Here is a 40,460-nt window from a genome sequence, read left to right on the forward strand (position 1 = left end):
GAGAGGACAGATAGGGAACTAATCCCTATCTTCCTACTCGATTAAATAGGTATTATGTTTTCGGTTTAAATACGTATTTTTAACACGTAACCTATTAAACCCATTATCATGACCTACTACACATCCTTAATAAAGGTCTCGGTTTGCGCTGTGGCTTTGTTTGTTTTTTCTGTCGGCGCACTGCATGCGCAAGACGGCACCATTTATCCACTTGATAATCCGGAGGAACCTAACGCCATTCCGTTGGGTACAGGCGGGGTAGAAAACCAACCCGCTCAGGAAACCTGGTTTCGCCAATGGGGAGATCCCATGGCGCGCAATATCACCCAGGCTACCCTGACGCCCTTTTTGCCTGACCCAGAAAAGGCCAATGGAGCTGCTGTCATTGTAGCGCCTGGAGGTGGTTACCGATGGTTGTCCATGGGCAACGAAGGTTGGGAAGTAGCGGAGGCACTAAGAGAGCAGGGGATTGCGGCTTTTGTGCTGAAATACCGCTTGTTTCCTACTCCGGAATCATTGGATGAGTTCTCGGACTGGATGAACAGGCCGCGCACTCCGGCCTCTCCGCCCAGTGGATCCGGAACCTCGGCTGCTACTCCACCTCCTGCCCCTCAGATTGATCTTTCCAATCAGCTTGCAGATGCTGAAGCTGCCTATAAAATGATCATTGACCGTGCAGAAGAATGGGGTGTGGATACTGATCGTATTGGAATGATCGGATTCTCTGCCGGTGCGGGCTTGACCATGCACGCTACCTTGCACTCCAAAACCATGAAGCTGGCCTTTATAGGCCCCATATATGGCGGCATGGGGCCGGTGGAAGTGCCCGAAAATGCACCTCCCATGTTCAACGTGATAGCCACGGATGATTTTCTTTTTAGGGGGCAGTTTGGTATCATCGACTCTTGGTATAAAGCTGGTATTCCGGTGGAATTCCACCTCTATCAGAATGGAGGCCATGGATTTGGCTTAGGTAATCCCGGACGCACCAGCAACCGATGGTTTGATGCCTTCATGCATTGGGTCGATGTAAATGGGTTCCTTTCTCCCAAGAACTAACCTAACCAATATATTCGGGAGAAAACAGGGCTTCGGCCCTTTTTTTTGCCTTTGAACGGAAGGTTTTATGGTTGGAGGATTGGGACTTTGGTGTATCCGGGCCTTTCAGTCCAAATTTGCTAGGGCGAAGGAAATGTGAAAAAGAGGTAATCCCAGGTGCCCGGCATTTGCCACGGAGCCGTTTGTTGGTACAATTCAAGAAGCAAGTGTCTTGCAGAGCAGATCGCGAAATGAGGGGTAAAAAATCTGGTGTTTTTAAGTGCTGTTTTTTTTTGTTGATGGTGGGTTTTCGAAGGCAAAGAGGATCCACGTCTTTCTGGAATGTAGTCTTATTGTTAATTTTTTTGGTATTATTTCAATTAAACGCATAAAATCGATAGCTTTCATGCCAAAAGAGAAATGGGACGTTAAATAAAGCATGAAAAAGGGAGAATTGGTTGCCTTCAACGGCCCAGGTCAAAAACTGGAGCTTCGTCACGAATCAGTTAGAGACCTTAAGCCGTCCGAAATATTGGTTAAGAACGAGTATACAACCATCTGCGGGAGTGACTTGCATACGTACACGGGTGCGAGAAGAGAGCCCTGCCCCGCGGTGTTGGGACATGAGATCGTTGGTACTGTTGTCGAAATAGAGAAGCATCATCCAGGGAGAGATTATATTGGCCAAAAAATTGGGCCGGGAGATGTTGTTACCTGGACCATATTTTCGAGTGATTTGGACTCCCCGATGGCCGCAAGAGGGATACCGCAAAAAGGAGAGAATTTATTCAAATACGGACATGCCCAGATCACTTCTTCCGAGAAGTTTCATGGGGGACTTGCAGAATACTGCATCCTTCGGCCGGGAACCGGTATATTAAAGTTGCCATCTGATCTCCCTGTTCCGGTTGCGGCGACCCTGAACTGTTCGATTGCCACAGCTGCCGGGGCACTTCGGCTTGCTGGTACGGTTAGGGGAAAGCGGGTAATGATTTTTGGAGCCGGGATGCTTGGGATTACTTGTGCAGCTATGTGCAGGGATGGAAATGCAGCTTGGGTGGGAATTGCTGACTACGCTGAACAACGATTGGAAAAGGCGGTGGCATTTGGTGCGGATCATGTGGTGAATTTAAATGTGGATCGGATTGTAGACACAGTCAGGGATAGGTTTGGCAGCAGCGGAGTGGACGTCGTGATCGACATGAGTGGGGCACCGGACGCTATGGAGGCGGGCATGGAAATTTTGGGAATTGGGGGAGTATCGGTGTGGGTAGGAGCTGTTTTTAAAACCCGAAAAGTTCAGATCGATCCAGAAAATTTGATCCGGAAACTTATTACAATCAAGGGGTTGCATAATTATAACTTCGAAGATTTCGTAGATGGGTATAAGTTCATTACCCGTAATTGGCCCATTTTCCCTTTCAATTCAATCGTTGAGAAAGAGTTTGATCTTGTTCACGCTGAGGATGCATTCGAATATGCCCTTCGCGAAAAGCCATTAAGGGTAGGTATTCGGATAAATTAATTTAAATCAAATTGCAAGAAGCAGGAATTTTCAGAAGGGCGCAATGGCGAATGCTGTTGATTACGATGTTCTGCTATCTGTTTTTTTATACTGGAAGGCATAATTTTGGATGGGCATCCAAGGATCTGGCGGGCGATTTGGGAATATCCTACGCATTGATTGGCTGGATCAGCGCGGGGATGTTATTTGGGTATGCCTTCGGACAACTTGTCAATGGAAATTTAGCAGATAGATTCAGTCCCAGAGCGATGATTCTTTTGGGAGGGGTTCTTTCCGTGATGGCAAACGTTGCCATAAGTTTCAGTAGCGACTACCTTGCGATTTTGGTTTTGTGGACGCTCAACGGGTATTTCCAGTCCCTGGCTTGGGCTCCGGGAAGTAGATTGATATCCAATTGGTGGAGGCCTGAGGAGCGGGGCAAGGCATTTGGATTGTACACAATGGCTGCCGGCAGCTCCTCTGTGGTCACATTTTTAGTTTCTATCGTCATACTGAATAATGGGGTAGAATGGCCGTACCTGTTCCGTCTACCGGTGCTTTTCCTGTTATTTGCGGTACTTCTATTTTACCTGGTGGCTCGGGATAAGCCCTCTGAATTGGGGTTTTCCGATTTGTATCGTACAAAGCAGCCAAATGGAATAGATTCATGGACGACGCGTTATAGTGCCGTTTTCCAAAACAAAAAATTTATGATCGCATCCGTGTCCCTTGGCTTTGAAAGTATGGCAAGGTATGGACTGATAGTTTGGGTACCGCTGTATTTTTTGGGCAGCTCCGATGGGAAGTTTGAAAACCTGTGGGGAAGTTTGTTTTTGCCCATTGGCATGGCGGTTGGAGCGCTATCTTTCGGGTTTATTTCGGATTCTCTCTTTAAAGGGAATCGACACCGGTCCATTTTTTTGGGCATGGCCGTTGCCGCTCTCGTTTTGGTAGGGATTTACGTTGCTCCGGCGGATAATTGGCCATTAGGTGCGCTGCTGATGTTTTTGGCCGGATTTTTTGTATACGGGCCACAGGCCAATTTTTGGCCTCTAAGCCCTGACATGCTGGGTGATAGATTGGTAGGTACAGGGGTAGGGGTAATGAATACATTTGCGTATCTTTTTGCAGCCTTGGGAGAACCTCTACTGGGAAAAGTCATTGACTTGACGGACAGTGCTTCTGTTTTTGTTGCACTTGCCTGTATCTGCACGCTATCGGCTGCAACAATTCTGGTAAGTGAGAGGTGGCCTAGCATTACGGGAAAGTCTGAATAGTCGGTATGAGGGGTGAAAACCGAATCGCCTAGGCTCTTTTTTGGTGTTTTTTCCTGATTCGAAACAGGTTTTAGTATTGGCAGGGTTAGCCGATTTCAGCAGCCATCGATTTTTTCTGAAAAAAATTTCCGGGTAAGTTTTAAAACATATTTGCAACAATGATGCAAAAGTAATAATATTGCAAAAAGTTTTTGAACAACCTACTAATAGTTGACCTATGAGAATTATTAATCTGTTTTTTGTTTTTGGACTGGTACTCCTAGTCATGTCTTGCCAGGATACGGTAGATCCAATCTATGAAGAGGAAGAATCGTATGCAGACCTCGAAAGTGAGTGGATTCGTATCACCGCCTGGGACGAGAATGGCAAAATCCTACTAATCGACCCGGTAAAAAATAGTGTCTCGAGTCCTTCAGTTTCACCGTTTGTGCAAGGTGCAGCCAATTATCTGTCGACTTCAGGTAGATACGTGGTGTCTGTAGAAAGGCAGCAAGGAAGTGTCCGTTTTTTTGATACCGGCGTGGAGAACCACGGAGACCATGGTCACCTCCATACGCCCAGGTGGCTTTCCGCAATCGCACAGGTTCCGCTTCCAACCCACTTCTCCGCTACCCACGGACGAATTGTAATTTTCAATGATGGGGATGGCAGTGTTCTTTTCGCAAGGGAAGCAACTATGGAGACTCCTACCTTTCAGCCTGGGCTGCTTTCGGATCTAGGCAATGGTGTTCACCACGGTGCAGCTACCTGGGTATTAGGCGATAAATATGCGGTGACGTACAAGGACGAGTCCGTACCGGGCGCGCTGCCACAATACGTCAAACTCGTCAATGCACAGGGTCAAATAGTAGCCGAAAACCCAAATGCACGTGTGACAGGCATCCATGGCGATGCTTCGAATGGGAGGCATGCCGTATTTGGAGCTACTGAAGGGGCTTTGGTGGTGAGCCAATCCAATGAGATCAAATTGATCCCTAACCCATCGACTCTTGCCCCTACATCCGGAAACTGGATGGGGACAATAAAGACCCATGATGCACTGGATGTTTTTTATGGCTATGCCAGAAACCACGGTATTTTTGAAATCAATCCATCTACAAACACCATTCGCCAGTTGGTGAATGCCCCCAACCTAAAGAGTTATTTCCTAAGTGCTGAAGGAGGGTACCTGGTCGTTCAAACTGCGGATGACCATGTAAAGGTTTTCGATACGACGACAGGATCCGAAATAAAAGGGAAAAGTATAAGCAGTGCCGATGATCCAAATGGTGCCGTACTTCGTAAGGAAAGGACAGCGCTGGAAACCTACCGGGTGCTTGCTGAACCCAGTCCGGTGTTGGCTGCTTCGGAAAAGTACCTATATGTATTGAAGCCAAACAGGATCACCATACAGGTATTGGATATAAAGACGTTGGAAGAGGTTTCCAACATCCAGCTTGAGGCCACTGTCCACAATATGATGCGTGTAGGATTTTAGGTGTTTTCAATTTTTTCTTTCCAACTTACTGCGGGGGCTGGGCTTGCCCCGCTTCCCCGCAGGTTTTTTGACGCAGAGGGAAAGGCGGCTTGCAGAAAGCTGTTTATGTCGATTATCGTCTGGTACTTAAAAAGCCAGAACCTTTTCTGGAGATTTATCCATACCTTTGTTCCTTCGAGTTCTTTATTTGTTTCTCAATCAACCGAGACTGGTTGTACCTAGCGGTACATTAAAAGGGAATCGTGTGTAAATCACGAACTGTCGCGCAACTGTAAGTAACATCCAAAGGCTATTGCCCTTGTGTTCCACTGTCCTGATCGAAATCAGGATGGGAAGGACGGCAAAAGCTGTTACAAGTCAGGAGACCTGCCTTTCTCGAATTGACGGTGCTTTCGCGGTTTGAAGTGGTCGTCAGGTATGATTTTTCGGGTATTTCCGCTTTGCGGCGGGGATTCCTGCATTTGAAAATTAGGGAAAAGTATGCTTTTTGCCATTGGACAGGTCTGTCCTCTGCGTACTTTTACCACTACCTGCATGCCTACTTTATTCCATCCTAGCCCAAGGGAGCAGTAGGAGCTTTTAACAGATTACTTTCAACTAAACCGTTAAAGCAACATGCAAACGCACAACCTCGGCTATCCGCGTATTGGTAGCCGGCGCGAATTGAAAAAGGCCTGCGAAAAATACTGGTCAGGCCAGATTTCCCGGCAGGAGCTCTTTAATCAAGGGTACGCTATTAAGGCCGACAATTGGCGCCTCCAGCAGCGTGCTGGGATCGACTGGGTGCCATCCAATGACTTTTCTTACTATGACCAGGTGCTAGACCATTGTCTCATGGTTGGAGCTATCCCTGATCGGTATCATGCTATTTTGGTGGAGAAGAAAAAGCACGAATTAGACCTTTATTTTGCCATGGCGAGAGGGTATCAGCGCGACGGTTTGGATGTCAAGGCGATGGAAATGACCAAGTGGTTTGATACCAACTATCACTACATCGTTCCGGAGTTCCATAAAAACCAACAGTTCGAGCTTTTTTCCGAAAAAGTAATACATGAGTTTGAGGAGGCGAAAGTGCAGGGTATCCTCACAAAGCCGGTACTTTTGGCCCCGGTGTCTTTTCTTCTACTCGGGAAAGAAAAAGTTGCAGGCTTCGATCGCATTGATCTGCTGGATAACCTATTGCCCGTATACCTTAAAGTTCTCGAAAAGCTGGTAGGTTACGGAGCCGAATGGGTTCAGTTTGACGAGCCTTTTCTGGCACTAAGCCTTAGTGATAAGGAACAGACCGCCATGAGAAGAACCTATTCCGTCATTAAAAAGGCTTTCCCGCACCTGAAGACAATGGTTGCCACCTATTTTGGTGGGTTGGATGCGCATCTTGGTTTGGCTGCGGAGTTACCGGTATGTGCACTGCATTTGGATCTAGTTCGGGCGCCTCATCAGCTAGGCTCGTTGCTGGAATTGGTACGTCCAAAGATGAGCTTATCGTTAGGGTTGGTAGATGGTAGAAATGTATGGAGGAATGATCTTCAGGCATCGTTGGATTTGATTCGTCTCGCTGTCAATAAACTTGGTTCCGATCGGGTGTGGGTCGCTCCTTCCTGTTCACTGCTGCATGTTCCCTGTGATCTGGAGCTGGAGAGCGGGCTTGACGCCGAAATTAAGGGGTGGTTGGCCTTTGCAAAGCAAAAGATCGAAGAGGTTGTGTTGCTTCAGCGAATTGGGAACCACACTCGCCAAGACCGGGTTGACCTGAAGGATACCCCATGGCTTGGACAAACCCTCGAACAGAACCGACAATACCTAACAAGTCGAAATACTTCGACCCGTATCCATAACGAAGCGGTGAAGACGGCCTTGGCCTCGGTACTGCCGAGTCACTCACAGCGGAGCAGTCCGTACGCTGAGCGGCACAAGCTGCAGACTGAAGCTCTTGCGTTGCCACTTTTTCCCACCACCACGATTGGATCCTTTCCGCAGACAAAGGAAGTGCGGCAGTGGAGGGCAAGGTATAAGAAAGGCGAGCTAAGCCTTGCTGCCTATGAGAACCTTCTTAAAGCGGAAACCGAGCGTTGCGTACGTTGGCAAGATGATTTGGGTTTGGATGTACTGGTGCATGGGGAGTTTGAGCGTAATGATATGGTGGAGTATTTTGGCGAACAGCTGGAAGGTTTTGCATTTACGACCAATGGTTGGGTGCAGAGTTATGGTAGCCGGTGCGTCAAGCCACCGATTATCTATGGGGACGTGAGCCGAAAGCATCCCATGACAGTAGATTGGACGGTGTTTGCACAGTCGCTAACCCGACGACCAATGAAGGGTATGCTGACTGGGCCAATTACCATACTTCAATGGTCCTTTGTACGAAATGATCAGCCAAGGAAGGATACCTGTTTTCAGATTGCCTTAGCCATTCGGGAAGAGGTAAGGGATCTGGAGCAAGCTGGAATTCGGGTCATACAAATAGATGAGCCCGCCTTACGGGAAGGTCTCCCGCTCAAAACCTCCGAATGGCCGGACTATTTGGATTGGGCGGTGACAGCTTTTAGGTTGTCGGCTTCTGTTGTCGGAGACCATACCCAAATTCACACACACATGTGCTATTCGGAATTTAACGACATCATATCCCATATTGCGGCGATGGACGCAGATGTGATTACCATTGAATGTTCCCGATCGCAGATGGAGCTGTTGGATGCCTTTGCTGCCTTCGAGTACCCCAATGAGATTGGCCCGGGGGTATACGATATCCATGCTCCTCGGATCCCGTCTTCTGAGGAAATGATCGAGCTGATGGAGAAAGCGATACGTGTCGTCCCAAAAGAGCGCCTTTGGGTTAACCCAGACTGTGGTCTTAAAACCCGCGGATGGGAGGAAACCCAACGAGCATTGGAGGAGATGGTGAAAGCCGCCGATGGACTCAGGGCCAAATTTGCACGTAAGGCAGACATGTAAAAAAAGCGCTAAAAGAAACCGGTGGAATTCTAAACAAAATTTGCCGGGATAAGTTACCAAACAAGATTGGGGTAGCTCGGAAGGGCTACTCCAATCTATCCCCTTCGTGAAGTATGCGAAGATACAAGGAATTTACACACATGATCATAAAGAAGAAAATCGAATACGGAACGTCTCCGCTGTTTTGTTGGGACGTGTTTGCTTGTGATACCCTCGAGTTACGCACTACACTCAAAAAGTCGCAAGATGTACAGGAACTGAAATTTTTGGCCGAGAAAAAAGGCTGGGAATTTGACTGGGAGCGTCTTTTCGATTACAGCTATCAGACCATTGTTTTGACGGGAGTTGATAATCGTATCCTGTGGGTAGGGGATGGTTTTCACGAAATGACCGGATACCCCAAAGTATACGCTTTGGGCAAAAGTCCGCAATTTCTGCAAGGGCCTGGGACAAGAGAGGAGGATAAGGAATCCTTTAAAGAGAAGTTACTTGGGGGAGGGGAGTTTACGCAGCGTATCCTAAACTACCGAAAGGATCGGTCTGAGTATATTTGCGAAGTGACGGTACTTCCCATAATGGGAGTTGACCAATCGACCGCCGCCTTTTTGGCGTTGGAGTCGGAGGTTTTTTAAGGAGGTTTAATCTACGAAAGCAGCAAAGCACATCCCGGCATCCGGTAGTTAAGAGATTGCCATGGCCCTATCCGAGGGGACTTCAACAGACATCAAATGGGGACGCCGGCCCGGCTCGGGAGGAGAAGGAAAAGGTAGTGTGCCACTGAATGTATAATCTGCTTGTAATCAACAAACCAATTTACTAAAAAACCAAGATGGCAAGATTGGTTAACTATTTTTAAGATCGGTTAACTATTCTTAAATAGTACCGACGAGCTTTTTGACCTAATTTTATAGCATGAAGTTCATGGTGTTAAGATGCATTTGGGTGGTGGCATTTGCTGCATGTTCACGGTCAAATAATAACCCAAGTGGTTTTGAAAATCCCTCGATTTCCATTGTAGACTCCATTCGAGTGGACTACCTGGGAAACCTTTATGTAATGGACTATGATCCGTCCTCCCAGCTGTACCTTAGTAGAAACAACGGCACCGATGAAATCGTCCTGTTCGACGATTCCGGAACAATAAAGGAGCGGTTTGCCTTTCAGCAAGACGGCCCGCATGCGGTAACCTCTGCAAATGGTTTTCGCTTAGCGCTCATAGAGGGAAAAGTCGTTGCCATGGACCATCAAAGGGGCATCCTGTTTTTCAACCAGCATGGAGCGATTCAAAAACGGATTGCGTTGCCAGGGGAACATTTTTTTTCTGGCCGGGACGAGTTTACCCTTTCATCCGTTAGGTGATAAACTGGCTTATGCACGGCCAGAACGTGGTGGAATCGATTGGGAAAATCCAGCCAGTATTTTTAAGGGAATATATTCAAGCCCTCTATTGGAAGTGTTGGATACGCTGTCCGGAACTGTTAGGCGAACCATGGCATTTCCTCCCAATACCGTTTACGAAGATGGGAATTATTATCACCTGACATTTCCGATAATCGTGAAAAATGGAAAGGAATGGATCCTGTCCTTGATGGCTGAAAGAAAATACCATGTCTATCTCGAAAATGGCAACGAACTGGAATACAACAGAACCGTGGATTTGGATTTAGCCGATGCTGTTGACATAAGAGGGGCACCCAACTTTGACCAAATGTATGAGGCAAACCAATTCAATATATTTGGTCGGTTCCATGAAATGTATGCATATAACGGGATGATCTTCGTAGTGTATTCGAAAGGTGTCAAGGAAGAAGTGGCTAGGCAGTATAGCCCTGGCAACATGGAGGAATGGGGTACGTTTATTCATGGAATACCCCGATTCCTAGCAGTTTTTGACCAAGCACACCAGCTGCTCTTCAAGGATATTCCCATGCCTGCCGGTATACATTTAACACCAGTTATCAATAGTAATGGTGAAATTATGGCCATCAAAAACCAAGAACATCGGGGTGTGGAGGAAGACATTGTTACGGTATACAAACTGAAATTGGCAACTAGGTAGAGCACGCGGGCAGTACAATGTTCCTGCTATGCCTATCTTCCTTTACTCCCAGTATCCAAAATACCGTCCCATCCAGTACGCTACCAGAAAATACGTTCCACTGTCTTCGGTAAGCCCACCGTCGCCGCTATCCATAAGTTTAGGGTTGGTATTCCACCTGGAGATATTCCCTTCTTGGCTAGGAATAGCTCGGTCTGCCTGGTCCCGAGGTGTTCGATGTGCCAGATAGTCCTTCCGGAGGTCCCACCGGTGGCTGTTCTCCATGCGCCAGCTGATTAGGTCGATCGGAAATGCATGGATTTCCTCCAAGGCAGTTTGTATATCGGCATCCATCCTTAGCAATGCACTCGCAAACACATTCCAAACCGGCATCCGGTCAGAACGTACGGCTTGCCAAGTCCTTGCCAAACTGGCTTTGTAAACCGGGTAGTCGGGGTGGTCTTCCGGCAGGTACCTAAGCAGGTTGTAATAAGGAAAGAAGTTGAGGATATCGTCCGAATGACTGATGTCAAAGGGGGCCGTAACCTTTGCAAACCGCGCATTTTCCAGGTAGCCATGGGTGTCTACCAAGGTTTGGTAGACCTGTTCATACCGGGGGTTTTGGGTAAACCGATGTGCCGTTTTCAAGAAGGAAAGGATTTGCAGGGAGTTCAGCCCCCGCTCAAACATCCAGTTGGGCGAATGGTTTAGTGAATCTGGATGCCAAATGCCCCAACGGGTGGGCAGGCCGTCGAAATCAATGAGGTGGTAATCATTGTCCAAAATGTGGGTGACGATGCGGTCTATCAGGTTGGCCGCACGATCTTTTCCGGGGTCATCTGCTACCAGATCATGGTATAAGGACACTGAATAGACATGTCCGGTAATTTCATCGCTGCTGGTATCGTCCAGCCACTGCCATTTTCCGTCCGGTGAAGGGTGCCAGACTTTTGGATGAGGCGATCGGGACGGGGTGACGGTATCTTCCGCACGGGCGTAGGATCTGGCGGGATATCCGGAAATACCGCTCACCGTTTCCAGTCTTTCCAATGCCTCGAAGGTTCGGGATGCTTTTTCCTTGGCATCTGGGCTTTTGGTCACAGCGTACCGGTAGCATTGCGCTATCAGGTAGCAGGCGGTCCAAAGCCCGTCGTTGTCCTCATTGTCCATGTAGCTGGTGGAGAGGTCTCCGGGCGTTCGTAGCTTGGATCGGTTGACCAGCCCCAGTCGGTTATGGCGTGCATCGATGATTTTTTCGATAGAGTCGGCCTTGGTCTGTAGCGTCATAGGCTGCCGGCTGATTTCCGAGATGCCGTCGTTCGTGCCAATCCATGTCTTGCCGTTTTCAAGTGATAAAACAGCGGTTACCTCATCACTTGGCAGCCATCGTTTTCCTGCGTAGTAGCGCCAGGTTTCGGTATGGTGAATGGCTCCCTGTTGGGTGCCTAGCCACAGTCCATCTGCTCCTTGGTGGATAAAGGTGGCAGGGCCAAAGGGAAGCCCGTCATTTCCCCTTGCTGCCCAATGGTTTCCATCTTCGGATATTCGACCGATGGCCCATGCGGAGCTGAAATAAATATCTTTGCCATCGTTTTCCGACACCAGGGAATAGTATTTTCTTTCGTGTCCTACCGCCATCATATGCTCATCCATGTCAGTCCACTTGCCTCTTTCTTTCAGCCACAGCCCGTCAAGAGAGGCTACCCAAAGACGTTGACGACTATCCTCGACGATCGAGGTTACGGGGATTTTACGTGACAGCTCTTCCTGTATCCACGTTCCGTCCCAAACATAGACTCCTTGGTTAGTGCCAAGGTAGATCCGGTTGCCTGATGCAGGTTCCAAGCACTGGATTTTCTCTCCGTTCGAAAGGACCGGCAGGATTATCTCTTCTCCGTTAAGTGCGATGAGCTTCTCGGGTGTAGCAATCCAGACCAATCCAGACTCCTTTATCTGCCTACTATGTAGGATGTTGGGAGCTATAAGTAAATGTTGCCATTTCCCCCCTTCCCACGCAAATACACCCTGGCTGGTAACTACCGTTGGTTGATCTTTCACGTGATACAGCCCAATCACTTGCCTGCCCGCTGCATCAGGCAAGGGGATTTCCTTTTTTATGTCTTGCAAGTACTCGCCAGCTGAAAGGCGTTGGGCAACCATGGGATTACCTATTAGCAGAAGGTACACGAAAAGCCAGGTGGCAAAGAGAGAGGGAAGATATGACATGGTACTTGGATTGATTTATCATAGTACCGAGGATTGCTCGGTTGAGGCCACGATTTGTGGAAAAAAGAAGCGCCGATTCCCATCGGCGCCGATTGAAAAGTTTGTTGCAAGGAATTAAAAAATGGTTGCTGTATTAATGACTCAAAAGTAGGGCAATTTTGCGAGGCATTGTTTATCCGTTCGGTTAAGCTTGTTTTATCAATTACACTAGATATTTCAAGGGGATTTAATACAGAAGTAACACAACCATCCTTTCGAAGGGCGGCCACTGACTTCGTTTTTTTTCGTACCTTTGTGGCAAATTCAAAACCATTGAAAGCTAGAACCTTAAAAAAAGATAAAGTCAATATAATCACCATGGGCTGTTCGAAGAACCTGGTTGACTCAGAGGTGCTGTTAAGTCAGCTTCGAGGTAACGGGATAGACGCCCATCATGAGTCCGCCGAACGGGACAATAACATTGTAATTATCAATACCTGCGGTTTTATTGACAACGCCAAGCAAGAGTCTATCAATACGATTCTTGAATATGCCGAAGCCAAGGAGAAAGGACTGATCGATAAAGTATATGTGACTGGCTGCCTTTCGCAGCGCTACAAAGACGATCTGGAAGCGGAAATTCCCCAAGTGGATGCTTTCTTCGGTACCAGGGATCTTCCTGCCATCCTGAAGCGGTTCAAAGCAGATTATAAGCATGAATTGGTTGGTGAGCGGCTGTTAAGCCACTCGGCTCATTACGCCTATATGAAAATATCGGAGGGCTGTGATAGGCCCTGTTCTTTTTGTGCAATTCCTCTCATGCGGGGCGGGCATATCAGCCGCCCGATAGAGGAACTGGTAAAGGAAGCCCGGCACAAGGCCGCCCAAGGAACTAAGGAGTTGTTGTTGATTGCCCAAGACTCTACCTACTATGGATTAGACCTGTACAAGCAACGCCGACTGCCCGATCTGCTAAGATCGCTTTCAGATGTGGAGGGGATTGATTGGATTCGTTTGCATTATGCCTATCCCACAGGCTTCCCGATGGAAATCATGGATGTGATGGCCGAGCGGCCTAATATATGTAAGTACCTCGACATTCCTTTGCAACATGGATCCTCGGAGGTGCTCAAAATCATGCGGAGGGGAACCACTCGTGAAAAGCAGGAAGAGCTGATCCAACGAATTCGGGATAAGGTGCCGGATATAGCCATTCGGACTACACTCATCGCCGGACATCCTGGGGAGTACGAACGGGAGTTTGAGGAAATGGTGGATTTTGTGCAGCGAATGCGGTTCGAAAGATTGGGGGTTTTCACCTATTCACATGAAGAGGACACCCACGCTTATGGAATGGAGGACCATGTTCCGGCTGAGGAGAAACAAGCCCGTGCCAATCATATTATGGATATCCAAGAGCAGATATCCTTTGAGCTTAATCAGGAGAAGGTGGGTAAGACCTACAAGGTGCTCATCGACAAAAAGGAAGGAGGGCATTTTGTGGGGCGAACAGAGTTCGATTCAGTGGATGTTGACAACGAAGTGCTAATCGACGCGGAAAAATACTATTGCCGAGTTGGAGACTTTGTGTCCGCCAAAATTACGGATGCAACTGAGTTTGATCTTTTTGGAGACGTGGTCACCCCCTAAGCAGCTACTGGTTGAACAAATTGGGTCTAGGCGATTTTTGCCTAGACTTTTCTTTTTGTTACCGTTAGGTATAAATTTATGTGTTTAACAACCAAAGCAATCAATGCAGTTAGTAGAAGTCACCACACCGTCCCAGCAAAAGGAGTTTTTACAAATGGCCGTTAGGCTATATAGAAACGAACCCAATTGGATCAGACCCCTCGATAAGGATATTGAAGGTATTTTTGATCCTAACATAAATAAGCTGTACAAATCAGGGGGGAAGGCGGTTCGGTGGCTGCTTTTGGATGATAGGGGAAACACGATCGGGAGAAATGCAGCCTTCGTGAACCCCAAATGGAAGGAAAAGCAACCGACAGGGGGGATGGGTTTTTTTGAGTGCATAGATGATAAGAAGGCCGCTTTTACCCTAATGGATGCCGCAAGAGATTGGTTGAAGGCGCAGGGAATGGAGGCCATGGATGGTCCGGTAAACTTTGGTGAGCGGGATAAATGGTGGGGCTTGCTGGTCGATGGATTTAGTCCTCCAAACTACAATATGCCGTGGAATTTCCCCTATTACCAAGCTTTCTTTGAAGAATATGGATTTCAGATTTACTTTAAACAATACACCTATATGCGATCGGTTCGCGGAGCGGGTTTTGATCCAAAGATGATTGAGCGTTCGAAGGTGATTCTGGCCAACCCTGATTATGAGTTTCGGTACCTAAAAGGAAAGGAGCTTTGGGAGAAGTTTCCCGAATACTTCATGGCCGTCTACAATAAGGCATGGGCAAGGCATATGGGCAAAAGTATCACCGAGCGAGAGGCAAAGCTGATGTTGGCGAAAATGAAGCCAATCATTGACCCCTACCTCATTTATTTCGGCTTTTTTAAAGGTGAGCCTATTTCGTTTTTTATCAATATTCCAGAGATTAATCAGCTTTTCAAACATGTTGACGGCGAATTGAACCTGCTTGGTAAACTCAAGTTTCTGTGGCACAAAACCTTTAACCCTCCCAATAAAATGTTGGGCTTGGTCTTTGGGGTGATCCCGGATTTTCAAGGAAAGGGGGTGGAAAGTGCCATGATCCTTTCTTACAGAGAGTTTCTGGACATAAAAAAGCTGAAGTATGAAACCATCGAAATGAATTGGATAGGGGATTTCAACCCGAAAATGATGCGAGTATGCGAACAGCTACTCGCTGAGATATACAAAACCCATCATACCTATAGGTTCTTATTTGACCGGGAGAAGCCCTTTGAGCGGCACCCTATTTTCACCTAGACGCCGGCATCGATCCCATGGTCAGTGTAAGCGTACCGCCTTGGGTTATTTCACTATGCTTTATACCAAAGCCCCCGACGGTCTTGCCGTTCAGTGTTTTTCGCTGAATATAGTAATGATCGGGTTTGTTGTTTTCCGCAGCGATGGTAAACGTCGCTCCGGGGTAGTAGGCCGGGTTGAGGTGGATGACTGCCTTTTTAAAAAGAGGGCTTCCCAATTCGTACATAGGGTTCTCCTCAGTTCCTCCGTTCATCTGGAAAAGGCCCAGTTTCATCAGAACGGCAAGGGAACCCATCAGCCCCTGGTCTTCATCTCCGTTGTATCCAAGCTCCGGGCTCAACGCACTGAAGGCCTTGTCTACCACCTTTCTGGACCATTTCTGGGTAAGGTCTGGCCTGCCAAGATGGTTAAATATGAAAGCGGTTTGCATGGAAGGCTGGTTACCATAGTTGATTGGAATCCGGCGGTATTCGGGATGGGTCTCTACTGCGTGGGAGGTGCCCGAGGTAAATCCCAATTCCTCTGCCTGTTCAAATTGTTGGTTTAGCTTTTCTGCCGCCTTTATGTTCCCTCCCATCAATTCAGCCAGGCCTTCGAGGTCGTGGGGGACAAACCAAGTGAACTGCGCGGCATTCGATTCCACGTATCCGTTTCCATAATCATACGGGTCGAACGGACTCATCCATTGGCCGTCCTGATCCATTGGCCGTATCCAACCTGATTCCTGGTCATATAGATGCCGATAATTTTTGGATCGCTGTGTAAAGTACGCGGCATCTTCGTTTTTCCCTAAAGCTTTGGCGAGTTGGGCCAGTGTCCAATCTTGATAGCTATACTCCAATGTGAGCCCGGCACCTTGTTGATGAAAGCCGAAATTACCTCTGGGGTTTGGATGGGGCACAAATCCCTTTTCCATGTAATCCTCCACATTACCTCCTTGCATGGAACGGTGTTCATAGCCAGTTCTGCTCATCATACCTCCCGGCAGGTGGTTTTTTTTCAATCCTTCGTAGGCCAGGGCTACATCGAAACCCCGTATGCCTTTTTGGTAGGCTGACACAAAAAACGGTGTTGAAGTGGCCCCTGTCATCACATAGGTGTAATTGCCTCCGGATGGGCCGCGTGGGATCAATCCACCATCTTGAAAGTATTGTAGGAAGCTACTGACGAATTCCTCCATGATCTCCGGGTATACCAAGCTCCACAGTACAGATATAGTCCATTGGGCACCCCAAAAGGAGTCGGAATTGAAATGCCTGAACTTGGGACTGCCCGTCTCATCCAACGGGATCTGACCGACACGAAAACTGTCGCCCGTATTGTCTGGATAGGCACCGTTGGCATCTGATATGGTTCTTCGGCCTTGGAGCGCTTTCCATAGGTCGGTATAGAACCGACGTCGCTGCGTATCGCTTCCTCCGCGAATCTCTATCCGGCTCAGCATGTCATTCCATACAGTTTGGGTTTCCCGGACCACACGGTCGAAATTCCAGTGCGGTAATTCTGTTTCCATGTTGAGCGCGGCGTTTTCACTGCTTGTATAGGAAATGCCCACCTTCATGATTACCGGTTCGTCGCCCCCGTCTTTTAGTTCGACAATTCGGTTAATCGCATTGTCAATCGGCAGGATCTCTTTTATCTCCCTATCAAATTCAACATGGAAAAAAACCTGTATGGGTTTTGGCCTTCGGATAGTAGGAAGATTGGTTACTCTTCCCTTTAGCCGGCGCGGGCCGGTCTGCTCTAGGTGGCCCCCGGCGATTTCACTGGGCCCCAGCATGCCGCCTAGATGAAACAAGATCCCGGCTTTTTTGCCGGTAGGGAAGGTGTACCTGTGGATGCCAACCCGGTGGGTGGCACTTAATTCCGCCCGAATGCCGAATCGGTCCAAAAATAACGAATGATACCCCGGTTCAACGACTTCTTGGTCGTGACTAAATTTCGAGAAGTAATCGTTGACCAATACCTTTTCGTTACCTTCTATGGTGACTGGCATGACAGAAACGCCCGACATCTGCCAAGCATGGATATGGCTGAACCCTTTCACCGTGTCGGTTTCGTACCGATATCCGGTGCCCCAGGCGCCTTCAATTTGGGTGTCTGGACTGAGGTTTACCATGCCAAAAGGTCGGGTAGCCGAACTGAAGAAAAACCAACGTGAATTGGCAGCATCGAGGAGGGGGTACACCAGGTTCACAGGTTCTTCCCCGGTCTCGAGGTCCTCTATCCCTTTCCCGCGTTCACAAGCAACTAGCAAGCTAAATACGGCTACGATGGTGAGTAGGGGTTGCTTCATTACGCCAAAGTTTTTTTCGAAGATCACTTATTCCGAATCTAAAGAGGTGGCCTAGCTGGACGGTCGGCAGAATGGCTTTCACAAGCGCCGTCCGGCAGCGGTTCAATAATTTTAGGTAGACCTCTGTGCATGCCATAGATACTTTTGGCCGAGGCGATCGTCATTGGCCTGAATGCCCTTCTAATAAACGCTCCCTCAGTTTGCCAAGAATCCTGCCTACGTTATTTTTTGGCCAGTGCCAATTGCCAGTTCCAGCTATCTCGAAGGGCATCTTCAAGGCTATGCTTGGGCGTCCAGCCAAGTTTTTCCGAAATTTTGGAAGTATCCGCCCATACTTTTTCCACGTCACCAGGCCTTCTAGGGCCAATCTGGTAATTTAGGGCTTTTCCGCTTACCTTTTCGAATGCTTGAATCACTTCGAGTACCGTATTGCCGTTTCCGGTTCCAACGTTGAACAAGTCATAGAAGCTACCCGGTTTATCAGTCAGGTATTCAAGGGCTTTAAGATGGGCATCGGCCAGATCAAGTACGTGGATATAGTCCCTCACGCAAGTCCCGTCCGGGGTATCGTAATCATTGCCGAAAACGGTCAATTTTTCACGTATCCCCACACCGGTTTGGGTGACAAAGGGAATGAGGTTAGCAGGTACGCCCAGCGGAAGTTCTCCGATCAGTGCTGAAGGATGGGCTCCAATGGGGTTAAAATAGCGGAGAGAAATAATACGTGTTCCCGCTGCGCTTTTGGTAACATCCACAAGGATATCTTCACAAATTTTCTTTGTATTGCCATAGGGGCTTTCCGCGTCTTTTCGGGGGGTGGTTTCCTTTACGGGGAGCTCGTCCGGCTGACCATATACCGTGCAAGAGGAAGAAAAAACAAGGTCTGTGACGCCAAATTCCGCCATGGTCTCCAATAACACAACCAATGACCCGACGTTATTTCGGTAATACTTCAGTGGTACGGCGGTACTTTCTCCCACCGCTTTGTTGGCGGCAAAATGGATGACGCCTTTCAAGGAATGTTCGGTGAAAAGGCGTTTCATCAATGCACGGTCGTTGCAATCCCCTTCATAATAGGGTACCTCTTGGTTGAGAATGGTCTTCAGCCCATTTAAAACCGACTTGTCAGAATTCGAAAAATCATCAACGATGATGGGAAGGTACCCCGCCTCTACCAGGGTAACCGCGGTGTGCGAGCCAATGTAGCCTGCTCCACCTGTGATCAAAATTTTTTCCATTTTCAAATATAAGCTATTCGACGATGTATGGGTATCAGTTTGTGATAAAAGTAGCGAAGATGGAGGGGTAAGTTTTTCTTTTTCAAAAGAATCTCTATCTTTGCCCCTCGAAAGGGGGTGTACCATATGATAGTTGTAAACGTAAAAGAGAACGAATCAATCGAGAAAGCGCTGAAGCGTTTCAAAAAGAAGTTTGACAAAACGGGAGTTATCCGTGAGCTGCGAAGCCGTCAGCATTTTGAAAAACCATCCGTAACCCGTCGCAACGAGGTTATCAAGGCGTCTTACATACAAAGACTGCGGGACGAGGAAGGTAAATAATCCGGAAACTTCGTATTGATAAAAATATTTAGCATATTGGTGATGTAAATTCGCCGATATGCTATTTTCGTTTTTGGCTCATTTGGAATTTGAGAGGCGTGCCAGCGGGCATACCGTTGCCGCTTATCAATATGACCTGGAGCAATTTTCTGATTTTTTGAAGTCCGCGTTTGGAATAGGGGAGCTATCCGATGCAGGCCATGCAGAAATAAGGGCTTGGATGGTTGATCTGATTGAGCAGGGGCTCGCAGCCACCACAGTAAACCGCAAAATCGCCACCCTTAAGTCCTTTTACAAATTTTTGCTTCGTTCCGGTGAGATTGAACGGGATCCTACCTATAAAGTCCGCTCCCTGAAAAAGCCTAAGCGACTACCTGCCTTTGTACAGGAGGCAGCCATGGACAAAGTTCTGGATGAGTTTGATTATTCGGATGATTTTGAAGGGCAGCGGGATCGGATGGTTATGGAGTTTTTATACGGTACCGGCGTCCGCCTTTCTGAATTGATCGGACTCCGGTGGGCTCAAGTTGACATGGTGAAAGGGGAGGTTAAAGTACTGGGAAAGGGAAAAAAATACCGAATAATACCCATCTCGTCTGGAATGAATAAGAATATAATTCGGTATCAAAAACTATTTCAAGAAACGTTTCCGAATGTAACAGAAAGTGACTATTTTATCGTTAGAAACAGTAGGGAACCCGCATATCCCATGATGATCTACCGAATCGTAAAATATCACTTGGCCCTTTTTGTTCAGACTACAAAGCGAAGCCCTCATGTGCTTCGGCATACTTTTGCGACCCACCTACTCAACAAGGGTGCAGACCTGAATGCTGTCAAAGACCTACTAGGGCATGCTAGTTTGGCTGCCACACAGGTGTATACCCACAATTCCATCGAGAAACTGAGGGCTGTGTTTGAACAGGCACATCCCAAAGCTTAAATAAAAGTTTAACTTTTAACCCATATGTGATTATGAAATTACAAATGCATTCCATTCATTTCGACGCAGATCAGAAGCTGCTCCAGTTTATCCAAAAGAAAGCGGATAAGCTGGAAACCTATTATGATCAGATTATAGACGGGGAGGTCTTTTTGAGGTTGGACAAAAACGATCGGAGTGAAAATAAAATCGTAGAAGTCAAGCTTAATGTGCCAGGGAAGCAGCTTTTTGCCAAAAATCAAAGTGACTCCTTTGAAGCCGCAGCCGATGAGGCAATAGAGGGGCTCAGAAGGCAGATCAAAAAACATAAAGAGAAGCTGATCCTCGCAAAACAATAGTCGAATTTATCGATAATCGCTTAGAATTCAGGGCCACCCGATGGGGTGGCTTTTTGTTGATTAAATAGGCACCAATCAGCTACTTGAGGTTGTAAAAAGGCACAAAATGTCCTTTTTGGCGATTTAGGCGTTTCTGGTGTCAAATGGATTGAAAGCATGTGTTTTTCACTGAAGAGATTACCTTTTAACAAAGTAGTATTTTTTACTGAGCTCGTTTTTTCTTTCGGAAGATTCGCCCTCAACAATACTTTCCCAGATACCGATTAGGTATTTTGGGTTCCAGTTTTGCGAGGCAACTTCGATTTGAACGTTATTTTCCAAAGGCAGTTTTGCGATGGCATCTTCGTCGCAGATCAGGTAGTCGTACTCCATCCAATCAGATGCTTCCTTATCCAAATTGATCAGTTCATGATCCACGTCGAGCCCAATACGGATTTTGCTGCCGTGGTGCGGATTGCCGATAAAGCCGATTTGCGCATTTAAGGGGATGTTTTGTTCGTCCAGCAAGTCATCTACCTGCACCCCTTGATGTGGAACCGATAATGGGTACGAAACCAAGGTTCCCGTAAAGAATAACAGCAAAATCGAACAGCTTACCAAGCCGATACCAGCTTTTTGTCGCCTAATCATTCCTGCAAGTAGTATCACCATGCCAAAGCCGATAGCCCAATGGGCGATTAAATAAGTCGGACTTCCCAATCCTATGTTCATAAAAAGCCCTACAGCAAGAAATAGGGCATTGATTCCAACAAATACGGCAGCTATAGTTTGAGCGGTTCTGCTGGTTTCAAGCTGGTTTTTAGGAAGAAAGAGCCAACAAAAGGCAACTGCGGCCAATGGATATACTGGTAACATATACCGTTCATAAAATACCGAGACTAGGGCGGTCATAAGGATAATGGCAACTACCCACGCGGCAACAAATCCGAAAAATGGAAGGTTGCGGTCAAGCGTTTGGAAGAGCGAAGGGATTTTTCGCTTTCGAAGGAGTAGGATCCATGGTATAAACAGGGCAATCAGCATTCCGCATCCGTAAAGAAAGTGCGTGATTATTTGGGGAATTTTGTCGCCGACACGGACGCCTACCTGATCTTCCAAGAAAGAATCGAGGTAAACCCCGCCAAACCGCAAATACATCACAACAAACCAGAACAGGCCGATAGCCATTCCAATTACCAAAGCTGGAGCATACAAAATTTTTCTCAGGCTTATTTTTGCCCATGGATTTGCGACTAGGTAGAGAAATGCCACGGCACCCAAGGCAATCGCAGGTAGGCCCTTGACAGCAAAAGCCAGACCCAACCCAAGGTAAAACATCCAGATGTATTTTTTACGAGCAGTGAGCGGGTTTTTTAGGAGCCCGGTAACTCCGACGGCGCTGATTGTAAGGAAGAAAACTAGTAAGATGTCAGGGATAGACCTTGAGCTGCTAAAAATAACCAAGGGTTGTGCAGCGGTGATCCAAGCGGAAGACATGGCCACCGATGAATCACCCGTGGCAGTTTTTGCCAGCTTGTAGGTAAGGCCGATCAGTCCCATCCCTGCCAGGAGAAATACGATGCGTGAAGAAAATGCGGATATGCCAAATACCTTATATCCTGCCAAAACAGCCCAATACGTCAGGATTGGTTTTTTAAACCGTAAATCCCCGGTACCCAAATACGTGGTGAAATAGTCACTGTTTTTTAACATTTGGATACTGGCATCCGTATAGTACATCTCGTCCGGGTAATGGAAGTGGAAATTAAGGGAAAACGGCCCGACGAGCACTAAAAAAACACCCATGACAAACCAAGGATTAGATACAAAACTTTTCGAAGGAAGGGAAATGTCGATCAAAACGGTAAATTATTTCGGGATTTGTATCAAATTTACATCACCATTGGTGAATTGCTAGTAACATGGCTGTCAAAATTTGATCGCCAGCATGTTTTTTTTGCAAAAGCCACTGGATAAGCATATGGGATTGAAGTCAATGAAAAGGGGCGGGTCGCAAATGGAGGCGAAATCATCGGAGCGGTTTTATGGCGGAGCGTTACTCGTCATTCTTTTAGGAACAATTGTGGGTAAAGTGATCTTCACAACTTTGAGTCCGTTAAGCCTATTTTCCGAAGAAACCCAGTATTGGCTTTGGTCAAAACACCTAGACTGGAATTATTATTCAAAGCCCCTTTTGATTGCGTTTTACAACCGGTTGGGGACAGCATTGTTCGGAGATACGGAGGTAGGTGTTCGGTTCAGTGCCTGGTTTTTTGGGGCACTCACTGCATGGGTAGTGTTTCGGTTTTCGCTATATATGTACGGTAAACCATTCTTTGCTTTTTTGGCGGCGTTGATGGTGTTGGTGATGCCTTTTTTCCATTTGGCCTCCTTTTTCCATACGACGGATTCTTCTCTGGTCTGTTTTTGGATCCTCTCAATGTATTTGGCATGGCGGGCGATCCAGGAAGGTGGCAACTACCTTTGGTTGCTGACCGGAGTCGCCACGGCCCTGGGCATTCTCTCCAAGAATGTCATGGTACTGATCATTCCTCTGCTTTTCCTTTTTCTTTTGATCGAGCGCCCCGAGGTCTTGAGGGCAAAGGGGTTTTATCTTTTCGTCTTGGTTTCCGCATCGGCTTTGGTGCCGATTGTCATTTGGAATTTCCAGCATGATTTTGTGACCTTTCGCCACCTCGGTACCCTAGGTGGTGTTTCAGGCGGCGGCGGATTCAATTGGCAAGCTGCATTGGCGTATTCTGGAGAGTACTTGGGCGGGCAATTGGCCGTGGTGTCGGTTTTTTTTGTTCCGTTGATTTGGTTGGGGACTAGACACTGGATCAAGACCCGCGAGCCGGAGATGCTCTTTCTCCTTCTGCCTGCGTTAATGATATGGATGCTTTTTATAGGTGTTTCCCTTGTCAAGCGAGTGGAGATCAATTGGCCCGCTTTTGCCTATGTCACGTTGCCCATTGCCATGGCACAAGTCGTCAATCTTTATGCCCATTGGAGAAAGTATGCTTTCGTGGCGACGTGTGTTTCCGGGTTGCTTTTGGTGGGAGTTATGTACCCGGAACCTTTGGATGCCATCGGGTTCAAGCGGTTGCTGAAGCCAAAGAATGATCCCTTTGCCCGTATGGCAGGATACAGAGAGTTGGGTAGCCGGGTTGATTTCCTGATCGACTCCTTGGGATTGGAAAAGCATTTTGTATTCAGTGATTCCTATCACGTGGCATCCGAATTGGCATTTTACATGGAGGGTAACCCGCAGACTTATAATCCCAATTTGGGTAGAAGGATGAATCAGTTTGATATTTGGCCGGGCATAAATCAGTTTGAACAGCAGGGGTATTTCGGGGTGTTCGTCCGCTGGGGTGAGGGCGAGAGTGCGATCGTAAGCGCGGCATTCGACAGCCTAATCCACCAAGAAACCAGGCATGGTTACCTACGTGGGGAGCCTGTTTTGACATTTCAGATTCAAATCCACAAAGGATTTGGAAAGATGGAAGAGTTGTCCACGTCGGCATATTGAGGAGCCCCTATCACCGGAGGATCTTCGATTGACAGGGATTAAAAAAGAAATCCAAAGCTTCTCTGCTTCTACATCTTATGTGTACCTTTGCATCCTGTTACGGAACGCCAAATTATACTGCCTTGAAACTAATCATTATCAATGGCCCCAACCTGAACCTTTTGGGAAAAAGGGAGCCCGAAATCTATGGAAACCAGACCTTTGAGGGTTTTTTTGACACATTGGTAAAGAAGTACCCCCATTTGGAACTGGCCTACTTTCAGCACAATGTGGAGGGGGAGATCGTATCGAAGATCCATGAGGTCGGGTTTACCTACGACGGTATTTTGTTGAATGCAGGCGCCTATACACACACTTCGGTGGCCATTTCTGATGCAATAGCAGGTGTTACCACTCCTGTGCTGGAGGTCCACATTTCCAACATTTACAAACGGGAGGAATTCAGGCATAAGAGCATCATTTCGAAGGAATGTGTTGGTATGATTGCCGGGCTTGGATTGGATGGGTATGATTTGGGAATCCAATATTTTCTAACAAAAAATAAGTAATCAGTCATATATGGCAAACCTTACATTTGCGCCAGGACCATCTAAAGTATACGATAAGCTTGGAGGCTACTTCCAGGATGCATTCGAGCAGGGGATTTTAAGTGCCAATCATCGAAGCGCAGTTTTTATGGATCTGTATAGGGACACAGAGCGTGTATTCAAAGAAAAACTGGCTGTTCCCGCGGATTACAGGCTTTTGTTTACATCCAGTGCAACGGAGAATTGGGAGATCATTACCCAGTCTGTGGTTTTGAATCACTCATTTCATATTTATTCTGGGTCGTTTGGGAAAAAGTGGTTTGGGTTTGCCCAGCACATCCAACCAGCGAGTAAAGCGTTTGTCTTGGACAAGAACGTGGAACTTTCCGTGGAAGACCTATTGATCGAAGAAGAGGCGGACCTTATCGCCGTGACACAAAACGAAACTTCCAATGCGACTCAAGTAAGTAATGGCATAGTAGCAAAGCTGGGGAAAAAGTTTCCTGACAAAATGATTGCCGTGGACACCACCTCTTCGATGGCCGGTGTTTTCCTTGATTTTCAGTTGGCAGATATTTGGTATGCCTCCGTTCAAAAATGCTTTGGATTGCCTGCTGGATTGGGGCTATTAGTCCTTTCCCCGGCTGCTATCGCTAAAGTGAACGAAAAAGGTGAAAAAGGCCGCTACAATAGCCTGAGTTTTATGTTGGAAAATGCGGATAACTTTCAGACTCACTACACACCAAACGTCTTGGGGATTTACTTGTTAAACAGGGTGCTGACAGATATGGAATCCATTCACGTGATCCAGCAAAGAACCGAGACGCGGATGCAACGGCTGGAGACATTGGTGGAAAAATCTCCTAGGTTGGATTTTTTGGTATCCAATCCTGCTACGAGAAGTAGAACTGTATTGGGTGTCTCAGGGGAAGAGCAGTTTATCAAAGATATCAAGAAGGCGGCCGAAGCTAACGGAATGACCCTGGGAGGTGGGTATGGCCCATTGAAACCGACCAGTTTTCGCATTGCAAACTTTCCGGCCATTACCGATCCTGAGTTTGAAATGCTGATGGACTTTCTTGGTTCGTACGGTGCATAGATATATGGCATCGATCGGATATCCGTAAGGGTTGTTTGGTTGTTTGCCTTAGGTTCTGACGATATGTTTAACTTCAAAGAGATTCTTTCCGTTACGCTGATCCTTTTTTCGGTTATTGATATTCTTGGCTCGACACCCATTATCATCAATCTGCGAAAGAAGGTGGGGCATATTCAATCCGAAAAGGCCACCATTGCAGCAGGTGTGTTGATGGTGTTGTTTCTCTTGCTTGGCAAGTCCATTTTGAATTTGTTTGGCATAGGTGTAGAGGATTTCGCAATCGCCGGTGCCTTGATCATTTTCGCATTGGGAGCTGAGATGATCCTTGGCATTGAGATTTTCAAGCCTGATCCCAGTGCAAGTGCGACGAGCACCTCCATTGTGCCGATAGCTTTTCCACTGATTGCAGGTGCCGGTACCCTCACGACCATTTTGACACTTAAATCGGAATACTCCCAGGCAAACATCGCTGTGGGGATAGTTCTCAACCTCGTAATCATTTACATCGTACTGAAAAGTACCAATTGGCTGGAACGAAAGCTCGGGCATACGGGATTGGATGTACTTAGGAGAATTTTCGGTATCATCTTGTTGTCCATTGCGATCAAGATCTTCAAAACCAATGTTTTTCCGGCAGCCTGATAACAGCTAGACTAAGAGCGGTCAACGCGTCCGGTTATTTTTGACTATTTTTGTAGTATGATCGTAATCTATACAGACGGAGCGGCCAAAGGAAATCCTGGGAATGGGGGCTATGGGGTGGTGCTCCTCTACAAAAGCCATCGAAAAGAACTTGCTGAGGGTTTTCGCCTTACGACCAATAACCGGATGGAACTGCTTGCTGTTATAAAAGGCCTGGAAGAGTTGAAGGTAGCGGGCATCCCGGTGACGATTTTTTCCGACAGTAAGTACGTGGTGGACGCAATTGAAAAGGGGTGGTTATGGAATTGGCAAAAGAAGGGGTTTAAGGATAAAAAAAATGTGGACCTATGGAAACGCTACATTCCCTTACACCTGAAGTACAAACCTACCTACCGCTGGGTAAAGGGCCATGCAGGCAACAAGGAAAACGAACGTTGTGATCAGTTGGCCGTGGCAGCAGCCGAAGCATTGGATCTACAGGTGGACAAAGGATACGAAGACCTTCAGGGAAAGGGGCTTTTTTGATTATGGGTAATTCTTTCTTTAGGTTTAAAGAGTTTATGGTTCTTCAGGATCGATGCGCAATGAAGGTCAGTACCGATGCCGTGATCTTGGGGGCAATTGCCGGCAGCACCCAACCAGTGAGGCGGATTTTGGACGTGGGAACGGGCACAGGCGTATTGGCGCTGATGTTCGCACAGAGATACCCGAAAGCACGGGTAGTGGCGGTAGAGATTGATCGGGGTGCAGCCGGGCAAGCAAAGGAGAACGTTGAGTCAAGTTCATGGGCTGATAGAATTTCCGTTTGCAACGGTGACTTTCGGGAGTTTGATCTGGCTGGTGCGGGGCAATTTGATATGGTAGTAAGTAATCCGCCCTATTATTCTAACCACCTTCTTTCGGCAGATACCGGCCGGAATCATGCGTTGCATCAGGGGGCACTTTCATTTGAGGAGCTGGCAGTGGGCGCATTTCGTATGCTCGCAAAGGGCGGTGTGGGTTGGGTTATTCTGCCACCAAGGCAAATGGCGGATTTTGAACGGGTAGCCGGGAGTGCTGGGTTTTTCGGGATAGCAATGATGGAGGTGTATGACCGTGCGGATAAGCCACTGTTGAGGGTAATTCGGGGTTTTTCTAACCGCAGCCCGATCGATCCCCCCGTGGAAAGCACACTTTTTATCAAGGAAGCTGACGGAAGCTATTCAGATGCCTACAGGCAATTATTGGGTGGATTCCTGTTAAATTTTTGAACGAAGGCCGCCTCCTATTGTCGGTTTGTGCCTCTACGCAGAGGTTTGGTTTTTTTTATTTGGGCATTTCCCCCTATATTTAACTGCATACACCTTGTTTTTTTCATGATTGTAAGAAGGAATCTCCGTTTTATCCATATCCTCCATTATACGTGGGTACAGATTTTGTATTATATCCTGCTGTCTACAGGTATAGTGCTTTTGAATGAGTATGTGGATACAATTGAATTCAACATTCCCTCCTATACAATTGCGGCACTTGGTACAGCCTTGGCTATTTTTTTGGGATTTAAAAATAACCACGCCTACGACCGCTGGTGGGAGGCGAGAAAGATTTGGGGTTTGATGGTGAATTATAGCCGCGCATGGACCCGTCAGGTAACTACGTTGATCACTACGTTGGAGGGCGAGGACGACCATAGCGTACGAGAACTTCAGAAGAGGATGGTCTATCGGCATATAGCCTTCGTCAATGCGCTCAGGGTTTTTTTGAGGGAAAAGCTATCCTATAATAAACTACCGGTAAACGAGCTTGTGGAGGAAGAGAATACATATAGGGATGCGAGGCCTTTTTTGGGTCCCGAGGAGTATAGACAGTTCGTTTCCAAAGATAACCCTCCCAATTTTTTGTTACAGTTGCAGGGGGAAGACCTGGCCGAAGCCTTCAGAAGGGGATGGCTGTCAGACTACCGTCTGATTAAGCTGGAAGAGACGCTGGTGGATTTCAATGATATTCAAGGGATGAGCGAACGGATCAAAAACACACCTTTGCCCCGGCAGTATACCTTTTTTTCCCGTGTGTTTGTAGCTATCCACTGTACCCTTTTGCCGATGGTATTCGTCGCAGACCTTGGCTGGATGGCTATTCCCATCTCGGTTGTCGTATCTTTTGTTTTTTTGGCTTTGGACATGATCGGGGAGCGGACGGAGGATCCGTTTGAAAACAAACTGGAGGATACGCCCCTGACTGCCCTAAGCCTTACCATCGAAACCAATCTGCGGGAACAGCTGAAGGAATCAAAGGACAATTTTCCGAAAAAATACAGTCCGGAGAGAGGTGTGGTTCTCTAAGACCTTTCCATTGGTGAAATTATAGCAATAGGAGCAATAGCGCGTGCAGGAAATGAAGGTGTAGTCTGATATCCATCCATTTATTATACATTTGCGTAATGACTCAGACGACCGGCTCCCCTATATTTACGTTTGGAGGCTTTTTCAAAATCATCCGGCCAAACAACCTTCTGATGGTTGCTTTTGTGCAGTTGATGACGGCGCAATTCTTAGTGGGGCAAACACCGATGGGATTGCCTGTTTTACAGGATGTAAACCTGTATCTTTTGGTGATCTCCACGGTCATCCTGACTGCATCCGGCTACATGATCAATGATTATTATGACGTAAAAATCGACTACGTAAACCGTCCACACGAAGTAGTGGTAGGAAGGGGGATGAAGCGCAGGATGGTAATGACGCTGCATACATTTATGAACTTTGTAGGGATATCAATCGGAGCGTGGGTTTCCCCGAGAGTGGGCGTGGTCACGTTCTTGGCAGCCTTCCTGCTTTGGCTCTACAGTAACTCCCTAAAGCGTCTTCCATTTATTGGCAATGTCACGGTGGCCGGTTTGACGGCTTTGTCCGTTTGGATTGTCGGATATTATTACCAAAGGGCAGAGCCGATTATCTTTGCCTATGCCGTTTTTGCGTTTTTCATAAACCTAATGCGAGAGATCATTAAGGATATTGAAGATCGAAATGGAGACAGAAAGCATGGATGCCGGACACTGCCCATTGTGCTAGGTTTTAGGCAAACCAAAAACGTGATTTTTGCCATTGCCCTGATTTTTGTCATTCTCTTACTGTTTGTCACCTTTCGGATCGGCGATTCCGGTCTTTTTCTTTACTTTGGGTTTTTGGGGATATTCTTTGCCTTCTTTTTGTTCCGTATATACCACGCCGATAGAAAGGTACATTTCTCCCGACTGAGTCAGTATGCCAAACTTTTGATGTTGATTGGTGCCCTAAGCATGGTATTTATCTAAGTTCTATGCGGATACGCTCGAAAACGCTTGTCATTAAATTGATTTTTTAACATTTTCCGTACTTTTACCTTACCAATTCTAATCCCTACTGATTTTGAAAAAAATAGCCATTCTAGCCTCCGGAAACGGCACCAATGCGGAAGCCATAATTGAATATTTCAAATCCGTGCCTACTGCCAAAGTTGTTCTCATTGGTTCCAACAACGAAGGTGCCTATGTGTTGGAAAGGGCCAAGTCCCATCAGATACAATCTTTCACTTTTTCAAAGAAGGAATTGGAAAATGGCTCAGTTAAAGCGTTTCTTTTGATCAAAGGCATAGACCTAATCGTACTGGCCGGTTTTATGATGAAGGTACCAGAAGACCTTATCAATGTATTTCCAAAGGCGATCGTCAATATCCATCCCGCATTATTGCCCAAATATGGTGGCAAAGGGATGTATGGTATGCATGTGCATTGCGCGGTGAAAGAAGCAGGCGAAAAGGAGACCGGAATTACCATCCATTGGGTTAACGAACACTATGATGAGGGGGAAATTATCTTGCAGGAGAAGGTAGTCATCACAGAGGACGATACTCCAGAGCAAATAGCCCAAAAGGTGCATGAGCTCGAATATAAATACTATCCAAAAGTCATTGAAAGCCTGATTTAATAAACTGATTTCCCTACCTTTGCGGTCTTAATGCAAAACTTGCGCAAAATTAATCCATAATTACCCTGCCATGGCCGTCAAAAAAATTCAATCCGCTCTTATTTCGGTATTTTACAAAGATAATCTTGAACCTATCATTGCTTTGTTAAAGCAGCATGGGGTAAGCATCTACTCGACCGGCGGAACACAGCAGTTTATCGAGGAACAGGGTGCTTCTGTAATTCCAGTGGAGGAACTTACGGGCTATCCTTCTATATTTGGCGGACGTGTAAAAACCCTCCATCCCAAGGTCTTTGGTGGCATACTCCACCGTCGGGATTTGGACGGTGATTTGGCGCAGGCTACCGAGTATGGGATTCCAGCGATAGATTTGGTTATTGTGGACCTATACCCTTTTGAGGAGACGGTTGCGTCGGGTGCTGCCGAGGCAGAGGTAATCGAAAAAATTGACATAGGTGGTATCTCCCTGATCCGCGCTGCGGCCAAGAATTTCAAAGACGTAGCGATTGTTGCTTCCAAAAATCAATATCCCGATCTTCAGCGCATGCTGGAATCCAATGAAGGGGGTACCGCACTAAAGGATAGAAGGTTCCTCGCTGCACAGGCATTCAATGTCTCCTCTCATTATGATGCCCAGATTTTTAACTATTTCAATCGAGAGGAGGCACTCCCTGCATTGAAAATCAGTGAGACCCATGCCATTCCGCTTCGCTATGGTGAGAATCCACACCAAAAGGCGGCGTTTTTTGGCAAACTGAGCGAGCTATTCGATCAGCTGAACGGCAAGGAACTGTCATTCAATAACCTGGTGGACGTTGATGCCGCTGTTTCTTTGATCGAAGAGTTTGAAGGGGAGACGGCATTTGCGATCCTGAAGCACACCAATGCCTGTGGGGTTGCCGTTGCCAATACGGTGGCGGAAGCATACGAAATGGCGTTTGCCGCAGATACAGTTTCCGCTTTTGGGGGAGTGCTCGTGACCAATCAGCCCGTGGATGTCGCAGCAGCCGAAGCTATGAAGGGTCTGTTTTTCGAGGTATTGATTGCTCCTGAATATACAGAGGACGCCTTGGAACTACTGAAGGCCAAGAAAAATAGGATACTCCTGCGCCAGAAAATTCGGCTTTCCGGTACCGATCAGGTCAAAACCTTACTGAATGGCTACGTCGTGCAGGATCGTGACCTGCGTACTGAGGGCAAATCGGATTTCAGGGTAGTGACCAAAAAAGAGCCTTCTGATATGGAGATGGACGCACTGGCATTTGCGTTGAAGGTATGTAAGCACACCAAGTCAAACACGATTGTACTCAGCAATCAGCGGCAGCTTTTTGCCAGTGGGGTAGGACAGACCTCGCGAGTAGATGCGCTAAAGCAAGCTATAGAGAAGGCCAGCTCTTTTGGCTTTGATCTTCATGGTGCTGTGATGGCGTCTGATGCCTTCTTTCCCTTTCCAGACTGCGTGGAAATAGCGGGTCAAGCCGGCATTACCGCTGTTGTTCAGCCAGGTGGTTCAATCAAAGACCAGGACAGCATAGACTACTGCGACGCGCATGGAATGAGCATGGTCATGACAGGCGTGCGTCACTTCAAACACTGATTAATACTGGTTATCCAAAAAAGAGAATCCTCGGAGCAAGGTGTTTGAGGCTGTCAAGTGCCTTGCTTCGGATATACCCCAACCGATCAAAGTAGGACTGGGGACGAGGGCATAATTTTGTCCTTTTTTGCGTTATATAGAAACGAATAATACTAACTTTATCGCATTAAACTAACCGAATACTTAGAAACTGACAAGATGGGATTATTTGACTTTTTCTCCAGTGATATAGCCATAGATTTAGGAACTGCCAATACGCTGATCATCCATAAAGAAAAGATTGTGGTGGACGAGCCGTCCATCATTGCTATCGACAAGACCAACAACCGGGTGCTGGCCGTGGGCACAGAAGCCATGAACATGCACGAAAAGACCCATGAAAACATTAAGACGATCCGCCCATTGAAAGATGGGGTGATCGCGGATTTTTATGCGGCGGAGCAAATGATCCGGGGTATGATCAAAATGATCCCCGGACACAAAAAGGGCCTGTTTCCACAGTCTCATCGCATGGTGATCTGCATTCCCTCGGGTATCACAGAGGTGGAAAAGCGGGCTGTCCGGGACTCTGCCGAGCACGCTGGAGCGAAGGAAGTTTACATGATATTCGAGCCGATTGCAGCTGCTATAGGGATAGATATCGATATAGAAAAGCCGGTAGGATCCATGATCGTGGATATCGGTGGGGGAACTACAGAGATTGCCCTGATCGCCCTCTCGGGGATAGTGGCTGACCAGTCCATACGGGTAGCCGGTGACACCTTTACCAAGGACATCCTGGATTATATGAGGCGGCAGCATAACCTTTTGATTGGTGAGCGTTCTGCCGAAAAGGTAAAAATAGCCATTGGATCGGCTCTCACCGAGCTGGACGATGCACCGGAGGATTACGAAATACGGGGGCGGGACCTTATGACCGGTATTCCCAAGGTAATCAAGGTTTCCTATTCCGAAATTGCCTTTGCATTGGACAAGTCTGTATCCAAGATTGAAGAGGCGGTTTTGAAGGCGTTGGAGATTGCGCCACCTGAGCTTTCGGCGGATATTTACGACAACGGGATTCACCTGACCGGTGGCGGAGCATTGCTCAAAGGGCTGGACAAAAGGCTTCACCAAAAAACTAAACTTCCCATCCACATCGCGGAGGATCCCCTAAGGGCGGTGGTACGAGGCACGGGTAAGGCGTTAAAAAACCTAAACTCCTATCGAACCGTACTGATGTCCTAATGAATGCATGCGAAGAATATTTCTATTTCTATACAGCCTTCGGGCATTCATTCTGTTCCTATTTCTGGAGTTTGTTGCCATTTGGCTCATCGTAAACAACCACTCTAGGCAGGAAGCAGCCTTTCTTAGCAGCTCAAGTAGGATTACAGGTACCTTGTTAGATACCAAAAGCAGCTTTTTGGAATATTTCTATTTGAACGCCACCAACGAGGCCTTATCTGAAAAGAACGCCAGGCTACTTAAAAAGCTGGAACATTTTATGCCTTCCCAAGATACGACGGTGTTTGCCTTGGATTCTGCCTTTGCCCATAGTTTTGATTTTTGGTCGGCCAAGGTGATCAACAATTCACTCCATCTGAGCCAAAATTACATTACCATAAATAAGGGACGTACCCACGGGCTTCGGGTTGGCATGGGGGTATTCAATGAGCAGGGGGTTATAGGAAGGGTCAATGGGGTTTCAGCGCATTTTTCTACCATTATCTCACTGCTTCATACCGATTTGTTGGTGTCGTCCAAAATAAAGCGTTCGGGCGTGTTTGGGAGTACCAATTGGGATGGTGTCAATTCACAGCGGGCAAAGCTATTGTACGTGCCCCGGCATGTAGAGGTAGAGGTAGGTGATACAGTGGTTACCTCCGGGTTCAATGCCACCTTTCCGGAAGGGATCCCTATCGGTGTGATCACATCGGTAGGCTCAGGGGCCGAGACCAACTACCTGGATATTTCACTGGATTTCACCACTGACTTTTCAAGGTTGTCCTACGTGTATCTGGTAGAAAATACGATGAGAGAGGAGCTTGACTCCCTGCTTCGCCAACAAACCAATCCATCAGATGACCGGTAGCAGCATGGTTCGGGCCCTATTTTCTCTTTTCCTGTACTTTTTGGTGCAGGTCTTCGTGCTGAAAGACATCGTTTTGTTTGGCGATGCCTTCTGCTTTCTCTATGTTTTCGCACTGTTGTTGCTTCCCCTAGAAGTCAAGACCATGTCGATCATGCTGGTCGGTTTTTTCTTCGGATTGTCAGTGGATGCATTTTATGATACAACGGGCATGCATGCCGCCACCACGGTATTGATCACGTTTGTTAGGGCCTCTTGGGTAAAAGCGAATACGCCAAGAGGCGGCTACGAGGATAACGTGCTGCCTACCCTAATGAATCTGGGGCCGATTTGGTTTGTTGCTTATTCACTTCCATTGATTTTACTGCATCACCTAGCTTTTTTTTACATTGACATGGCTGGAACAGCTTCCTTTTCGGTACTTTTTACGAAGGTGTTGAGCAGTACGTTTTTTACCTTTATATTGGGGCTGATTGTCCAATTGTTGTTCTATCAGCGTAAGAGGGGGATTTGATGAATAACTATAGACCCTTTGTAATAGGTGGCGTAATCTTTCTGGTAGGGATTGTGCTGCTAACAAAACTGTTTCTAATCCAGGTTACAGACGATTCCTATATACGGAAGGCCGAAAGAAATGCCATTCAGCGAATCGTCGATCATCCTTATCGGGGATTGGTTTACGATAGAAATAATCGTCTGTTGGTATATAACAACCCCATCTTTGACCTAATGGTCATACCTAAGGAGTTTTCGGTTAAGGATACGATCCAATTTTGTACTTTTTTCAATATATCAAAAGAAGTGCTGGTCGAAAACCTCCAAGCGGCCAAGTCCTACTCGTGGGTGAAACCATCGCCACTTATTCGGCAGATATCCATAGAGGATTTTGCAAGGATTCAGGATTACCTCATTGACTATCGCGGTGTATTTGTGATGAGCAGGTCGGTTAGGTCTTATCCTCAGCCCAGTGCGGCCAATGCGTTGGGATATATAGGCGAGATCAGTGCCGGTCAGCTGGAGCGAGACGCTACAAAATACTACCGGCAGGGAGACTATGTAGGCTTGAGTGGGCTGGAAGCCTACTATGAACCAGAGCTACGGGGCAGGAAGGGAGTGAAATACCGGATGGTCAACGTAAGGGGTGTAGACAAAGGCCCCTTTAAAGATGGTGAACTGGATACCCTGTCCATTCCGGGCAAAAACCTGCAAAGTACCATTGATTTGGACCTACAACAGTATGGAGAGATGCTGATGGCGGGCAAACGGGGATCGGTAGTCGCCCTGGAGCCTAAGTCGGGAGAAATACTGTCTTTGATATCGGCACCTTCCTACGACCCCAATATTCTTACAGGGTCAAAGTTTGGTGAGAATTACTCTAAGCTCAATCAGGATGGCAACAAGCCCTTGTTTAATCGCCCGGTAATGGCGATGTATCCGCCGGGCTCTATTTTTAAGATCGTCCAATCACTGGTAGGCTTACAGGAAGGTATTTTGTCGCCAAACACCACCTTCTCCTGCAATCGGTCTCTAGTGGCTTGTCATAACCATCCCAGTCCTGTCAATTTGTTTGGAGCAATCCGTAACTCCTGCAATCCTTACTATCATCAGGCTTTTCGGTTGATGATAAACCGGGAGGTATCTTCAAATACCTTTCGGGATACGCAGATAGGCTTGGATAAATGGCGGGAAGCCGTGCTGAAATTCGGGTTGGGTGACCGCCTTGGCGTGGATATCAATGGGGAAAAAGGTGGCTCCATACCCTCCAGTCAGCTGTATAATCGAGTGTACGGTGACGGCAGGTGGAAGTATTCGACGATTTATTCCCTTTCTATTGGGCAGGGTGAGATGTTGGTTACTCCCTTGCAAATGGCCAATTTGGCCGCAATCTTTGCCAACAAAGGCTACTATTATATACCCCATTTCATCAAGGCGGTCGATGGGGATAGTACTCAGATACCCGCTAAATTCAGGGAAAAGCAGTATACAGGGGTAGATGAGCGGTATTTTGATCTCATTCAGGATGCCATGAAGGAAGCACTTTCAGGAACGGCCGCCCGGGCCATCGTGCAGGACATTGCCATCGCAGGAAAGACAGGTACCGCCCAAAACCCCAGTGGTGAGGACCACTCGGTGTTTATCGCCTTTGCGCCCAAAGAAGATCCTAAGATTGCCATCGCCGTGTATGTGGAAAACGCAGGCTGGGGAGGAAGGGCCGCAGCCAGTACGGCAAGTCTCATGATCGAAAAATACCTTCGCGGCCATATTACCCGACCCGCATTGGAACAATACGTGCTGGAGGGAAAGTTTATCTATTGAGACGTGAGAGACAACGAACAATTACTGAAGAAGCTTGATTGGCCCACCGTTGGGCTTTATGCCCTATTGGTCATGGTTGGTTGGTTTAATATTTATGCCGCCGTCTACGATGAACAGCAAGTGAAAAGTATTTTCGACTTTTCGATCAACTCCGGGAAGCAGTTGGTTTGGATTGGAACCGCTGTGGTACTGATCACCCTGATTTTGGTGGCGGATTACCGGTTGTTTGAAAACTTAAGCCTGATCCTGTATGCCATTTTTGTGGTCATCCTGGTGTTGACACCGTTTATAGGGAAGGAGATCAACGGGCAGCGGGCTTGGTTTGAAATTGGGGCATTTAGACTGCAGCCCGCTGAATTTGCCAAGTTTGCAACGGCACTAGCACTGGCCAAATTCATGGAAGCCAACACGTTTGATCTTACCCAGGTTCGTCACCAGATCCGGGCAATTGCCATTATGGGCCTGCCCGTTGCGCTGATAATGCTTCAGCCTGACACAGGCACGGCGATGGTCTACAGTGCTTTTTTGATCATGCTCTACAGAGAAGGGATGCCGCAGCGATACTATGTACTGGCAATCACGTTGATCATTGTCACGCTTGCTTCGATTGTTGTGGAAAACAACCTCTACCTCGCCGCAGGAATTGTCGCTGCATTCGCGCTCTTCTTCTTGTTGGGAAAAAAAAACTGGCAGCGGTTGGTTTCCTCGTTGCTGCTTGCCCTCGTCTTTGCGGCTTATACGTACAGCATCGATTACGTGGTCGCCAAATTGCCGGAGCACCAACAAAACCGTATAATGGTTCTTTTTGATCCGGATATAGATCCATTGGGGGTAGGCTGGAATGTGACCCAGTCAAAAATAGCCATAGGGTCGGGCGGTTTTTCGGGCAAAGGATACCTGGAGGGTACGCAGACCAAGTTTGATTTTGTGCCAGAGCAGCATACCGATTTTATTTTTTGTACACTGGGAGAGGAATTCGGATGGATAGGCAGTTTGGTTGTAATAGCCCTTTTTGTGGGGCTGCTGGTTCGCCTCGTGTTTCTGGCAGAGCGACAAAAGACCCGCTTTTCCCGTGTTTATGGCTATTGTGTCATTTCCATTCTTTTCTTCCACTTTGCAATCAATATTGCCATGACCATTGGGTTGTTTCCGGTGGTGGGCATTCCCTTGCCGTTCTTGAGTTATGGAGGTTCTTCGCTCTGGTCATTCACCATATTGCTGTTTATCTTTTTGAAGCTTGATTCGCATCGCATTCAGATTTTGGGTAGATTATCTTAAGATTTCTTAAATTAGGATAAAAATTCATAACTTTTCTTCGCCCCGCGAGTATACCCAAACACATAGGGTAACTAAATTTTACTAACGATGACAAAGACGGTTTTTGGATTGGGCTTTTTGATGCTGTGGGCCGTCGCCGCCTGCCAGCAGAAGGCCACCATGATGCAGCAGACACTGCCAATAGGCGATACGAGCCGAAATGCCCTGGATTGGGACGGAACCTACTCCGGGATGGTACCCTGTGCAGATTGTGAGGGGATTCTTACGGTGTTGGAATTGACGAAGGAAGAAGCCTACACACTGAAAAGAACCTACGTTGGCAAAGACCCCAAAGCGTACCTCACGGAAGGACGCTTCTCATGGAATGAGCTTGGAAACATCATCACGTTGGACGGCATAGAACAGGGTCCCAATAGGTACCTGGTAGGCGAAAACCAGCTGTTTCAGCTGGACATGGAAGGTAATCGTATTACAGGTGCGCTAGCCGATAACTATGTGCTGAGAAAAGGTGAACAAACGGCCGCAGACCCGCTGCTCGGGAGAAAGTGGATATTGAAGCAGGTGATGGGCAAGGATCTGCCAGACAATGAAGCCATTTTTATCCAGTTCGAGCCAGGTAGTAACCGAGTCCATGGTTTTGGTGGGTGCAATCAGTTTTTTGGAACCTATGAACTACGGGAGGGTTGGAGGATTCAGCTTTCAGGGATTGGCCGTACCCAAAAGCTTTGTCAGGAAGTGCAGGAGATAGAAGACCGCTTTTTTGAAGCGTTGGAAACTGCAGATAATTACTCGCTCAATGAAGGAGGCGACGTGCTCTCCTTGAATAAGGCCAGAATGGCACCATTATTACGGTTTGAAGTAGGCAGCTAAGCAGGTCTTCTACCGATGTAGTACATAGGTAGAAGGCATACCCAACCGAGAGGTTGATTACCCGTGCGGTATAGGGGCAATCTCAAGGTTGCGAAAAATTGTTGTTCTGCGTCGGGGCTTCTAGGGTTAAACAAAGTTAAATTTTTCATTTTTTGACCTGTATTGGTTTTTATATTCGGTAAAAATCCCTAAATTTTTAGTCTCAATAAACCGTATACTTTATGAAACAGGTAGTTTTTCTTTTAACCTTAGTTGTTTTTGTTGGATGTGGGGGGAAGCAAGGAGGTGGAGACGAAGCGCTCCGATTTGACGTCGAGATAGATACGGTAATGGTAAATCCGGGACAGGAGATTTTGTTTTTAAATGCAGGATTGTATGGAGCGGTCCTTAGTACCGACAAAAAATATCTTTATAATTTCAATCACACCGAGTTTTCCATGGAAAAAATAGACTTAGAAAGCCTTGCCTTTGTGCGGAAAATTGAGGTTTCCAAGGAGGGACCAAATGGCGTAGGACAGTACTTTATGGGTATACTCCCCCTTGACGAAGAAAGGCTTCTCTTCAGGTGCTACCGACAGGACAATGTGTTGGACTGGGAAGCAAAGAAACTCCGTCAGTTTGATTTTACGAAGATAGGGGACGATGAGAATAAGGTATCTGAGGAAGAGAACTTTTATTCTCTTGTCCGCATGGATGACGGTCTGGAATCCTTTTTGGGCTTAGCGAATCGGTATAGAGAAAAAGTCACAACTGCTGTTCATGTTAATTTGACGTCAAATTCAGCCAAGCGCTATGAAATACCGCTGTTTGAAAAAACGAAGAAGTTTCAGATTGAGATAGGTGATGGGGGGTCATTCGGTGTGCAGTCGTATTTGGTAAAGGAGGGAGGAAAAGCGATAGTATGTTCGGAGATATCCAGCGACATGTATGTGTATAGTCCAGAGTCAGATTCTTTTGAAGCGCATACCTACCACAGTGAGCTCACGGCAGCGGAAAAGACCGGGACTTATCCGACAACGGTTGGCGGTATAGAGGACCTTGCTCCCGTGTTTCGAAGGATGCAGGAGGAGATTGCATTTATGCCACCTCGCTGGGACGAGATTAATGAGGTTTTTTATAGGTTTTCCTTTAACTCGGTCTTTGATGATTCAGTGGAGCAGCCCGAGAATAGTCCTATCCCCCGAGCAAGTGGAGCCAAGGTATACCTTACCGTATATGATAAAGATTTGAATATGATAGCAGAGTCTTTTATGCCGATGATAAGTACCCGCCCTCCATTTCATTTTGTAAAAGATGGGAAACTCTGGGTGTTTGAAAACATTGAAGATGAGATGGGATTTGTGACATTGTCGATTTCGGGGGTATAACCCTGGATCTATGTCATCTAATTTCAAAACCATAGCCTAGGGTGAGATTCATGAAGGAGTTTATAGTCATTTGTTTTTGTGGATTACTAATAGGCTGTTCAGAAACAGAAAAAGGAAACAGCCAGCTTCCGACGAGTCTATCCTACACGTTGGATACCGTAATGATTGATCCGGGTGAAGAAATTCTATTCCTAAATAGTGGTTTGTACCCATCCAGATTGAGTAGTGACAAAAGATACTTGTACAATTTTGACCATAAGGCATTTTCGATGGAATGCATCGATCTAGAAAGGCTCCAAATAAATTCAAAAATCCAATACAACAGAGAAGGTCCGGACGGAGTTGGAGATTATTTATGGGATTTTCGGGTTGTAGGAGAGGACAGCCTGCTGCTTGTTAGCTATGGTACGCTTGGCATTTTTAACCGAATCGGTAAAAAGATTGCAGGTATAAACTTAGGCGAGGTAGGCAAGTCGCAACAACAGGGGATTTTTGAAAATGCCCAATCTCCGCTCTTAGTACCCGGGGCGGAATGGGTAGTTATGGGGTTTGTCTCTGATCTAGAGAATAAAGAGCTATTACTTGTGCGTTGGGATATGAAGGAAGATTCCGTTCAGAAAATCCCGCTGTCTCTTTTAGAAAAAATGTATTGGCGTCCGACTAATTTTAAAGATAGCCAAAAACCTGCGGT

General features: G+C 47.0%; 35 protein-coding genes and 1 riboswitch. Of the genes, 31 read left to right on the top strand and 4 right to left on the bottom strand.

Annotated elements, in window-relative coordinates:
* Positions 1 to 108: 108 nt before the first annotated feature.
* The 8 genes from ADIS_RS17445 to ADIS_RS17485 all read left to right on the top strand — a co-directional run bounded on the left by ADIS_RS17445 (position 109) and on the right by ADIS_RS17485 (position 10,310).
* Entirely contained in the window at positions 109 to 1,059 is a 951-nt protein-coding gene (locus ADIS_RS17445) for an alpha/beta hydrolase (protein WP_010855983.1), read from the top strand.
* A gap of 418 nt (positions 1,060 to 1,477) precedes the next feature.
* Positions 1,478 to 2,563, top strand: coding sequence for a zinc-binding dehydrogenase (locus ADIS_RS17455; RefSeq protein WP_010855985.1), 1,086 nt, complete (start codon positions 1,478 to 1,480; stop codon positions 2,561 to 2,563).
* Between the two features lie 11 nt (positions 2,564 to 2,574).
* A complete protein-coding gene (locus ADIS_RS17460) occupies positions 2,575 to 3,819 on the top strand; it encodes an MFS transporter (RefSeq protein ID WP_202900588.1) in 1,245 nt (414 codons plus the stop codon).
* A gap of 217 nt (positions 3,820 to 4,036) precedes the next feature.
* Complete coding sequence (locus tag ADIS_RS17465) at positions 4,037 to 5,296, top strand: hypothetical protein (RefSeq protein ID WP_035806730.1); 1,260 nt, start codon at positions 4,037 to 4,039, stop codon at positions 5,294 to 5,296.
* A 192-nt stretch (positions 5,297 to 5,488) separates the two neighbouring features.
* Positions 5,489 to 5,684, top strand: a riboswitch (cobalamin riboswitch).
* 227 nt (positions 5,685 to 5,911) lie between these two features.
* On the top strand, positions 5,912 to 8,251 hold the full coding sequence (gene metE, locus ADIS_RS17470) for a 5-methyltetrahydropteroyltriglutamate--homocysteine S-methyltransferase (protein WP_010855990.1): 2,340 nt from the start codon (positions 5,912 to 5,914) through the stop codon (positions 8,249 to 8,251).
* Positions 8,252 to 8,364: 113 nt separating this feature from the next.
* Positions 8,365 to 8,883, top strand: a complete 519-nt coding sequence (locus ADIS_RS17475) for a PAS domain-containing protein (RefSeq protein WP_051113347.1) — start codon at positions 8,365 to 8,367, stop codon at positions 8,881 to 8,883.
* Positions 8,884 to 9,172: 289 nt separating this feature from the next.
* Complete coding sequence (locus ADIS_RS17480; RefSeq protein WP_155907588.1) at positions 9,173 to 9,610, top strand: hypothetical protein; 438 nt, start codon at positions 9,173 to 9,175, stop codon at positions 9,608 to 9,610.
* A 94-nt stretch (positions 9,611 to 9,704) separates the two neighbouring features.
* Positions 9,705 to 10,310 (top strand): hypothetical protein, encoded by a 606-nt coding sequence (locus tag ADIS_RS17485; protein ID WP_162141584.1) that lies wholly within the window; start codon positions 9,705 to 9,707, stop codon positions 10,308 to 10,310.
* Between the two features lie 42 nt (positions 10,311 to 10,352).
* Here the strand turns inward: ADIS_RS17485 and ADIS_RS17490 are convergent, their stop codons facing one another.
* Complete coding sequence (locus tag ADIS_RS17490) at positions 10,353 to 12,515, bottom strand: ligand-binding sensor domain-containing protein (RefSeq protein ID WP_010855992.1); 2,163 nt, start codon at positions 12,513 to 12,515, stop codon at positions 10,353 to 10,355.
* 312 nt (positions 12,516 to 12,827) lie between these two features.
* Here ADIS_RS17490 and rimO point away from each other — a divergent pair, with 312 nt between their 5' ends.
* Both rimO and ADIS_RS17500 read left to right on the top strand, forming a co-directional pair.
* Complete coding sequence (rimO, locus tag ADIS_RS17495) at positions 12,828 to 14,144, top strand: 30S ribosomal protein S12 methylthiotransferase RimO (protein ID WP_035806756.1); 1,317 nt, start codon at positions 12,828 to 12,830, stop codon at positions 14,142 to 14,144.
* 103 nt (positions 14,145 to 14,247) lie between these two features.
* Positions 14,248 to 15,411, top strand: coding sequence for a hypothetical protein (locus tag ADIS_RS17500; protein WP_010855994.1), 1,164 nt, complete (start codon positions 14,248 to 14,250; stop codon positions 15,409 to 15,411).
* Here the strand turns inward: ADIS_RS17500 and ADIS_RS17505 are convergent.
* On the bottom strand, positions 15,404 to 17,707 hold the full coding sequence (locus ADIS_RS17505) for a GH92 family glycosyl hydrolase (protein ID WP_010855995.1): 2,304 nt from the start codon (positions 17,705 to 17,707) through the stop codon (positions 15,404 to 15,406). The genes ADIS_RS17500 and ADIS_RS17505 overlap by 8 nt on opposite strands.
* Before the next feature lie 221 nt (positions 17,708 to 17,928).
* A complete protein-coding gene (galE, locus tag ADIS_RS17510) occupies positions 17,929 to 18,945 on the bottom strand; it encodes a UDP-glucose 4-epimerase GalE (protein ID WP_035806758.1) in 1,017 nt (338 codons plus the stop codon).
* Between the two features lie 126 nt (positions 18,946 to 19,071).
* On the opposite strand from galE, the gene rpsU reads away from it, so the two are divergent.
* Genes rpsU through hpf form a run of 3 tightly spaced genes read left to right on the top strand, consistent with a single transcriptional unit; the run spans position 19,072 to position 20,547 of the window.
* On the top strand, positions 19,072 to 19,266 hold the full coding sequence (gene rpsU / locus ADIS_RS17515; RefSeq protein WP_010855997.1) for a 30S ribosomal protein S21: 195 nt from the start codon (positions 19,072 to 19,074) through the stop codon (positions 19,264 to 19,266).
* Between the two features lie 58 nt (positions 19,267 to 19,324).
* The gene (locus tag ADIS_RS17520; protein WP_010855998.1) at positions 19,325 to 20,209 is read left to right on the top strand and encodes a tyrosine-type recombinase/integrase; all 885 of its coding nucleotides are present in this window, start codon (positions 19,325 to 19,327) and stop codon (positions 20,207 to 20,209) included.
* A 32-nt stretch (positions 20,210 to 20,241) separates the two neighbouring features.
* Positions 20,242 to 20,547, top strand: a complete 306-nt coding sequence (gene hpf, locus ADIS_RS17525; RefSeq protein WP_010855999.1) for a ribosome hibernation-promoting factor, HPF/YfiA family — start codon at positions 20,242 to 20,244, stop codon at positions 20,545 to 20,547.
* A 177-nt stretch (positions 20,548 to 20,724) separates the two neighbouring features.
* On the opposite strand, the gene ADIS_RS17530 is transcribed toward hpf, so the two are convergent.
* Positions 20,725 to 22,332 carry a phospholipid carrier-dependent glycosyltransferase gene (locus tag ADIS_RS17530; RefSeq protein WP_035806739.1) on the bottom strand — a complete coding sequence of 536 codons (1,608 nt, stop codon included), beginning with the start codon at positions 22,330 to 22,332 and terminating at the stop codon, positions 20,725 to 20,727.
* A 142-nt stretch (positions 22,333 to 22,474) separates the two neighbouring features.
* Between ADIS_RS17530 and ADIS_RS17535 the strand changes: the two genes are divergently transcribed.
* From ADIS_RS17535 to ADIS_RS17620, 18 genes are all read left to right on the top strand, one after another.
* A complete protein-coding gene (locus ADIS_RS17535; protein WP_010856002.1) occupies positions 22,475 to 24,058 on the top strand; it encodes an ArnT family glycosyltransferase in 1,584 nt (527 codons plus the stop codon).
* Between the two features lie 122 nt (positions 24,059 to 24,180).
* Positions 24,181 to 24,606, top strand: coding sequence for a type II 3-dehydroquinate dehydratase (aroQ, locus tag ADIS_RS17540; protein ID WP_035806763.1), 426 nt, complete (start codon positions 24,181 to 24,183; stop codon positions 24,604 to 24,606).
* Positions 24,607 to 24,616: 10 nt separating this feature from the next.
* The gene (locus ADIS_RS17545; protein ID WP_010856004.1) at positions 24,617 to 25,684 is read left to right on the top strand and encodes an aminotransferase class V-fold PLP-dependent enzyme; all 1,068 of its coding nucleotides are present in this window, start codon (positions 24,617 to 24,619) and stop codon (positions 25,682 to 25,684) included.
* Positions 25,685 to 25,747: 63 nt separating this feature from the next.
* Entirely contained in the window at positions 25,748 to 26,326 is a 579-nt protein-coding gene (locus tag ADIS_RS17550; protein ID WP_010856005.1) for a MarC family protein, read from the top strand.
* 57 nt (positions 26,327 to 26,383) lie between these two features.
* Entirely contained in the window at positions 26,384 to 26,851 is a 468-nt protein-coding gene (gene rnhA, locus ADIS_RS17555; RefSeq protein ID WP_010856006.1) for a ribonuclease HI, read from the top strand.
* Between the two features lie 2 nt (positions 26,852 to 26,853).
* Positions 26,854 to 27,576 carry a tRNA1(Val) (adenine(37)-N6)-methyltransferase gene (locus tag ADIS_RS17560; RefSeq protein WP_035806741.1) on the top strand — a complete coding sequence of 241 codons (723 nt, stop codon included), beginning with the start codon at positions 26,854 to 26,856 and terminating at the stop codon, positions 27,574 to 27,576.
* Between the two features lie 105 nt (positions 27,577 to 27,681).
* Positions 27,682 to 28,647: a bestrophin family protein gene (locus ADIS_RS17565; RefSeq protein WP_035806766.1), complete on the top strand. Its 966-nt coding sequence runs from the start codon at positions 27,682 to 27,684 to the stop codon at positions 28,645 to 28,647.
* A 98-nt stretch (positions 28,648 to 28,745) separates the two neighbouring features.
* Entirely contained in the window at positions 28,746 to 29,618 is an 873-nt protein-coding gene (locus tag ADIS_RS17570; protein WP_035806743.1) for a geranylgeranylglycerol-phosphate geranylgeranyltransferase, read from the top strand.
* A 94-nt stretch (positions 29,619 to 29,712) separates the two neighbouring features.
* Positions 29,713 to 30,270 (top strand): phosphoribosylglycinamide formyltransferase, encoded by a 558-nt coding sequence (gene purN, locus ADIS_RS17575; protein ID WP_010856011.1) that lies wholly within the window; start codon positions 29,713 to 29,715, stop codon positions 30,268 to 30,270.
* 70 nt (positions 30,271 to 30,340) lie between these two features.
* Complete coding sequence (purH, locus tag ADIS_RS17580) at positions 30,341 to 31,867, top strand: bifunctional phosphoribosylaminoimidazolecarboxamide formyltransferase/IMP cyclohydrolase (protein ID WP_010856012.1); 1,527 nt, start codon at positions 30,341 to 30,343, stop codon at positions 31,865 to 31,867.
* A gap of 198 nt (positions 31,868 to 32,065) precedes the next feature.
* Positions 32,066 to 33,094 carry a rod shape-determining protein gene (locus ADIS_RS17585; RefSeq protein WP_010856013.1) on the top strand — a complete coding sequence of 343 codons (1,029 nt, stop codon included), beginning with the start codon at positions 32,066 to 32,068 and terminating at the stop codon, positions 33,092 to 33,094.
* A 7-nt stretch (positions 33,095 to 33,101) separates the two neighbouring features.
* Positions 33,102 to 33,941: a rod shape-determining protein MreC gene (gene mreC, locus ADIS_RS17590; protein ID WP_010856014.1), complete on the top strand. Its 840-nt coding sequence runs from the start codon at positions 33,102 to 33,104 to the stop codon at positions 33,939 to 33,941.
* Positions 33,931 to 34,452 (top strand): hypothetical protein, encoded by a 522-nt coding sequence (locus tag ADIS_RS17595; protein ID WP_010856015.1) that lies wholly within the window; start codon positions 33,931 to 33,933, stop codon positions 34,450 to 34,452. Before mreC ends, ADIS_RS17595 begins: the two co-directional genes overlap by 11 nt.
* The gene (gene mrdA, locus ADIS_RS17600) at positions 34,452 to 36,254 is read left to right on the top strand and encodes a penicillin-binding protein 2 (protein ID WP_010856016.1); all 1,803 of its coding nucleotides are present in this window, start codon (positions 34,452 to 34,454) and stop codon (positions 36,252 to 36,254) included. Before ADIS_RS17595 ends, mrdA begins: the two co-directional genes overlap by 1 nt.
* Before the next feature lie 3 nt (positions 36,255 to 36,257).
* Positions 36,258 to 37,532, top strand: coding sequence for a rod shape-determining protein RodA (gene rodA / locus ADIS_RS17605; RefSeq protein WP_010856017.1), 1,275 nt, complete (start codon positions 36,258 to 36,260; stop codon positions 37,530 to 37,532).
* An 87-nt stretch (positions 37,533 to 37,619) separates the two neighbouring features.
* Complete coding sequence (locus ADIS_RS23175) at positions 37,620 to 38,402, top strand: copper resistance protein NlpE N-terminal domain-containing protein (protein ID WP_010856018.1); 783 nt, start codon at positions 37,620 to 37,622, stop codon at positions 38,400 to 38,402.
* A gap of 221 nt (positions 38,403 to 38,623) precedes the next feature.
* A complete protein-coding gene (locus ADIS_RS17615) occupies positions 38,624 to 39,769 on the top strand; it encodes a DUF4221 family protein (RefSeq protein ID WP_010856019.1) in 1,146 nt (381 codons plus the stop codon).
* Between the two features lie 50 nt (positions 39,770 to 39,819).
* Positions 39,820 to 40,460: DUF4221 family protein (locus ADIS_RS17620; RefSeq protein WP_035806748.1), on the top strand; the 641-nt coding region annotated here is incomplete at its 3' end.

The sequence above is a fragment of the Lunatimonas lonarensis genome, assembly GCF_000390185.1.
Classification (GTDB): Bacteria; Bacteroidota; Bacteroidia; order Cytophagales; family Cyclobacteriaceae; genus Lunatimonas; species Lunatimonas lonarensis.

Bases quoted from the DNA above. Each gene is read 5' to 3' on its own strand.
- ADIS_RS17445 (WP_010855983.1), top strand. From the start codon at position 109: ATGACCTACTACACATCCTTAATAAAGGTCTCGGTTTGCGCTGTGGCT.
- ADIS_RS17455 (WP_010855985.1), top strand. From the start codon at position 1,478: ATGAAAAAGGGAGAATTGGTTGCCTTCAACGGCCCAGGTCAAAAACTG.
- ADIS_RS17465 (WP_035806730.1), top strand. From the start codon at position 4,037: ATGAGAATTATTAATCTGTTTTTTGTTTTTGGACTGGTACTCCTAGTC.
- metE (WP_010855990.1), top strand. From the start codon at position 5,912: ATGCAAACGCACAACCTCGGCTATCCGCGTATTGGTAGCCGGCGCGAA.
- ADIS_RS17475 (WP_051113347.1), top strand. From the start codon at position 8,365: ATGCGAAGATACAAGGAATTTACACACATGATCATAAAGAAGAAAATC.
- ADIS_RS17480 (WP_155907588.1), top strand. From the start codon at position 9,173: ATGGTGTTAAGATGCATTTGGGTGGTGGCATTTGCTGCATGTTCACGG.
- ADIS_RS17490 (WP_010855992.1), bottom strand. From the start codon at position 12,515: ATGTCATATCTTCCCTCTCTCTTTGCCACCTGGCTTTTCGTGTACCTT.
- ADIS_RS17500 (WP_010855994.1), top strand. From the start codon at position 14,248: ATGCAGTTAGTAGAAGTCACCACACCGTCCCAGCAAAAGGAGTTTTTA.
- ADIS_RS17505 (WP_010855995.1), bottom strand. From the start codon at position 17,707: ATGAAGCAACCCCTACTCACCATCGTAGCCGTATTTAGCTTGCTAGTT.
- galE (WP_035806758.1), bottom strand. From the start codon at position 18,945: ATGGAAAAAATTTTGATCACAGGTGGAGCAGGCTACATTGGCTCGCAC.
- rpsU (WP_010855997.1), top strand. From the start codon at position 19,072: ATGATAGTTGTAAACGTAAAAGAGAACGAATCAATCGAGAAAGCGCTG.
- ADIS_RS17520 (WP_010855998.1), top strand. From the start codon at position 19,325: ATGCTATTTTCGTTTTTGGCTCATTTGGAATTTGAGAGGCGTGCCAGC.
- hpf (WP_010855999.1), top strand. From the start codon at position 20,242: ATGAAATTACAAATGCATTCCATTCATTTCGACGCAGATCAGAAGCTG.
- ADIS_RS17530 (WP_035806739.1), bottom strand. From the start codon at position 22,332: ATGGGTGTTTTTTTAGTGCTCGTCGGGCCGTTTTCCCTTAATTTCCAC.
- ADIS_RS17535 (WP_010856002.1), top strand. From the start codon at position 22,475: ATGTTTTTTTTGCAAAAGCCACTGGATAAGCATATGGGATTGAAGTCA.
- ADIS_RS17545 (WP_010856004.1), top strand. From the start codon at position 24,617: ATGGCAAACCTTACATTTGCGCCAGGACCATCTAAAGTATACGATAAG.
- ADIS_RS17550 (WP_010856005.1), top strand. From the start codon at position 25,748: ATGTTTAACTTCAAAGAGATTCTTTCCGTTACGCTGATCCTTTTTTCG.
- rnhA (WP_010856006.1), top strand. From the start codon at position 26,384: ATGATCGTAATCTATACAGACGGAGCGGCCAAAGGAAATCCTGGGAAT.
- ADIS_RS17560 (WP_035806741.1), top strand. From the start codon at position 26,854: ATGGGTAATTCTTTCTTTAGGTTTAAAGAGTTTATGGTTCTTCAGGAT.
- ADIS_RS17565 (WP_035806766.1), top strand. From the start codon at position 27,682: ATGATTGTAAGAAGGAATCTCCGTTTTATCCATATCCTCCATTATACG.
- ADIS_RS17570 (WP_035806743.1), top strand. From the start codon at position 28,746: ATGACTCAGACGACCGGCTCCCCTATATTTACGTTTGGAGGCTTTTTC.
- purH (WP_010856012.1), top strand. From the start codon at position 30,341: ATGGCCGTCAAAAAAATTCAATCCGCTCTTATTTCGGTATTTTACAAA.
- ADIS_RS17585 (WP_010856013.1), top strand. From the start codon at position 32,066: ATGGGATTATTTGACTTTTTCTCCAGTGATATAGCCATAGATTTAGGA.
- mreC (WP_010856014.1), top strand. From the start codon at position 33,102: ATGCGAAGAATATTTCTATTTCTATACAGCCTTCGGGCATTCATTCTG.
- ADIS_RS17595 (WP_010856015.1), top strand. From the start codon at position 33,931: ATGACCGGTAGCAGCATGGTTCGGGCCCTATTTTCTCTTTTCCTGTAC.
- mrdA (WP_010856016.1), top strand. From the start codon at position 34,452: ATGAATAACTATAGACCCTTTGTAATAGGTGGCGTAATCTTTCTGGTA.
- ADIS_RS23175 (WP_010856018.1), top strand. From the start codon at position 37,620: ATGACAAAGACGGTTTTTGGATTGGGCTTTTTGATGCTGTGGGCCGTC.
- ADIS_RS17615 (WP_010856019.1), top strand. From the start codon at position 38,624: ATGAAACAGGTAGTTTTTCTTTTAACCTTAGTTGTTTTTGTTGGATGT.